Source organism: Pseudomonas sp. UW4 (genome assembly GCF_000316175.1).
GTDB classification, from domain to species: Bacteria; Pseudomonadota; Gammaproteobacteria; order Pseudomonadales; family Pseudomonadaceae; genus Aquipseudomonas; species Aquipseudomonas laurylsulfatiphila.
In genome coordinates this window covers 5,118,352-5,175,861 of record NC_019670.1, presented here as the reverse complement: position 1 = coordinate 5,175,861, position 57,510 = coordinate 5,118,352, and the positions used below count along the sequence as shown (strand labels likewise).

Here is a 57,510-nt window from a genome sequence, read left to right as displayed (position 1 = left end):
GCCTGACCAAACCGCACGTGGCCATTCTCAACAATGCCGGGACCGCCCACGTCGGCGAGTTTGGTGGCCCGGAAAAAATCGTTGAAGCCAAGGGCGAGATCATCGAAGGGCTGGAGGCCGATGGCGTCGCAGTGCTCAATCTCGACGACAAGGCATTCGGTATCTGGAAGACGCGTGCCGGTGATCGCAAGGTGCTGACGTTTGCATTGAGCAACACCAGTGCCGATTTCTACGCCAGTGACCTGGCCACCGATGCCCGTGGCTGCCCGGCATTCAATCTGCACAGCCCTGAAGGTGTAGAGCGCGTTCAACTGAACCTGCTCGGCACCCATAACGTCGCCAATGCCATGGCCGCCGCCGCTGCCGCCCATGCCCTGGGTGTGTCGCTGTTCGGTATCGCCACCGGTCTTGGTGCGGTGCAACCGGTCAAGGGCCGCACCGTCGCGCAATTGGCCAGCAATGGCATGCGCGTGATCGATGACACTTACAACGCCAACCCCACCTCCATGTGCGCTGCCGTTGATATACTGGCCGGCTTTTCCGGTCGCACCGTCCTGGTGCTCGGGGATATCGGCGAGTTGGGCGAATGGGCGGAGCAGGGGCACCGCGACGTGGGCGAGTACGCCCGTGGCAAGGTTTGCGCGCTGTACGCCGTCGGGCCAATGATGGCCCACGCCGTGAAGGCATTCGGTCCAGAGGCTTTTCACTTCAGCACGCAGGCTGAACTGATCAATGCCCTGGGCGCCGAGCAAGACACAAACACCACCATTTTGATCAAGGGGTCGCGCAGCGCTGCGATGGAAAACGTCGTCGCCGCCTTGTGCGGGTCCAGCCTGGAGAAACATTAATGCTGCTGCTGCTAGCGGAGTATCTGCAACAGTTCTACAAAGGCTTCGCGGTCTTCCAGTACCTGACCCTGCGCGGGATTCTCGGTGTACTGACCGCGCTGGTCTTGTCGCTGTGCTACGGCCCGTGGATGATCCGCACCTTGCAGAACCGTCAGATCGGCCAGTCCGTTCGCAATGACGGCCCGCAGTCGCACCTGTCCAAGTCGGGCACACCGACCATGGGCGGTGCGCTGATCCTGTCGTCCATCGGCGTCAGTACCCTGCTTTGGGCTGACCTTAGCAACCGTTACGTCTGGGTCGTACTGCTGGTGACCTTGCTGTTCGGCGCCATCGGCTGGGTCGACGACTACCGCAAGGTGATCGAGAAAAACTCCCGTGGCTTGCCAAGCCGCTGGAAGTATTTCTGGCAATCGGTGTTCGGCCTGGGTGCGGCGATCTTCCTTTACATGACTGCCGCCACGCCGGTGGAAACCACGCTGATCCTGCCGATGCTCAAGGACTACAGCATTCCACTGGGCGCAGGCTTCATCGTCCTCACCTATTTCGTGATTGTCGGTTCGAGCAACGCGGTCAACCTGACTGACGGCCTCGACGGCCTGGCGATCATGCCGACGGTGATGGTGGGCGGCGGCCTGGGCATTTTCTGCTACCTGTCGGGTAACGTGAAGTTCGCCGAATACCTGCTGATTCCCTATGTACCGGGCGCGGGCGAACTGATCGTGTTCTGCGGCGCACTGATTGGCGCCGGTCTGGGCTTCCTGTGGTTCAACACCTATCCGGCACAAGTCTTCATGGGCGACGTCGGCGCACTGGCGCTGGGCGCGGCTCTGGGCACCATCGCGGTGATCGTCCGTCAGGAAATCGTCCTGTTCATCATGGGCGGCGTGTTCGTAATGGAAACCCTGTCAGTCGTCATTCAGGTCGCCTCTTTTAAACTGACCGGTCGCCGCGTATTCCGCATGGCGCCCATTCACCACCACTTTGAACTCAAGGGTTGGCCCGAGCCACGAGTGATCGTCCGTTTCTGGATCATCACCGTGATTCTCGTGCTGATTGGCCTTGCCACCCTGAAGCTGAGGTAGAAACTCGTGTCTCTGATCGCTTCTGACCACTTCCGCATCGTTGTCGGCCTCGGCAAGAGCGGCATGTCCCTGGTTCGCTTCCTGGCGAACCGGGGCGTGGCGTTTGCAGTGGCCGATACGCGGGAAAATCCACCGGAACTGGCCACGCTCAAGCGTGACTATCCGCACGTGGAAGTGCGTTGTGGCGAGCTGGACGTCGAATTCCTGTGCCGCGCCGACGAGCTCTACGTGAGCCCCGGCCTGGCGCTGGCGACCCCGGCCCTGCAGGCCGCCGCCGCCCGTGGCGTGAAATTGTCCGGCGACATCGAGCTGTTCGCGCGTAACGCGAAGGCGCCGATCGTGGCCATCAGCGGTTCCAACGCGAAAAGCACCGTCACCACCCTGGTCGGCGAAATGGCAGCGGCGGCGGGCAAGCGCGTTGCCGTCGGTGGCAACCTCGGTACACCGGCCCTGGATCTGCTGCGCGACGACGTCGAGCTGTACGTGATGGAGTTGTCGAGTTTCCAGCTGGAGACCACCGATCAACTCAACGCCGAAGTGGCGACCGTGCTCAATGTCAGCGAAGACCACATGGACCGTTACAGCGGTCTGCCGGCCTATCACCTGGCCAAGCACCGGATCTTCCGTGGTGCCCGGCAGTTCGTGGTCAATCGCCAGGATGCCCTGAGCCGTCCGTTGATGGGTGAGGGCCAACCGTGCTGGACCTTCGGCCTGAGCAAACCGGACTTCAAAGCCTTCGGCATCCGTGAAGAAGACGGTGAGAAGTACCTGGCCTTCGAATTCCAGAACCTGATGCCGGTGCGTGAATTGAAGATTCGCGGTGCCCACAACCAGTCCAACGCCCTGGCGGCCCTGGCCCTTGGCCATGCTGTCGGTCTGCCGTTCGATGCCATGCTGTCGAGCCTGCGCACCTTCGCCGGTCTCGAGCATCGCTGCCAATGGGTCCGCGACCTTGATGGCGTGGGTTACTACAACGACTCCAAGGCCACCAACGTCGGCGCCGCGCTGGCCGCCATCGAAGGCCTGGGCGCGGACATCGACGGCAAGGTCGTGCTGATCGCCGGCGGTGACGGCAAGGGTGCCGAGTTCAAGGACCTGCGCGATCCGGTGGCGGCCAACTGCCGCGCCGTAGTGTTGATGGGCCGCGACTCCGACAAGATCGGCGAAGCCATTGGTGACGCCGTTCCGCTGATCCGCGCCGCTTCCCTGGTCGAAGCCGTCGAACGATGCCGCGCCGCCGCCCAGCCGGGCGACGTGGTGCTGCTGTCGCCAGCCTGCGCCAGCTTCGACATGTTCAAGAACTACGAAGACCGTGGCCACCAGTTCGTCCAAGCCGTGGAGGATCTGGCATGAGCCTCAAAGGCATCATCAAGCCCTATCCATCGCCGCTCATCACCGGGCGCGGTATCGACCTCGACTTCCCGATGCTCGCCGGTTGCCTGACGCTGCTCGGCCTGGGACTGATCATGATTGCCTCGGCATCGACCGAAGTGGCGGCCGTGCAGTCGGGCAGCGCGCTGTATTACATGATCCGCCACCTTATTTACGCGGTGCTGGGCCTGGGTGCCTGCATCGTTACCATGATGATCCCGATCGCCACCTGGCAACGCCTGGGCTGGCTGATGCTGCTGGGTGCGTTCGGCTTGCTGATCATGGTGATCATTCCGGGGATCGGCCGTGAGGTTAATGGCTCGATGCGCTGGATCGGCTTCAGTTTCTTCAACGTCCAGCCTTCCGAGATCGCCAAGGTGTTCGTGGTGATCTACCTCGCCGGTTATCTGGTGCGTCGCCAGAAGGAAGTGCGTGAAAGCTGGATGGGCTTCTTCAAGCCGTTCATCGTGCTGCTGCCGATGGCGGGCCTGCTGCTGATGGAGCCGGACTTCGGTGCCACCGTCGTGATGATGGGGGCCGCGGCGGCGATGCTGTTCCTTGGCGGCGTCGGGCTGTTCCGTTTTTCCCTGATGGTAGTCCTGGCCGTCGGCGCGGTGGTGCTTTTGATTCAAATGCAGCCGTATCGGATGGCGCGCCTGACCAACTTCGCCGATCCGTGGGCCGACCAGTTCGGTGCCGGTTATCAGTTGTCCCAGGCATTGATCGCTTTCGGTCGCGGCGAATGGTTCGGTGTCGGCCTGGGCAACAGCGTGCAGAAACAGTTCTACCTGCCTGAGGCCCACACTGACTTCGTGTTCTCGGTCCTGGCCGAAGAGCTGGGCGCGGTGGGTTCGTTGTGCACCGTGGCACTGTTCGTCTTCGTGTGTATTCGTGGCATGTACATCGGACTGTGGGCCGAGAAGGCCAAGCAGTTCTTCGCCGCCTATGTTGCCTACGGTCTGTCGTTCCTGTGGATCGGCCAGTTCCTGATCAACATCGGCGTGAACGTCGGCCTGTTACCGACCAAGGGTCTGACCCTGCCGTTCCTCAGTTACGGCGGCAGTTCGTTGGTGATCTGCTGTGCCTGTCTCGGCTTGTTGCTGCGCATCGAGTGGGAAAGTCGAACCCACCTGGGCAGTGAGGAGATGGAGTTCCATGAGAGCGACTTCGCCGAGGAGCCGCACCATGGGCGCTAACGTGATGATCATGGCCGGCGGCACCGGGGGCCACGTGTTCCCGGCGCTGGCCTGTGCCCGCGAATTCCAGGCGCGCGGCTATACCGTGCACTGGCTCGGTACCCCGCGTGGCATCGAGAACGATCTGGTGCCGGCAGCCGGCATCGAACTGCACCGGATCAACGCCAGCGGTCTGCGGGGCAAGGGCAAATTGTCCCTGCTCAAGGCACCGTTCATGTTGTTCAAGTCGGTCTGGCAGGCACGGGCGATCATTCGCCGTCTGCAACCGGTCTGCGTCGTGGGCTTTGGTGGCTTTGTGACCGGCCCTGGCGGTGTCGCAGCCAAACTGGCCGGTGTGCCGGTGATCGTTCATGAACAGAACGCCGTGGCCGGTACCGCCAATCGGTTGCTGGTGCCGTTGGCCGCCCGAGTCTGTGAAGCGTTCCCCGACACCTTTACCCTGTCGGACAGCCGCCGGACCACCGGTAACCCGGTGCGCACCGAGCTGTTCCTCGAGACATCGCGACCTGCCCTGGTCGGTCGCAAGGCGCGTTTGCTGATCCTTGGCGGAAGCCTTGGCGCAGAACCGTTGAACAAGTTGCTGCCTGAAGCCCTGTCGCAAGTCGCTGCCGATTTGCGTCCGGAAGTGTTCCATCAGGCCGGCAAAAACCACGATGAAGTGACTGCAGAGCGCTATCGCGCGGCTGGCGTCGAGGCGCAGGTGCAGCCCTTCATCAAAGACATGGCCCAAGCCTACAGCTGGGCCGACCTGGTGGTCTGTCGCGCAGGCGCGCTGACCATCAGTGAACTGGCCGCCGCCGGTCTGCCCTCGATGCTGGTGCCTTTGCCCCACGCCATCGACGATCACCAGACCCGCAACGCCGAATATTTGGCCCGTGAAGGCGCAGCCTTCCTGATGCCACAAAGAACGACTGGTGCAGCGGATCTTGCCGCTCGCCTGACAGAGGTCCTGATGCAACCACAACGACTCAACGAAATGGCTACCGCGGCACGCCGCCTCGCCAAACCTGATGCCACCCGTAACGTCGTCGATAGCTGCCTGGAGGTGGCCCATGGTTGAGAGTCAGAAAGCCATGCCACAACCGGAAATGCGCCGTATCCGTCGCATCCACTTCGTCGGTATCGGCGGTGTGGGCATGTGCGGGATCGCCGAAGTGCTGCTGAACCTGGGTTATGCAGTGTCCGGCTCCGACCTGAAGGCGTCCCCGGTCACCGAGCGCCTGGAATCCTTCGGGGCGCAGATCTTCATCGGCCACCGCGCCGAGAACGCCGCTGCCGCCGACGTGCTGGTGGTGTCGAGCGCGGTGAACACGTCCAACCCGGAAGTCGCAACCGCGCTGGAGCGCCGTATTCCGGTGGTGCCGCGTGCAGAAATGCTGGCTGAGCTGATGCGTTATCGTCACGGTATCGCCGTTGCCGGTACCCACGGCAAAACCACCACCACCAGCCTGATCGCCTCGGTGTTCGCCGCCGGTGGCCTGGACCCGACGTTCGTCATCGGTGGCCGCCTGAATGCCGCGGGCACCAATGCCCAGCTTGGCACCAGCCGCTACCTGATCGCCGAAGCCGACGAAAGCGACGCCAGCTTCCTGCACTTGCAGCCGCTGGTGGCCGTGGTCACCAACATCGACGCCGATCACATGGCGACCTACGACGGTGACTTCAACAAGCTGAAGAAAACCTTCGTCGAATTCCTGCACAACCTGCCGTTCTATGGTCTGGCGGTGGTGTGCCTGGACGATCCGGTGGTGCGTGAAATCCTCCCGCAGGTCAAGCGCCCGACCGTGACCTACGGCTTCGGCGAAGACTGCGACGTGCGCGCCATCAACGTGCGCCAGCAGGGCATGCAGACTTTCTTCACTGTGCTGCGCCCTGACCGCGAGCCGCTGGATGTGTCGGTGAACATGCCGGGCAACCACAACGTATTGAACGCACTGGCAACCATCTGCATCGCCACCGACGAAGGCGTCAGCGATGAAGCCATCGTCCAGGGCCTGTCCGGCTTCCAGGGTGTTGGCCGACGCTTCCAGGTCTATGGCGAACTGCCGGTGGACGGCGGCAATGTGATGCTGGTCGATGACTACGGTCACCACCCGACCGAAGTCGCGGCCGTGATCAAGGCCGTACGCGGTGGCTGGCCGGAGCGCCGCCTGGTGATGGTCTACCAGCCACACCGTTACAGCCGCACCCGCGACCTCTACGACGATTTCGTCAATGTGCTGGCCGACGCCAACGTACTGCTGCTGATGGAGGTCTATCCGGCCGGCGAAGAGCCGATTCCGGGTGCCGACAGCCGCAAACTGTGCAACAGCATCCGTCAGCGTGGCCAGCTCGATCCGATCTACATCGAGCGTGGTGTCGACCTCGCGCCAGTGGTCAAGCCGCTGCTGCGTGCCGGCGACATCCTGCTGTGCCAGGGCGCCGGTGATATCGGCGGTCTCGCACCAAAACTGTTGAAAAGCGAGTTGTTCGCCGGTGCCGTTGCCGCACCGGAGAAGGGGAAGTTGAAATGACTGCTGCCTACGCCAACCTGTTCTCCACGATCGCGCCGAAAGACTTCGGCCGCGTCGCCGTGCTGTTCGGCGGCAAGAGTGCCGAGCGCGAGGTGTCCCTGAAGTCGGGCAACGCGGTTCTCGACGCGCTGCTAAGCGCCGGTGTCGACGCGTTCGGCCTCGACGTGGGCGATGACCTGCTGCAGCGTCTGCAGAGCGAAAAGATCGACCGCGCCTTCATCATCCTCCACGGTCGTGGCGGTGAAGACGGCAGCATGCAGGGCCTGCTCGAATGCCTGGGCATTCCGTACACCGGCAGCGGCATCCTGGCGTCGGCCCTGGCGATGGACAAACTGCGCACCAAGCAGGTCTGGCACAGCCTGGGCATTCCGACGCCACGTCACGCAGTCCTTTGCAGCGAGGCCGATTGTATTTCGGCAGCGACGGAACTGGGCTTCCCTTTGATCGTCAAACCGGCCCATGAAGGTTCAAGTATCGGTATGGCCAAAGTGAGTTCCGCGTCCGAATTGATCGACGCATGGAAAGCGGCCAGTACCTACGATTCGCAAGTGTTGGTCGAGCAATGGATTCACGGTCCGGAGTTCACCATCGCCACTCTGCGTGACCAGGTGTTGCCTCCGATTGCCCTGGGCACGACGCACAGCTTCTACGACTACGACGCCAAGTACATCGCCAACGATACCCAGTACCGCATTCCATGTGGTCTGGACCGCGTCAAGGAACAGGAACTCATGGAACTCACGGCGAAAGCCTGTGAAGCGCTGGGTATCGCCGGTTGGGGCAGGGCAGACGTGATGCAGGACGCCGAAGGGCAGTTCTGGTTCCTGGAAGTCAACACCGCACCGGGCATGACCGATCACAGCCTGGTGCCGATGGCGGCCCGTGCCGCCGGTCTGGATTTCCAGCAACTGGTCCTGGCCATTCTGGCCGAGAGCGTTGCCGGCAATGCTGCCGGTTACCAAGAGTCGACGAGAGGTTAAGGCCATGCAAGGCGCTCAGCTCAGACATCAGCCTCCCGCACCCGGCCGCAAGCCGGTGCCACGGGGTGCCAGCCGAATGGTGGCCAAAGAGCCGATGTCCGCGCGCCTGCCGAAAGCCAACTTCGGTTTTCTCAAAGCGTTGTTCTGGCCGGTGCTGCTGGTGGCCTTGGGGTTCGGTACTTACGAAGGCGCGACACGCTTGTTGCCGTATGCCGACCGGCCGATCTCCAGAATCAACGTGCAGGGCGACCTGAGTTACATCAGCCAGCAAGCGGTGCAGCAGCGGATCGCCCCGTACGTGGCGTCGAGCTTCTTCACCATCGACCTGGCGAGCATGCGCACCGAGCTTGAAACGATGCCATGGATTGCCCACGCCGAAGTGCGTCGGGTGTGGCCGGATCAAGTGGTGATCCGCCTGGAAGAACAACTGCCGGTGGCCCGTTGGGGTGACGAATCGCTGTTGAACAACCAGGGCCAGGCCTTCACCCCGCGCGAGCTGGCGAACTACGAACACTTGCCTCAGCTGTTCGGCCCGCAGCGGGCCCAGCAGCAGGTGATGCAGCAATACCAGGTGTTGAGTCAGATGCTCCGGCCTCTGGGCTTCTCGATTGCACGCCTGGAGTTGCGTGAACGCGGCAGCTGGTTCCTGACCACCGGACCCGGAAGTGCCGGCCCGGGGATCGAACTGCTGCTCGGACGCGGCAACCAGGTGGAAAAGATGCGCCGCTTCATCGCCATCTATGACAAGACGCTCAAAGAACAGATTACGAACATTGCGCGCATCGATCTGCGCTACGCCAACGGCCTCGCCGTTGGCTGGCGGGAACCTGTAGCGCCCACGGCAGCCCAACCCGCTGTCGCGAAGAATTAAGAAGAGGCAGGACCCATGGCAAACGTGCAAAGCGGCAAAATGATCGTCGGTCTCGATATCGGCACCTCCAAGGTGGTGGCGCTGGTAGGCGAGGTCGCGGACGACGGCACGCTGGAAATCGTCGGGATCGGTACCCATCCGTCCCGTGGCCTGAAAAAAGGCGTGGTGGTGAATATCGAATCCACCGTGCAATCGATCCAGCGCGCCATCGAAGAAGCGCAGTTGATGGCCGGTTGCCGCATTCACTCGGCATTCGTCGGCGTGGCCGGCAATCACATCCGCAGCCTGAACTCCCACGGCATCGTGGCGATTCGTGATCGCGAAGTCAGTTCTGCCGACCTCGAACGCGTGCTCGACGCTGCCCAGGCCGTGGCGATCCCGGCTGACCAGCGCGTGCTGCACACCTTGCCGCAAGACTACGTGATCGATAACCAGGAAGGCGTCCGCGAGCCGCTGGGCATGTCCGGCGTGCGTCTGGAAGCCAAGGTCCACGTGGTCACCTGCGCCGTCAATGCCGCGCAGAACATCGAAAAATGCGTGCGTCGCTGCGGCCTGGAAATCGACGACATCATTCTCGAGCAGCTGGCTTCCGCTTATTCGGTACTGACTGATGACGAGAAAGAGCTGGGCGTGTGCCTGGTGGACATCGGTGGCGGTACCACCGACATCGCGATCTTCACCGAAGGTGCGATCCGTCACACCGCGGTCATCCCGATTGCCGGCGACCAGGTGACCAACGACATCGCCATGGCGTTGCGCACTCCGACCCAGTACGCCGAAGAAATCAAGATTCGCTACGCCTGCGCCCTGGCCAAACTGGCCGGTGCCGGTGAAACCATCAAGGTGCCAAGTGTTGGCGACCGTCCGCCACGCGAACTGTCCCGCCAGGCCCTGGCCGAAGTGGTCGAGCCGCGCTACGACGAGCTGTTCACGCTGATCCAGGCCGAACTGCGCCGCAGCGGCTACGAAGATCTGATCCCGGCCGGCATCGTGCTGACCGGCGGTACCGCGAAGATGGAAGGTGCCACTGAACTGGCCGAGGAAATCTTCCACATGCCGGTGCGCCTGGGCGTACCGCATGGCGTGAAAGGTCTGGATGACGTAGTACGCAACCCGATCTATTCCACCGGCGTCGGCCTGTTGATGTACGGCCTGCAGAAGCAGTCCGACGGCATCTCGTTCTCGGGCATCGGCAGCCGCGACAGCTACAGCAACGAAGAGCCACAGGCTCCGCTGCTGGACCGCCTGAAGAAGTGGGTCCAGGGCAATTTCTGAAGATTTACCGCAACACCGTTACACCGAAGCACGCAGTAGGCGAAAAAACTAGAGAATGTAAAGGAGAGGGAAAATGTTCGAACTCGTAGACAACATCCCCGCAAGCCCGGTAATCAAAGTTATCGGTGTAGGCGGTGGCGGCGGCAACGCTGTCAACCACATGGTCAAGAGCAACATTGAAGGCGTCGAGTTCATCTGCGCCAACACTGATGCTCAAGCGCTGAAAAACATCGGCGCGCGTACCATCCTGCAACTGGGCACCGGTGTGACCAAGGGCCTGGGCGCTGGCGCCAACCCTGAAGTCGGTCGTCAAGCCGCTCTGGAAGACCGTGAGCGCATTGCCGAAGTCCTGCAGGGCACCAACATGGTGTTCATCACCACTGGCATGGGCGGCGGTACCGGTACCGGTGCTGCGCCGATCATCGCCGAAGTGGCCAAGGAAATGGGCATCCTCACCGTTGCGGTGGTGACCCGTCCGTTCCCGTTCGAAGGCCGCAAGCGTATGCAGATCGCCGACGAAGGCATCCGCATGCTCTCCGAAAGCGTCGACTCGTTGATCACCATTCCCAACGAGAAGCTGCTGACCATCCTCGGTAAAGACGCCAGCCTGCTGTCGGCTTTCGCCAAGGCTGACGATGTATTGGCCGGAGCCGTTCGCGGTATCTCCGACATCATCAAGCGTCCGGGCATGATCAACGTCGACTTCGCCGACGTGCGTACCGTGATGAGCGAAATGGGCATGGCGATGATGGGCACTGGCTGCGCCAGCGGTCCGAACCGTGCACGCGAGGCCACCGAAGCGGCCATTCGCAACCCGCTGCTGGAAGACGTGAACCTGCAAGGCGCTCGCGGCATCCTGGTAAACATTACCGCCGGTCCGGATCTGTCCCTGGGCGAATACTCCGACGTGGGTAGCATCATCGAGGCATTCGCTTCGGAACACGCGATGGTCAAGGTCGGTACCGTTATCGATCCGGACATGCGCGACGAGCTGCACGTGACTGTCGTTGCAACCGGTCTGGGCGCTAAAATCGAGAAGCCTGTGAAGGTCATCGACAATACCGTTCACACTTCGATGGCTGCACAGCCACAACAGCAGGCCCCTGTTCGTCAGGAAGCTCCAGCGGTGAACTACCGTGACCTGGACCGTCCGACCGTCATGCGCAACCAGGCCCAGGCCGGTGCTGCGACTGCCGCGAAGATGAATCCGCAAGATGACCTGGACTACCTGGACATCCCGGCTTTCCTGCGTCGTCAGGCCGATTGATGAAATGTATCAGGGCTATGAAGGTGATTGGTGTTCAGCAAAGGCGTGGTCTGCTATCATCGCCAGCCTTTGTTGATACCAGTTCGCAATTTGCGCTGAAGCGGCCCATGCCATGATTAAACAACGCACCCTGAAGAATATTATCCGTGCCACAGGTGTCGGCCTGCACTCCGGGGAGAAGGTCTATCTGACCCTCAAGCCAGCGCCTGTCGACACTGGCATTGTGTTTTGTCGCGCCGACCTCGATCCCGTGGTGCAGATTCCTGCCCGCGCGGAAAACGTTGGTGAAACCACTATGTCGACCACGCTCGTTAACGGTGACGTCAAAGTGGACACGGTAGAGCACTTGCTCTCGGCCATGGCAGGCCTGGGCATCGATAACGCCTACGTCGAGCTCTCCGCGTCCGAAGTCCCGATCATGGATGGTAGCGCCGGACCTTTCGTATTCCTGATTCAATCGGCTGGCCTGGAAGAACAGGACGCCGCCAAGAAGTTCATCCGCATCCTGCGTGAAGTGACAGTGGAAGATGGCGACAAGCGCGCTACTTTCGTCCCTTTCGAAGGGTTCAAAGTGAGCTTCGAGATCGATTTCGATCACCCGGTTTTCCGTGACCGCACCCAAAGTGCAAGCGTGGATTTTTCCAGCACTTCGTTCGTAAAAGAAGTCAGCCGCGCCCGTACCTTTGGTTTCATGAGTGACATCGAGTACCTGCGCAAGCACAACCTCGCACTCGGCGGCAGTGTTGAAAACGCTATTGTGGTCGACGCCGATGGCGTACTGAACGAAGACGGCCTTCGCTATGAAGACGAATTCGTGAAGCACAAGATTCTCGATGCAATTGGTGACCTCTACCTGCTGGGCAATAGCCTGATTGGTGAGTTCAAGGGCTTCAAGTCCGGCCACGCACTGAACAACCAGCTGCTGCGCAAGTTGATTGAGCAGACAGATGCCTGGGAAGTCGTGACGTTCGAAGACGCCAGCACTGCACCGATCTCTTACATGCGCCCGGTTGCGGCCGTGTAAGCAAAAAACCTCTCTAGTTTTTTAAAGGCTACCTTCGGGTGGCCTTTTTTTATGCCCGAAGTTCGTAGTGCCTGGGCTGGCCTCATCGCGAGCAAGCTCGCTCCCACAGATGATTGCATTCCCCTGTGGGAGCGAGCTTGCTCGCGATGGCGTCCTCCCATCCAATGAAAATCCTATTTGGCACAAACCACCCGGTTACGCCCCCTCTCCTTGGCCTGATACAGCGCCTTGTCCGCGCTGAACAGCAACTGTTCGAGGGTGATTTCGCTGGCCGCCGTCCAGGTGGCAATACCGATACTCACACTCATCGGTCGCTCACCGGCGTCGACCAGTGGCAGTTTTTGTACAGCCTCACGAATATGTTCGGCAATCTGCCGTGCACCGTCACCGCCTGTTTCGGCCAGGACCACCGAAAACTCTTCGCCCCCGTAGCGCGCCACCAGGTCTGTGGGGCGGTGGACATTGGCACTGATGACCTCGGCCAATGCCCGTAACGCTTCGTCGCCGGCCTGATGCCCGTGCCGGTCATTGAAGGCCTTGAAGTGATCGGCATCGATCATCAGCAACGACAACGGCTTGCCACTGCGCTGCGCGCGAAACCATTCATGGCGCAGAGTCTGATCAAGGGATCGGCGGTTGGCCACGCCGGTCAAGGCATCGGTGGCCGCCAGTTGCGACAATTCCTGCTCGGCACTCTGGCGCAGGCGCAACTCGCGGCAGAGCAGCCAGGTCAGCCACAGCAAACCGATGCACAAAACCCCGGTAGCACCGCTGATCACATAGGCCGTACGGTTCCAGGTGGCGAACACCTCATCCACAGAAAGGGCCACGATGACAGTCAGTGGCAGGTTGCCGACCCGGGTAAAGGTGTACAAGCGCCGTTGATGGTCGACACTCGACACACTTTCAAAGGTGCCATTGCGCTCCTGCAGCATGCGTACGACGTTGGGGCGGCTGGAGAAGCTTTTGCCGATGGAGTGCGGTTCCCGGTACGGCTTCTGCGCCAGGAGGATCCCGTCATTGTTGATGATGCCCAGCGTGCTGCCGGTGCCGATGTCGAGGCTGTTGAACAACTGATCGAAGTAGCTCATGCGCATCGAGGCTACCGCGACCCCCAAAAACTCACCCGTGGGCGAGGAAATGCGCCGGCTGAAACTGATGCGCCATTGGTCGCTGTCATCGCAGTCGCAGCGCGGCTTGAACGGTCGGCTGATAAACATGCCGGTATCACGATTGAAGACATGGGCCAGGAAATAATCGCGGTCAGCGAAGTTACCCGGTTTCGGTTCGATCAACGATGAGTCGGCCAGTACGTCGCCGTGCTTGTCCAGCAGCAGGATGTCGCCCTTGTAGCGCGCGGTGGTGGAGCGGTCGAACAGCGCCAGATGACGAATCTGCGGCGAAACCTGTTTCAGGTCGTCCCGTTGGGCAGCGGCGATCAGGCCCTGCAAGGTCAGATCATAGAGCTCGACCGTACGCAGGACATCGGCATCGATCAGTTGCGCAATGGTGGTCGCGCTGCGTGTGGCGATCTGCTGGGCGTAGGCGTGTTCGCGGATCAGCAGAAAAGTGACGATGCACAGGATCGAGATGACCGTCAGGGTGCTGCCGAAGATCACCATGATCTCGGGTCGCCCGGACGGGCCTTGAAAATGTGGGGTGCGGCTTGCGGTCATAGGGCTGATGTCTGCTAAAGGGACGTTGTAAGCGTAGTTGCATTAACGTAGCAGCCGGGTGAATCGTGCCTGTTGCCCTAACGACTGATCAATGGCGTGGGAATCAGCGCTTGTCGTTGCGAAAATTGCAATGAAAGTTGAATCGCCATTATAAAAAAAGCCGCTGAAAGCAGCGGCTTTGTAGACAACTTTTCAAAGGGAAGAGCCGATGAACAGTGTCGTGGGAAGCGGGAGTGAACGGTGCAGTTCAGCTGTCCTTCTCGACCTGTGGCCGGGCCTGATTGGTCGAGGCTTGCGGGGCTTGGGCGTCTTGCGCAGCCTTGGCCGTCATCTCGATCTGATGCTCTTCGAACGCTGCAGCGCGTGCGGCGCTATGTGCGACGAAAGTCTGCGATTCTTCCGCCATCGCCAGTGGCGACAGGAACAAAGAGGACAAAACGAAAGCGCTGGCAATACCCATACTGTTGGACATCTTTAAAACCTTCTTGCTTGGCAAGTGCTGTTTGGTGCGGGCAAAGATAAGGATCTTGAGCGAGGGGAAAAAGAGCGGATTCATGAAAGGACTGTTGCTGTTATGGCAACAGTTGGTTGGTCGCACACTTGTGTTCAACCCGGAACCAATGTGGGAGCGAGCTTGCTCGCGATAGCATCACCTCGGTTCAGAAGTTGCACCGAGTCGCTTGCATCGCGAGCAAGCTCGCTCCCACAAAGGAAGAGGGGGTCAGACAGGAAGATGAATCCCGAAGGTATTCATCCCATGGTCACTGCGCACGAACACATCGCCGCCATGCATCAACGCAATCGCCTTGACGATGGCCAGCCCAAGGCCGTGGTTATGGCCGCTGTTGCTGCGCGATGCATCGACCCGATAGAAGCGTTCGAACAGCCGTGGCAGGTGTTCGTGGGCAATCGGTGAGCCGGGGTTGGCGACGCCGATGCTGACCTGATGTTCTGCGGCTTCAATGTGCACTTCAATCACCTGGCCGGGCGCAGTGTGCTGCACCGCGTTGTTCAGCAGATTGATCAACGCCCGGCGCAGATGGGCGATCTCGATGCTCACTTGCGCGTCACCACTGACCTCTACCTGGACCTGAGCGTCCTCGAGAATGAAGTCCAGATATTCCAGGGTCGTGGCCACTTCATCGGCCAGCGACGTGGACGTCAGCTTGGTTGCCTTGCTGCCCTGATCGGCACTGGCCAGGAACAGCATGTCGTTGATGATCGAACGCAGCCGCTCAAGCTCTTCGAGATTCGATTGCAGCACTTCGAAGTAATGCTCGGCGGAGCGTCCGCGGGTCAATGCAACCTGGGTCTGGCCGATCAGGTTGGTCAGTGGCGAGCGCAGTTCGTGGGCGACGTCGGCATTGAACGATTCAAGGCGTGAGTAAGCCTGCTCGACCCGTTCCAGGGTCGAGTTGAAGGAGCTGACGAACTGATCGAGTTCCGGCGGCAACGGTGACAATCGCAAGCGTCCCGAGCGCAACGGCGGAGCCAGGCGCCGGGCTTCCTGGGACAGTTTGATCAGCGGCTTGAGGCCGATCCGCGCCACCCAATAACCCAGTGCCGAGGCCAGCAGCACGCCGACAATCGCCAAGCTGATCAGCGCGACCAGCAGATGATGCTGGGTATGGAAAAACGTCTCGGTGTCGATGGCGATCATGAAGCGCAGCGGTGGGCGCTGGTCCTTGGCCGGGAACTCGCTGACCAGCACTTTCAGCGGATAGGGGTGATCCGGCAGATGCATGTCGCGCATGCCCAGTGGACCTTGGGCAAAGGCGCGGACCAGCGGGGTCAGGTTGCCGTATTCGTAATGTGGATCGCCGCTGATGATCCAGAAGCTGATGCGTTTGTCTTCTTCGCTCAGCAGGTTGAGCTTGTTATTGATCTTCACCCAATGCTCAGGCGTGCCGTAACGGCCGACCGTGGATTCGAGCACACTGTAGCGCGCATCCAGCTCGGCTTCGGGCAACAGGCCCAGGCCTTTGTCGACCTGCTGGTACAAGGCCCAGCCGATCAACAGGAACACCAGCAGCGCCACCAGCGTGAACATCCCGCTCAGGCGCAAGGCGATGCTGTTACTGGACACCACGGCTCTCCAGCACATAACCCATGCCGCGAATGGTGTGCAGCAATTTCTCTTCGAACGGCCCGTCGAGCTTGGCCCGCAGGCGTTTGATCGCGACTTCGACGACGTTGGCGTCGCTGTCGAAATTGATGTCCCAGACCATCTCGGCAATGGCGGTTTTCGAGAGAATTTCACCCTGGCGGCGCGCCAATACGCTGAGCAGCGAGAACTCCTTGGCGGTCAGGTCCAGCCGTGCGCCGCCGCGAGTAGCCTTGCGGCTGATCAAATCTATCCACAGGTCGGCAATGCTCACTTGCACCGGTTCATGACCGCCGCTGCGCCGGGTCAGCGCTTGCAGGCGTGCCACCAGCTCAAGGAAGGAAAACGGTTTGCCCAGGTAATCATCGGCGCCGTCACGCAGGCCCCTGATGCGATCTTCCACACGTTCGCGGGCGGTGAGCATGATCACCGGGGTCTGCTTGCGCGCACGCAAGGCGCGCAATACGCCGAAACCGTCGAGGCCCGGCAACATCACGTCCAGGACGATCACCGCGTAGTCGCTCTCCAGCGCCAGATGCAGGCCTTCGACCCCATCCTGCGCCAGGTCCACGGTGTAACCCTGTTCCGTCAGGCCGCGGTGCAGATAGTCCGCGGTTTTTTCCTCGTCTTCGATAATCAGGACGCGCATGACCCCGCCTCAGTCTGTGGTCGCCAGCGCCGGTACTGGCGAAGGTTTAGGCCGATGAAATAACCGCTCCAGCCACAAGTATATGACCGGCGTAGTGAACAGCGTCAGCGCCTGGCTCACCAGCAAGCCGCCGACTACCGCGATCCCCAGGGGTTGGCGCAACTCGGCGCCGGTGCCGTAGCCGAGCATCAGCGGCAGGGCGCCAAGCAGCGCGGCGAGGGTGGTCATGATGATCGGTCGGAACCGCGTGATGCAGGCCTTGAAGATCGCTTCTTCAGGCGACAGTCCGCCATTGCGCTGCGCGTCGAGGGCGAAGTCGATCATCAGGATGCCGTTTTTCTTGACGATACCGATCAACAGCACCAGCCCGATCAAGGCCATGATCGAAAAGTCCTGGCCGCAGATCCACAGCATGATCAGTGCGCCGAGGCCCGCCGAAGGCAAGGTCGAAATGATCGTCAGCGGATGCACGAAGCTCTCGTAGAGCACGCCGAGAATGATGTACACCGCCAACAGCGCCGCCAGGATCAGCCACGGCTGGCTGGCCAGTGAACTCTGGAACGCTTGGGCCGCGCCCTGGAAATTACCGCTGATGGCGGTTGGCATGCCGATGTCGGCCTTGGCCTGGTCGAGCATGATCACCGCATCGCCCAACGCCACGCCGGGCGCCAGGTTGAACGACAGGTTGGCGGCCGGGAACATGCCGTCATGGGCGATGGACAGTGGGCCGATGGTGGGCGCATCGAACCTGGCCAGGGCCGACAGCGGTACCATTTCCCCGCTCAGGGGGGAGCGCAGGTAGAAATAGTTGAGGCTTTCGGCTTTGCCGCGTTGCTGTGTGTCCAGCTCCAGGATCACATTGTACTGGTTGACCTGGGTCTGGAATTCATTGATCTGTCGCTGGCCGAAGGCATCGTACAGGGCTTCGTCGACGTCGCTGGCGGTCAGGCCGAAACGCGCCGCGGCGCTGCGGTCGATGCTGATGTGGGTGATGCTGCCGCCCAGTTGCAAATCGTTGGAAACATCGCGGAAGGCCGGGTTGGCGCGCAGTTTTTCCGTCAGGCGCTGGGTCCAAGTGCTCAGGGTCGGGCCATCGTTGCTCTTGAGCACATACTGATACTGAGCACGGCTCGGGCCTGAACTGAGGTTGATGTCCTGGCCGGCGCGCAGGTACAGGACGATGCCCGGTACTTTCATCAGTTGCGGACGAATCCGGTCGATGAACTGACTGGCCGAGACATCGCGGTCGCTGCGTTTTTTCAGGGTGATCCAGAAACGGCCGTTGGCGATGGTCTGGTTGCTGCCGGAGACACCGACCGAGTGCGAGAACGTTTCCACAGCAGGGTCGGCGGCGACGATTTCCGCCATGGCGAGGTGTTTTTTCACCATGTCGCCGTAGGAAATGTCAGCAGCGGCTTCGGTGGTGCCGAGGACGAAGCCGGTGTCCTGGATCGGGAAGAAGCCTTTAGGAATGAAGATGTAACCGGCGACGGCCAGACCCAGCGACAAAGCGAACACGCCGATCATCGTTTTCTGATGGGCGAGGGCGCGGCGCAGGCCTTTTTCGTACCAGGCCAACAGACGCTCACCAAAGCCCGGTTTGTCGTGGGCATGTTGCACCGGCGCGCGCATGAACAGCGCGGCCAGGGTTGGCGCCAGGGTCAGCGACACCACCACCGAAATCAAGATGGTCGAGGTGGCGGTCAGGGCGAATTCCTTGAACAGTCGCCCGACCACGCCCCCCATGAACAGCAACGGAATGAACGCCGCCACCAGCGAAAAGCTGATCGACACCACGGTGAAACCAATCTCGCCCGCGCCCTTGATCGCCGCTTCGCGCATGCCGTCGCCGGCCTCCAGGTGCCGGTGAATGTTTTCCACCACCACGATCGCATCATCGACCACAAAGCCCACGGCCACCACGATCGCCACCAGCGTCAGGTTGTTCAGGCTGAAGCCCATGACGTACATCAGCGCAAAACTGGCGACCAGCGAAACCCCCAGCACCGCCGACACAATCAGGGTCGCCGACAACTGGCGCAGGAACAGCGCCATCACCGCCACCACCAGCATGATCGCGATCAGCAGGGTGATTTCGACTTCATGCAAGGACGCGCGAATGGTCTGGGTCCGGTCGATTAGCACCTTGACCTGCACCGAGGCGGGGAGCATCGCTTCCAGCGCCGGCAAGGCGGCCTGGATGCGGTCCACGGTTTCGACGATGTTGGCGCCTGGTTGGCGGAAGATCACCAGGTTCACCCCCGGTTGTGAGCCCGCCCAAGCCTGGACGTAGGCATCTTCCGATCCGTTGACGACTTTGGCGACATCGCGCAGATGAACCGGCGCGCCGTCCTTGTAGGAAACAATCAGCTGGCTGTAGTCCTCCGGGTGGAACAACTGGTCGTTGGTGGACAGGGTCGAGATGCTCGACTCCCCGTACAGCGCACCCTTGGCCAGGTTGAGGCTGGTCTGCTGGATCGCCAGGCGGATGTCGGCAAGGGTCAGGCCGATGGCGGCGAGTTTGTCCGCCGAAACCTGGACGCGGATCGCCGGACGCTGCTGACCGGTGATGGCGACCTGGCCTACACCGTCGACCTGACTGAGCTGACGGGACAACAGGGTTTCCGTCAGGTCGCTGAGTTCCGGACCGGGCATCAGCGAGGAGTTGACGCTGAGGATCAGCACCGGGCTGTCGGCCGGGTTGACCTTGCGCCAGGTCGGCAGGTTCGGCATGTCCTTGGGCAGCTTGCCCGCGGCCGTATTGATCGCCGCCTGCACTTCCTGGGCGGCGGTGTCGATGCTCTTGTCGAGGGTGAATTGCAGGGTCAGGATGGTCGAGCCCAGTGCACTGCTCGAGGTCATCTGGGTCACGCCGGGAATGGCACTGAATTGCACTTCAAGGGGGGTGGCCACCGAGGAGGCCATGGTTTCCGGGCTGGCGCCGGGCAACTGCGCGGCCACCTGGATGGTCGGGAATTCTGCCTCTGGCAACGGCGCTACCGGCAGGCGTGGAAAGGCGATGACGCCCAGCAGCACCAGGGCGAACGTCAGCAGGACCGTGGCCACCGGGTGGTCGATGCACCAGGCGGATACCGAACCGTGGCCCTTCATTGTGCCGCCTCCGATTGCACCACTTGCGGCGGCTCGGTCATCACCTGCACCGTCGACCCCGGTTTGAGCCGCGACTGACCATCGCTGACCAGTACATCACCCGGTTTCACACCCTTGATGATGTCCTGGCCACTGCCTTGATAGACCATTTGCACCTGGACGGCTTCGACCTTGTCGCCATTGACCCGGTACACGAAGTGCTGGTCGAGGCCGCGTTGTACGACCGTCGGCGGCACCACCAGCGCATCTTTATCCAGGGCTGTCTGAATCTTTACCGTCACCAGCAGACCCGGCCACAGCTTCTGCCCCGGATTGTCGAACTCGGCCTTGGCGCGGATGGTGCCAGTGTTGGCATTGATCTGGTTGTCGATCAGGGTCAGGTGACCTTCGCCGAGCAGGTTGCCGGTTTCGCCGTCGGTGTCAGCTCCGATGTAGGCCTTGACCCGGGCGTGCTGCGGGTCGTTGATCAGGCCCTGCAAGGTCGGCAGCATTTGCTGCGGCAGGGAGAACTCCACGGCGATCGGGTCGATCTGGGTCACGGTGAACAGGCCTTGGGTGTCGGTCATGCGCAGGAAGTTGCCTTCATCCACGGTGCGAATGCCGACGCGACCGGTCACTGGGGAGCGAATCTGTGTGTAGGAAAGTTGTACCTGAGCTGCGTCGATTGAAGCCTGATTGCCTTGGGCGGTGGCTTTGAGTTGGTTCACCAGCGCCTGTTGCTGGTCGTAGGTCTGCTTGGAAACACCGTCGTCAACGCTCAGCAGTTTGTAGCGTTTAAGGTTGACCAGCGCCACTTGCAGCTGCGCCTGGCTTTCGCCCAGCTGTGCCCGGGCCTGGTCGAGGCTGGCGCGGATCGAGCGGTCGTCGATGGTGGCCAGCAGGTCGTCTTTTTTCACCAGTTGGCCTTCCTTGACCATGATTTTGGTGAGGATGCCGTCGATTTGCGGACGGACCACGACGCTGTGCAGGGACAGCACCGACCCGATGCCGCTGACATAGCGTGGCACGTCTTTTTCGGCGACGGCGACCACGCGCACCGGGATGGCGGTGGGGGTGGCGAGTTTGGTCTTGACCGGTTTGGTGGCATACCACAGGCCCAGCGCTGCCAAGACGATCAGAAGGGCGACGAGCAGGGCGGGTTTTTTCTGGATTCGCATGCGAGTGGGGCGCCGGGGCTGGGTGGTCGGTAGGTGAGTAAGGTAGTTTCCTTTATAAACCTGTTTGCTGGTCAGGAGGGTGACTGCTAACTGACGGCGCTGTCAGTTTGGGGGGACTTGGCGGCCTTTCAGCCGACCATGTTCTTGGTTGACCGAGTACATATCCGTTTCTTTGGTAATGGCGGCTTATGGTTCCGCCCTTTCGGCGGGTTACTTGGAAGAACGGAACGCCGCCCGGCCTGTAGGAGCGAGCTTGCTCGCGATGGAGGTCAACGATGATGCGGGGAGCCTGACACCCCGCGGTGCTCTCAGGTTTTTCGTCGGAACGCCGCCCGGAGCAAGCTCGCTCCTACAGAGCCCGCCGCCATCGGCCCTCCATGGCCGGGGGCGGCTAACCCGGCATCCATGCCGGGTTGCCCACTGCGCAGAACCTGCGCTCGGCCTCACGAGGGGGTGTACATCGCAACAGCGCCCGAGGCAACCTACCGGCCGGCCTGATTGTCTGGTTCGGTGTACACAGTACCTGTGGGAGCGGGCTTGCCCGCGAAGGCGGCCTGACAGCCGACCAATCTCTTGCAGACGTACTCGATTCCTGTGGGAGTGAGCCTGCTCGCGAAAGCGGTGTATCTGCTCACAGTGATGTTGAAGGTGAGAACGCTATCGCGAGCAAGCTCGCTCCCACAAAGATCAATCTGTGAACTGAGAGATTTTCAATTCGCCACCCGGATCCCGCCCAGACTCCCACTCAATTCATAAGCCGCCAGTTCCGCCTGATGCGCTGCCAGCAACTCCGGCAACGATCCGCGCAAATACTCGACCCAGGTCTTGATCTTCGCATCCAGGTACTGACGCGAAGGGTAGATCGCATACAGGTTCAGCTCCTGCGAGCGGTATTTGGGCATCACCCTCACCAGCGTGCCGTTGCGCAGGCCTTCTATCGCGGCGTACAGCGGCAGGACGCCAACGCCCATGCCGCTGATGATCGCGGATTTCATTGCGTCGGCGGAGTTCACCAGAAACGGTGAGCTGTTGATGGTGACCATTTCCTGGCCGTCAGGACCGTCGAAGGCCCATTTTTCCAGTGGGATCACCGGGCTGACCAGGCGCAGGCAGGCGTGGTTGAGCAGGTCGCCGGGTTTTTGTGCGCAGCCGTTGGCTTTGACGTAGGCCGGCGAGGCGCAAACGATGCTGTAGGTGATGCCCAGGCGTTGGGAGACGAAACCCGAATCCGGCAGTTCGCGGGCGAGGACGATGGACACGTCGTAACCCTCATCGAGCAGGTCCGGCACGCGGTTGGCCATGGTCAGGTCGAAGGTTACGTCCGGGTGGGTCTTGCGGTAGCGGGCGATGGCGTCGATCACGAAGTGCTGGCCGATGCCGGTCATGGTGTGCACTTTCAGTTGCCCGGCCGGGCGTGCGTGGGCGTCGCTGGCCTCGGCTTCGGCTTCTTCGACGTAGGCCAGGATCTGCTCGCAGCGCAACAGGTAACGCTTGCCGGCTTCGGTCAGGGCGATGCGGCGGGTCGTTCGGTTGAGCAGGCGGGTTTGCAGGTGGGCTTCCAGGTTGGAGACCGCGCGCGAGACGTTGGCCGTGGTGGTGTCCAGTTGCACGGCGGCGGCGGTGAAGCTGCCGGCTTCGGCCACGTAACTGAAGGCGCGCATGTTTTGCAAAGTGTCCATGGGGTGCTCTCTCGTCGAATGACAAATTGTGACACGAAGTTTCTGTTTATTTACAGGCGACTAAAGATCGACTTACGGATTATCTCGTTAACGGTAACAAAGATTCACAGGAATCCCAGCTTATCGCCATTCAGGCCTCCCCATAGAATTGCGCAACTGGGCAACCGGGGCTCGACCCACCGCACAACCTGTGGGAGCGGGCTTGCTCGCGAAGAGGGCATCACATTCAACAGAGATGTTGACTGACAGACCGCTTTCGCGAGCAAGCCCGCTCCCACAAAAGCGGATCTCCGGTTTTCAGAAAATTTCGTGCCTCCCCCTATTTTCAGGAAATCGCAGCAGTGCCGCGTCGCATCAGCAGAGCGCTTCAGCCGCTCAGTGTTTTGGCTTTAACCCTGGCAATCAGCGGCTGCATCGGAACCGGAGGTATTGCCCCGCAGGGCAAGGCGCTGGAGGCCAATTCGCTGGTCACCGACGAAGCAATCCAGAGCGCCGCGCAAGATGCGAATTGGCCCACCGCGCAATGGTGGCAAGTCTATGGCGACCCGCAACTGAATCGCTGGATCGACCTCGCCCTGCAAGGCAGTCCGACCCTGGCCATCGCCGCCGCCCGGGTGCGTCAGGCCAAATCCATGGCCGGCGTGGCCGAAGCGGCCGAGTCGCTGCAGATCAATGGCGATGCCACCCTCAAGCGCCACAACTGGCCCACCGACCAGTTCTACGGGCCGGGTGAGCTGGCCAACTCCACGACCTGGGACAACAACGCCGCACTGGGTTTCAGTTATGCCCTCGACCTCTGGGGCCGCGAAAGCAATGCCACCGAGCGCGCTGTGGACATGGCGCACATGAGCGTCGCCGAAGCGCGACAGGCCCAGCTGGAATTGCAGGACAACATCGTGCGCGTCTACATCGAACTCTCGCTGCATTACGCGCAACGGGACATCGTTGATGCAACCTTGAAGCAGCAACAGCAGATCCTTGAGCTGGCGCAGAAGCGTTTGAAGGGCGGCATCGGCACCCATTTCGAAGTCAGCCAGGCCGAGACGCCGCTGCCGGAAACCCATCGCCAGCTCGATGCCCTCGACGAAGAAATCGCCCTGAGCCGCAACCAGCTCGCCGCCCTCGCCGGCAAGGGGCCGGGTGAGGGCGCGCAGCTGCAGCGGCCAACGCTTTCGCTGGGAGCGCCACTGAAATTGCCGTCGTCGCTGCCGGCGCAATTGCTCGGCCAGCGCCCGGACGTGGTCGCCAGTCGCTGGCAAGTGGCGGCGCAGGCGCGGGGCATCGATGTCGCCCATGCCGGGTTTTATCCCAACGTCGATCTGGTCGGCAGCCTCGGTTATATGGCTACTGGCGGCGGGGCCCTGGAGTTCCTGACCGGCAAGAAGCTCAACTACAGCGTAGGTCCGGCGATTTCGTTGCCGATATTTGATGGCGGGCGTTTGCGTGCCGAGTTGGGCGAAGCCTCGGCCGGGTATGACATCGCCGTGGCCAAGTACAACCAGACCCTGGTCAATGCCCTGAAAAACATCTCCGATCAGTTGATCCGCCGCGAGTCCATGGACAAGCAGCAGGCGTTCGCCGCCGAGTCGGTGGCCACCGCGCAGAAGACTTACGACATCGCGATGATCGCTTATCAGCGTGGCCTGACCGATTACCTCAATGTGCTCAACGCCCAGACCTTGCTGTTCAAGCAGCAGCAAGTGCAGCAGCAGGTCCAGGCGGCGCGTTTGAGCGCCCATGCGCAATTGGTGACGGCGTTGGGCGGTGGTTTGGGTGCCGGCAACGACGTGCCGAACGACAGCCAGACCCAGGCGCCGAAAACCCCGAGCCTTTTGCGTTGAACACAAAACTTGTGGGAGCGAGCCTGCTCGCGAAGGCGGAGTTTCAGACGACATTTATGCTGCCTGACACTCCCTCTTCGCGAGCAGGCTCGCTCCCACAGGTTCCGGTTTTCACTGGAATTTATTGAGCAGGATTAGATGACTCCCTTGCCCGCACCCTTGCGCTGGCTGTACTCCCTTGAATGGCGCCGGGGTTTCTTCGACTGGGCACGCAGCGACGGCGTGACCTGGGTCTACATCTTCAAGGTGCTGTTCGCGGCATTCCTGACGCTTTGGCTGGCCATGCGCCTGGAACTGCCGCAACCGCGCACGGCGATGATCACCGTGTTCATCGTCATGCAGCCGCAAAGCGGCCAAGTGTTCGCCAAGAGTTTCTATCGTTTTCTCGGCACCCTGGCCGGGTCGGCGGTGATGGTTGCGCTGATCGCCCTGTTTGCGCAGAACACTGAACTGTTCCTCGGTTCGCTGGCGATCTGGGTCGGTATCTGTACCGCCGGTGCCGCGCGCTGCCGCAACTTTCGCGCCTATGGATTTGTCCTCGCCGGATACACCGCCGCGATGGTCGGTCTACCCGCGCTGGCCCATCCGGATGGCGCGTTCATGGCGGCGGTCTGGCGGGTGCTGGAGATCTCGTTGGGCATTCTCTGTTCGACCCTGGTCAGTGCGGCGATCCTGCCGCAATCGGCCAGCGCGGCGATGCGCAATGCGTTGTATCAGCGCTTCGGCGTGTTCGCCCTGTTCGTCACCGACGGCTTGCGTGGTCGCAGTCAGCGCGAGGCGTTCGAGGCCGGCAACGTGCGTTTCATCGCCGAAGCCGTAGGCCTGGAAGGCTTGCGCAGCGTCACTGTTTTCGAAGACCCGCACATGCGTCGGCGCAATGGCCGGCTCAGTCGCCTGAACAGCGAATTCATGGGCATCACCACGCGCTTCAACGCCTTGCACCAGTTACTCGAACGCCTGCGCAGCAGCGCGGCAGACCAGGTGGTGGAGGCGATCAAACCCGGCTTGCAGGACCTCGCCGAGCTGCTCGACGGCTTCAGCGGTCGTGCCCTGACCAGCGCCGATGCAGCACGCCTGGTTACAGTGCTGAGCGCCTACAAGGAAGGTTTGCCAGCGCGGGTGCGCTGTCTGCGGGCGACGTTCCAGCAGAGCAATCCGAGCGAGGCCGGGCAACTGGATTTCCACACCGCCTACGAACTGCTCTATCGCTTTGTCGACGACTTGCACAGTTATGCACAGACCCACGCGTCGCTGGCCGATCACAGTCACGAACGGGAGCGCTGGGACGAGCCGTTCACCCCGCAAACCAACTGGCTGGCAGCGGCAGCATCGGGGATACGCGCGGCATTTATTCTGGTGGTATTGGGTAGCTACTGGGTGGCAACCGCCTGGCCGAGCGGCGCGACCATGACCCTGATTGCCGCCGCGACCGTGGGCCTGTCCGCCGCTACCCCGAACCCCAAGCGCATGGCCTTTCAGATGGCGTGCGGGACATTGCTCGGGGCGCTGATCGGCTTCGTCGAGATGTTTTTCATTTTCCCGTGGATCGACGGATTTCCGTTGCTGTGCGTGATGCTCGCACCGGTGATCGTACTTGGCTCGTTCCTGACTTCGCGGCCGCAATACGTGGGCGTCGGCCTGGGCTTGCTGATCTTCTTCAGCACCGGTTCAGTGCCGGACAACTTCACGGTCTACAACCCCTACACCTTCATCAACGACTACATCGCCATGGTGCTGGGCATGCTGGTGTGCGCAGCGGCCGGGGCGATCATTCTGCCGCCCAACAGCCGCTGGTTGTGGCGTCGTCTGGAGCAGGACCTGCGTGGTCAGGTGGTGTACGCCATCAGCGGCAAGCTCAAGGGCCTGGCGTCGAGTTTCGAGAGCCGCACCCGTGACCTGGTGCATCAGGCCTACGGCTTCGCGGCGGGCCAACCGCAGGTGCAGCGGGAATTGCTGCGCTGGATGTTCGTGGTGCTGGAAGTCGGCCACGCGATCATCGAATTGCGCAAGGAGCAGGCGATTCTGCCGGTGCATCCGGCCTATACCGAATCCCAGCCATGGCGCCAGGCGATCCGGGTGATGGGACGTGCACTGGTGCGGCTGTTCCTGCAACCGAACAGCAGCAACCTCGAACGCGCGCTGATCGCCGTCGATCACGCGATCAGCCGTGTGCAGTCCACCGACGAGCCCTTCGCCCCGCACTTCGATACCTCGGCGTTGCGCCGGGTGAAGAGCTACCTGCACTTCATCCGCACCTCTCTGCTCGATCCGCAATCACCGCTCGCCGGCTACATGAATGCCAGTGCCAGCGCCAAGCCACAAGGACTTGAACATGCCTCGTGAAATCGCTTTCCACGGCGTGTACATGCCGACCATGACCCTGATGTTTTTCATCGCAGCGGCCCTGGCCTGGGCGCTGGACCGGTTCCTGTCCGGGTTCGATCTGTACCGTTTTTTCTGGCACCCGGCGTTGCTGCGCCTGAGTCTGTTTACCTGTCTGTTCGGCGCCATGGCGCTGACTGTCTACCGTTGACTCTCTATCACTGAGAATGCCCTGATGAAAAAGTTTTTCAGCCTGCTCGCGACCCTGCTGGTGCTGGCCCTCGCGCTGTGGGTCGGCCGCACCCTGTGGGAGCACTACATGAACACGCCGTGGACCCGCGACGGCCGCGTGCGCGCCGACATCATCAACGTCGCCGCCGACGTCACCGGCGAAGTGGTGGAGGTGCCGGTGCGTGACAACCAGCTGGTGAAAAAAGGCGATTTGCTGATGCAGATCGACCCCGAGCACTACCGCCTGGCGGTCAAGCAAGCGCAGAGTCTGGTGGCATCGCGCAAGGCGACCTGGGAGATGCGCAAGGTCAACGCCCATCGTCGCGCCGATATGGACAACCTGGTGATCTCCCGGGAAAACCGCGACGACGCCAGTAACCTCGCCGACTCGGCCCTGGCCGATTACCAGCAGGCCCAGGCGCAACTGGAGGCCGCCGAACTCAACCTCAAACGCACTGAAGTGCGCGCCGCGGTAGACGGCTACGTGACCAACCTCAACGTGCATCGCGGCGACTACGCGCGCATCGGCGAGGCGAAAATGGCCGTGGTCGACATGAACTCGTTCTGGGTCTACGGCTTCTTCGAAGAAACCAAGCTGCCCCACGTACGCGTCGGTGATAAGGCCGACATGCAGCTGATGAGCGGCGAAGTGCTCAAGGGCCATGTGGAAAGCATCTCGCGCGGCATCTACGACCGCGACAACCCGGAGAGTCGCGAACTGATCGCCGACGTCAACCCGACCTTCAACTGGGTACGCCTGGCGCAGCGAGTGCCGGTGCGCATTCACATCGATGAAGTGCCGGAGGGAGTGGTGTTGGCGGCGGGGATTACTTGTACGGTGGTAGTGAAGCAAGAGGGTGGGGCATAGCCGGTAGACCGAGTCGCCTGCTTCGCGAGCACCGCCGCTCCCACATTTTTGAATGCAACCCCCTGTAGGAGCGAGCCTGCTCGCGATGAACCAGAGCGCGCCGCGTGTATTCAGAATGCACGCGTTATCGTTGACGTCCATCGCGAGCAGGCTCGCTCCTACAGTCGATCGTCGTCGTGTTCAGCAGAAGGTCTCTTGCAAATGCCGCCAAAGAATCCTGTCATCTACCTTCTCGAACACAACCGTGGAACGACGACTGGAGTGCAGCCCTGTCGCATCGGTCTGTTGTTCGCGGTAGCTCACGGTGGCGCCACCCTCGTACAACGCGATGCCACGCAGCTCGCTGAGCTCGATCCTGAACCCGAGTTTCTTGCCGCCCGCCAGCGTGAACAGTTCGTTCAGCGCGTCAAAGTCCAGTACCCGGCCGAGCGGAGAGACCATGGAGAACTGCGGCGAAAAACGCGTCAGCAGTTTTTCCAGCTCGGACGCGTCACGCTCCTCGGCCAGCCATTGTTCGATGGCCACGTGGGCCAGGATCACTTCGTCGAAGTATTCGGTGTAGTCGGTCATGTTGTTTCCTGAAATTCTGCGGTGTCTGTTCTGACGCCTTCGCGGGCAAGCCCGCTCCCACAGGATTAGCGCTATTTCAAAATCTGCGCATGACCTGTGGGAGCGGGCTTGCTCGCGAAGGGCGCGACGCAGTGTCAGAGCTGCCCACGCAACCCGAACCGCTTCATCAGCCCGGATTCGAGCAAACCCTTGGGCAGCAAACTGGCCATCAGCGGCAACGCGCGGCTGCCATTGCCCAAGCGGATCAGCCGTGGCGGTTTGGCTTGCTGCACGGCCTTGAGCAATCCGGCGGCAAACTCACTGGCCGGGGTCGGCCTGTCCTGGGAAGCTCTGGCCCGTGCGCGTATGCCTTCACGCAGCGGGAACCATGGCGATTGTTCACTGATCAGTTGCTCGGCTTCATGCCCGGCATTCTTGGCGAAGCTGGAAGCGATGGCCCCCGGCTGGACCTCCATGACCCGCACGCCGAATGGCGCCAGTTCCATGCGCAAAGCGTCGCTCAAGGCATGTACGGCAGCTTTCGAAGCGCAGTAGGCGCCGGCGAATGGCGTGACCAGTACACCGGACACGCTACCGATATTCACCACCAGCCCCTTGGCCCGACGCAGCACCGGGAACAAGGCGCGGGTGACGCCGACGATGGCGAACACATTGGTTTCGAACTGGCGCTGCATGGCCGGTACGCCGCCATCGAGCAACGGCCCCATGGCGCCATAACCCGCGTTGTTGATCAGCACATCGAGGCCGCCGGTTTGCTGGTTGATCCGCTCACTCAAGGCTTCGAGCGCCGCTGCATCGTTGACATCCAGTTGCACGGCTGTGAAGCCCGCGGCGTTGAGTGCCGCGACATCTTCGGCCTTGCGGGCACTGGCCCAGACTTCATAGCCGGCGACCTTGAACGCATCGGCAAGGGCACGGCCAATGCCGCTGGAGCAACCGGTAATCAACGCAACGGGCATGGCGCATTCCTTGTGCAAAAAATGGGGGAGGGATCAGTCGGAAAAACTACCCTGCAATCGCTCGGCGCGAAACTCCAGGGTTTCCGGTCGGTAGCCAGGGCGCAACGGCGGCAGTGGCAAGCAATCTTCCCAGTTGCCTCCGGCCTGCAATTCGCCGGGGCCGCGATAACGCGGGGCGGAGTATTGGTTGTCGGCCAGGTTCACCGTATCGCCCGGCGCATAGGCCGCAACCCGCCAGCGCAGCTCGGTCAGCGGCACGTCATTGCCATTGTTCATCGTCAGTTTCAGCGGTCGGTCGGCCGGGCAGTGCTCGGGCGCATAGCTGATGCGCAACTCCAGGCGTTGCAGTTGCTTGAGTTCGCGGTGATCCATCCAGATGACCCAGGTCGCGACGATGCCCAGCCCAGCGGCGGCGGCCAGGGAAACGGGCAAGGCCTTGGCTGGATAGCGCAGCAGCAGGATCAGCCAGGTGATGACCAGCAGGACGCCGATGAACATGACGCGCAAACCTCGGGAGCAGAGAAGTGCATCCTACCTAAGCGTAGGTGCGATTGGCGATGGGAGAGATTTTCGCGGTGACTGTGGGGGCCCCTTCGCGGGCAAGCCCGCTCCCACAGGTTTTTTGATTGTTCACGAATGTTGTGTTCCACCCGGTCCAATGTGGGAGCGGGCTTGCCCGCGAAGAGGCCAGTTGAGGCACTACAAAAAACCAGTACAAAAAAAGCCCCCGAACCACCCGCTGCGGATAGGGAACGCAGCACGTGGATCGGGGGCTCAAGGTTTACAGAGGCTTACTGCGCGATCGTCTTCACCGCAACCCCACGCTCAACCGGCGTAGACCGCCCGTAGATATCTTCGAACCGCTCGATATCGTCCTCACCCAGATAACTCCCCGATTGCACCTCGATGATCTCCAACGGAATCTTCCCCGGGTTACGCAGGCGATGCACCGAAGCAATCGGAATATAGGTCGACTGGTTCTCGGTCAGCAGGAACACGTTCTCGTCACAGGTCACCTCAGCCGTACCGCTGACCACGATCCAGTGTTCAGCACGGTGGTGGTGCATCTGCAGCGACAGGCAGGCGCCCGGTTTGACCGAGATGTGCTTGACCTGGAAGCGGCCGCCCATGTCCACCGAGTCGTAGGAGCCCCACGGACGGTAGACTTCGCAGTGGTTCTGGGTTTCGCTGCGGCCCTGTTCGTTGAGGGTGTTGACCATCTGTTTCACGCCTTGGACCTTGTCCTTGTGGACGATCATCATGGCGTCCTTGGTTTCGACCACGACGATGTTTTCCAGGCCGATCACCGACACCAGTTTGCCGTTGCCGTGGATCATGCAGTTTTTGCTGTCCTGGATCACCACGTCGCCCTTGGTGACGTTGCCGTTGGCGTCTTTTGCATTGACTTCCCACAGCGACGACCAGCAGCCGACATCGCTCCAGCCGGCGGTCAGCGGCACGACGCAGGCGCGTTGGGTTTTTTCCATCACCGAGTAGTCGATGGAATTGTCCGGGCAGCAGGCGAAGGTGGCTTCGTCGAGGGTGATGGTGTCGGCGTCCTGGTGGCTGCGTTCCAGAGTCAGCAGGCAGGTGTCGTAGATGTCCGGATCGTGCTTTTTCAACTCTTCGAGGAAGCGGCTGGCGCGGAACAGGAACATGCCGCTGTTCCAGAAGTAACCGCCGGACTGGACGAACTCGGTGGCGCGCTTCACGTCGGGTTTTTCGACGAAGTGCGAGACGCGACTGACGCCTTCGGGCAGCAGCGAATCGTTGGTCGACTTGATGTAGCCATAACCGGTTTCCGGCTTGGTCGCCGGCACGCCGAACAGCACCATTTCACCGTTTTCGGCAGCGACTGTGGCCAAGGCCAGGGCGCGTTGCAGGGCTTTCTGGTCTTCCAGGACGTGGTCGGCCGGCAGTACCAGCATCAGTTCGTCGCGACCTTCATTGACCAGCATCATCGCGGTCAGGGCCACGGCCGGCGCTGTGTTGCGCCCGAACGGCTCCATCAGGATGCGCTGGGATTCCAGTTTGCGCGCCGCTAATTGCTCGTTGACGATGAAGCGGTGGTCTTTGTTGCAGACCACGATGGGCGTGTCCATGCCTTCGAACACCAGGCGCTCCAGGGTTTGCTGGAACAGGGTGTGTTCGCCGGTCAGGGCCAGGAACTGTTTAGGGAATTGTTTGCGGGAAAGCGGCCAAAGACGTGAGCCACTACCACCTGACAAGATCACTGGAATCATGTTGTTACTCCTGGAATATCGATTGGTTAGAGCTACTGCGTTCTGTCGTTTCACTCTTGTTTTTGTTCCGTGTCCCGATTGACGCCTAGATACTTTGTGGGAGCGGGCTTGCTCGCGAAGGCGATGGATCAGTCGACATTGATGTTGAATGTCAGACCGCTTTCGCGAGCAAGCCCGCTCCCACAGGGGGATGCGTCAGTCAGGCAAATTGTTTAGCGCGTCGATACCGGGCGTTTTACCCAGACCGGCGACAGGCTGCTGCCGCTGCCGGTGACGTACAGCACCGCGGCTTCACCGCGTTCCAGGGCCACCGGTTTCACGTCGCCGACTTTGGTGGTGCCGTCATAGAGCGCCAGGCTGACCTTGACCGGGTTGATTTCACGCTCGCCGCGACCCTTGGGCGCAACGTTCGGGACCACGTCGGTCTTGCCATCGGCGGTTTTCAGGGTCAGCGCCTTGTCGCTGAGGTTTTGTACGCGGACCAGGGACTTCTGCTTGTTCTTGAACGGCGGCTCTTCGATCAGTTGCGGTGCGCCGCTGGCGTTGTTGACCAGGGTGTAATAGTGGTCGCCGGCCAGTTTCACCGGCAGGCTCTGGCTACCGACCTTGGCGCTGTAGTCGCCGCCCGGCATGAAGCTGAAGTCAGTGCTCGACAGTGGCGCGACCTCGCTCAGGTTGGTGCTGCCGACGGTGGCGCTGACTTCGGCGTTGCTGGCGTTGTAGATACGCACGAAGGTCGAGCCTTTCGGTGCGGTCGGGCCATACAGGGCGGCGTCGCCAGCGGCGAAAGCCTGTACCGACAGCACGCTGAGGCCGGCAACCAGGGCAAGGCGTTTGGCGAGACGACGAGGAGTAGTAGTGAAAGTCATGGTGTACCTCTCTTTCAGTTTTGCGCCCGGTCGGGCGTCTCGGATTTGTTGTTGATGGCTACGTTTTGTTGGCGGGCGCCGGCTTGTTTAAGCTCTGCGACCCACTGCGGGTCGGCGTCGCCGATTTCGTTGTTTACAGGCAGATATCGTTCAGGGAACTCCCAGATCAGCACTTGTGGCGGGCTGTTCTTGAAGGCATCGCTTTTCAGGTAGCTGAGCATCGGCAGAATCGGGCCGTGACCGTCTTCGGCGTAATTGACCACGTCGCTGTTCAGCGCTTGCTTGAGCGCACCGACGAAGTTCCAGTTCGGGTTGGCGCTGTAGCTGGTGCCGATCAGGGCCACGGGCACTTCGGTGTTGGCGAACAAGGCGTCGTCACCGGCGGGCTGGTCTTCAGCGGCGACCGTATTGCGCTTTTGCAATTGCTCTTGTTTAGGCATCAGGTTTTCGAACAGCGGGTCCAGCGGCAGGAACAGACGCAGGTCGCCCTTGTGGGTGATGGTCTCGGCAGGTTCGGTGACGAAGCGCTGCGGCTCGCCGCTCAGCGGGTACTTGTCGGCGATGGTCCTGGCCAGACGGTTGGCGGCGATCTCGGCGCCTTGCGGCGTCCAGTGGGTGTCGGTGCGCAGGAATACTTGCTGGCCTTTCTGCTTGGCCTGTTGCAGCGGGCCGAGCAGGTCGGGGGCCGGAATCCGGTCGGCGGCCAGGCGCTGGTGGAAGTCCTTGTAGAGGTTGGCGTGGATGCTTGCCGGTTTCACTTCACCGAGGTGTTCCGGGTACAGGCGCGCCTTGGCCGGCACCACTGCCATCACCAGTTGCACGCCTTTTTCCTTCAAGGTCTGGCGCACGCCTTCGACCAGCGCGTAGTTGCCTTGCAGGTTCAGCTCTTCGTTGACCACCGGGTGGAATTCTTCATCGCTGTACAACCACTGGTCGCGACCGAGCACCACGCCCGGACGACCTTCGTTGAACAGTTTGAAATCCAGCGCGGCCCAGAGGTTGGTGCCCAGGCGCTTGATCGGGAACTCGTCGTCGTAGTGCGTTTCCACGGCTTTGCTCCAGCGGCCGTTGAGCACCGTCGCATCCGCGTTGGTGCTGAAGCCGAAGAAGCTGCGCACCGACCACAGACCGAGCACCAGCAAGGTCACCAGGAACAGCGCAATGTAGAAGATGCGTAATGAGCGGGTCATGGTCAGATCCCTCAGAACTGGAAGTAAAGGAACGGCGAGAAGCTTTGCGCCGAGAGTTTGAGAATCGAGGCGATGAACAGCAGCAGCACCAGCGCACGCATCACGTAGCGCGACCAGTCAGCGGTCCAATAGGCCGGTTGCACCTGGGCCTCGACGCCGACGGTGTAGCCAGGCTGGTGGATGCTCGCCGGGTTATCCCCAGGCACGGCCTTGATCGTTCCCGGTGTCGCAGCGGCAGGGCCGTCGGCGTCGACGTTCACTGCAGGCCTGGTCTTGACCGGAGGCTGATTGCTGTAGAAATCGCGCAGGCCGAAGAACGCCAGGGTCACGTAGGCCACGATCAGCGTTGCCACTTGCAGGCCGGTGAGGCTGGCCTGGTTGAGTTCCGACAGCGACCAGTCGCTGAAGCTGAACATTGCGCCGTACATGCGCCCGGCCACGTGCAGGTTTTCCGCGCGGAAGATCACCCAGCCCATCACCACCAGCAGGAAGGTCAGTGCCCAGCGGATCGGGTTGATGCTGCGTGGCGAGGTGTTCAGGCCGATGGCTTTTTCAATCGCCAGCCACATGCCGTGCCAAGCACCCCAGACGATGTAGGTGATGTTCGCGCCGTGCCACAGACCACCGAGCAGCATGGTCAGGAACAGGTTGCGATAGGTCATCAGCGTGCCTTTGCGGTTGCCGCCCAGGGTGATGTACAGATAGTCACGCAGCCAGGTCGACAGGCTGATGTGCCAGCGCCGCCAGAACTCGGTGATCGACTGGCTGATATACGGCTGCTTGAAGTTTTCCATGAAACGGAAACCCATCATCAAGCCCAGGCCGATGGCCATGTCGCTGTAACCGGAGAAGTCGAAATACAGCTGCGCGGTGTACGCCAGGGCGCCGAGCCAAGCATCGCCCGTGGTCGGGTTTTGCAAGGCGAAGCAGTGGTCGGCCACCACCGCCAGGGTGTCGGCGATGAAGACTTTCTTGATGAAACCCTGCATGAACCGCGTGCAGCCCTCGGAGAACTTGTCGAGGGTATGGGTGCGGTTGTTGAACTGGTCGGCCAGGTCGCGAAAGCGCAACACGGGACCGGCGATCAAGTGCGGGAAGATCGCCACAAACGCTGCGAAGTCGATCAGGTTGCGGGTCGCCGGGGTGTCGCCACGGTAGACGTCGATGATGTAGCTGATGGACTCGAAGACGTAGAACGAGATCCCGATCGGCAGCAGCACGTGAGTCAGGATGAAAGGCGAAAGACCCACCGATGTCATCATCGCGTTGATGCTGTCGACGCCGAAGTTGGCGTACTTGAAGTAGCCGAGGATGCACAGGTCGACGGCCACGCCGAGCAGCAGCCAGCGCTGCGCCGGTTTGGTCCTGACCCCGGCGGCACCGACTTTCAGGCCGATCCAGTAGTTCCACAGCGTGACGCCGGCGAACAGTGCGAGGAAGTCCACACGCCACCAGGCGTAGAACACGTAACTGGCAATCAGCAGCAGCAAATTGCGATAGCGTTGCCCGCTCAGGTAGTACAAGCCGAGGAAGATCGGCAAGAACAGAAACAGGAACACGTTGGATGAAAATACCATCCCGATCTCTCCATGTTTAACCAACAGTCAAGGGCCAACGGCCCCCAAACCCCCCACGGAAATCCGGGGGGCATAACCCACATCTCACAGCTGACAACTAACCCTGTGGGAGCGAGCTTGCTCGCGATTGCGGTCTGACATTCAGCATCGATGTCGGCTGACACTCAGTCATCGCGAGCAAGCTCGCTCCCACAGGGTTTTGTATTTGGTCTAGGAGCCCTTGCCCTTTTCATTGGCCGGGTCGTAGACCTTGGTCAGGTCACCGCCGAGGCGGAAGGTCTTGAACGGTTGCATCTTGTGTTTCTTGGCCAGCACCTCGGGCGAGCAGGTGTAGAGCGTGCAGAACGGTTCGAGCCAGGCGAATTTCGAGTCGACCTTAAGGTCGGTCATGTCCTGTTCCTTGCCGTTCTTTTCCTCGAACTCATCCGGGTCTTTCACCCCGGACAGCACCCGGTCTCCCAGGCGTTTCAATGCACCGTTGTTTTCCTGACGCAAGTCCACGCCGTTGACCTGGGCGAAACTGGCGATCATCGCCAGCGGCGGCAGGGCGTAGTTGTGGTAGGCCAGGGCCCGCTGCTGACGCTTGAGTTCGTTGGGCAGATAACCGTTGGCGTCGACCTGGTTGGCGCCGACCTTGAATTCCTTCACGGCCCAGTCGAACAGGTCGCGGCGGTTGGTGGCGACGGAAGTGGCCATCACCGACCACGCGGCCCAGTACGAGTGGTTGTTGGTCTGCTCGAGCGGCAGGTTGTCCCAGTCGCTGACCACCTGGTCGGCCATCTTGCTGAACCAGGCTTCGATCAACTGCGACTCTTGCTGATGGTTGGCCAGCGGACGGGAGTCGGAAAACTTCAGGCGAATGTATGAAGACGCCATGCTGCCCAACGCCCATTTACGCATCGACTTGCCGGTGTGGTTGAAGTCCTTGGACATCAAGGCATCGGCCTTGGCCCACGCGGTCAACCAATTGAGCGTGCATTCCAGTTGTTCCGGGCGACCGTCACGCATGAACTGCATCACTTGCTTGCTGGTGCCGCGCTCGATCTTGGTGATGTCGGCAGTACTTTCACGGAAGGCTTTTTCCGACTGCACGTTCAGGGTCGAGCGGGCCTTGTCCGAACCTTCGTACTTGCTGCGAAATTGCAACGAGCCGGTGTAGGGCGTCGGCATCGCATCGCAGCCTTCGCTCTTGTCGCCCGTCTTGAATTTATCCACAGGCGCAAAATAGCCCTGGGGTGGACGCAGTGGCGCCGCCGCTTGTGTGGCGCCAGCAAACATCGCCAGGCTCAACAGCGTCGGTGCCAACAGATGCTTCAGTTTCGGATTTCGCATAGCAGACCTCATTGCCCGACCGAAGCAGTACGCTGCTCGGCGCTCGGGAATACGTTGCGTTTGCAGATTTTCGCTTCGACTTTCTGAGGCGCGGCACCGGCTTCGGGGCCCTGGACTTCAACGGCCAGCAGGTTCTGCGAGGCCCAGTCTTCGTCCGTGCGCAACTCGAAAGCGAAACGCCCGTCAGTCTCGGAAGTTTCCGGTTTGTCGATCTTGATGTCCTCGTGGCGACCGTTCATGTACCAGAGGGTGGCTTGCAGGGTTTTCACCGACGTATCGGCGAAGCGGATGTCGACCTGGTGGCTGCTGTTGCGCAGGTCCATGTTCTTGCTGTTGACCATCAATTCGTTTTTGCCCGGCTTGAGCGTGGCGCTGCCGGACATCTGTGCATCCTTGCCTTCGCAACCGTTGTCCAGCAGCGCCATCATCTGGCGGTAGATGGTTTCCTGGTCGAGGCGGTACAGCGGCGAGAATTCCCAGATGAGAATCTTCGGCGGGTTCTTCTGGAACTCGTCGCTGCCCAGATACTGCAGCATCGAACCTTCCAGGCCGCCGCCGGGGAACGCCACGTTGAGAATGTCGGCGCCGATGGCCTCTTCGAGGAAACCGGCGAAGTTGTAGTTCTTGCCACTGTGGGAGGTACCCACGAGGGTGATTTGCGGATTGCCGGAATCGCCGAACAGATCGCCATCGCCCGCTTCGCCCTTCGGCTCGGTGATGAACTGATCCATGTACTGGATCGCGTAGCTGGTGCCACAGAGTTGACCGGCCATGTTGTGCAACGTTCCGGTCTTGCCCATGCGACCTGACTTTTTGGTCTCGAATTCGCGCTTGGGAATGTCGGCGAATTCAGGCAATTGCTTGACCTTCTCGGCGACGATTTTCGCCGTGCGCTGGGCACCGTACGGGGTCCAGTGCTGGTCGCCACGGAAGTAGAAGTCGTGGGCGGGCAGGGTCTCGGGCAGCGACTCGTCGGCCAGCGGCGACAGGTCCGGAACGACGTAGCCCATCTGCGCGAAACGGCCCAGCATGGTCTTGTAGTTCCTCAGCGCCTTGTCGAAGTCGAAGCTGGCTTTTTCCGCCGGGTTGAGCTTGTTGCGGTTCACCAGGCCACGGGTCGGCTGGTACACGACAACCAGTTCCACGCCTTTGCTCTTGAACGCATCGTGCAATTGCTTCATGCGTTTGTAGCCGGCGGGCGTGGTGTCGAATTCGGTGCGCAAGTCTTCTTGCGTACGGAACAGCCAGTCGCCCTGGGCCTGTACCAGCGTGGTGAAGTTCTGCTGATAGCGGGTGGTGTAGTTCTTCGCATCGTGAGCGGCCGGGCACAGGCTGCAGCACGGTTCGGCGCTGAACTTGGGCGCTTGAACTTCATCGGCACGCGCGCCAGTGCTGGCCGCGAGAATGCCGGCGGTCAGGGCCGACAGGCTGAGTAATTTGATCAAGTGTGGGTGCATAAGATTATCCTCAGTCCTGCATTTCGGTCTGGCGTTCGACGGGGTCGATCAGCACGGCTTTCTGCTGGCGCACCAGCAGGTCGAGAATTTCATCCTGGCGCTCGCCAAGGATGCCGGTGAAGCTGATACCGCTGGATTTGGTCGGGGCGAGCATGGACACGCGATACAGCTCGACACTCAGTGGCGAGTCGATGGACAGCGGGCCGCTGCCGTTGGCCGCCAGCTCACCGCCGACCACGATCAGCGACACCTGGGCGTCGAACGGGTCGAGCTTGATGTCACGGTCGGTGTTGCTCAGGTCCTTGATGTGGCCGTAGACGCCGGTCAGCCCGTTGGCCATGGCGACGTTTTCGTACAGGCGAATGTTCACGCTGTTACGAATGCGGATGCCGTGGCGACGGTTGCTGATGACCTTGTTTCCCCACAGCAGGTTGTCGGCACTCTCGTAGAGAGTGATGCCGTCGGTGTGGTTCTGGTAGATCTCGTTGTAGGCGATCAGGTTGTTCACGCTGTTACGGTCGATCACCAGGCCCGACAACTTGTTGTCGTAGCTGCGGTTGTTGAAAATGAAGCTGTCGTTGACCTCACGGGAAATAATGATCCCGTGCTTCTTCTTGGTCCCGTAGACCGTGTTGTCGGCAATGATCAGGCCGTGGGAACGGTCGTGCGGGTCGATGCCGTAGACGATGTTGTCTTTGTAGGTGTTGCCCTTGACCACGAAGTCGCGGGTCTCATAGCAGTAGAAGCCGTACCACATGTCCGAGAACTCGGAGCCGACGATCCAGCCGGTCGGCTCAGGACGCTTGAGCACCTTGGCCATGTTCGGCGTGTACTGGGAAATACTCACGCCGTAGGACTTACTGTTGGCATAGCCGAAACTGGCGATCTTGCTGTTGGCGATGTAGGTCTCGGTGCCGCCCCAGGACAGCAGGAACGGACGGAATTCCTTCGGCGAATTGAACGTTGCCGGGCCGTTGTCCTTTTCGCGCCAGCCAGTGATTTTGGTATCGCGTACGAACAACTGACCGTCGTTGACCAGGAACGCACCGCCCTCCTGGGACAGGCGCAGTTCCTGGGTCTGTTTGTCGATTTCGAGGATGCCGTGACGACCGACCACGATCGGCAGCCTGGCGAGGTAAACGCCCGGTGACGTTTCGATGACGTACTTCGGCAGTTTCTTCGCCACGTCCTTGAGGTTCATGTAGCCGTCGTCGACGAAGATCGCCTGCGGGATGCCGTGCTGACGCACCACCCACTCGGCCATCTTGTTGTCGCCACCGATGAAGTCCTTCAGGGCGTCTTCCTGCATCATCCGGCGCAGGCTGACTTTGCCGACCTTGCTGCGCACGATTTTTTTCGCGATGGCCTCGGCGGTGTAGCCCGAGACGTCCGGCAGCGTCGGCTTGGCCAGTTCCAGCGGCGCGGTCGGCGCGCTGCTGACGGTGTAGGTCTTGGCCTGTTGCAGTTCCTTGGCAACAGAGGCCGGCTTGGCGGGGGCAGCCGGCTCCACAGTCGCGAAGGCTGCCGCACTTGCCAGTAGCATCGCGCCGGCCAGCAAGGTCAAGGAACCTTTCTTGGCACTGTTCATGTCGAGGACTCCCTTCGCGCTCTGCATCAGAATTTCCAGACCACGTCGATGAACGCGCGATGCATGTACGAATCGACTTCTTTGCCATAGGCGTCGCCGGGCTTGAACACACCGCCACGGAACCGCACCAGGGCCGAAGGTTCATCGATCTTCTGGCTCAACGCCGCTGGCAACAGGCCTTGCTTGAAGTACTTGGTGACGACCAGATCCATTTCCTGGCCGAGGTCTTTTTCGCCATCGTTCAGCGGCAGGGAGGTGCTGGACAACACGGCGCCGGTCACGTCGTCGGTGTTGTTCTGCACGGCGTCGATGCCGTCGCTGGTGATCGGTTTGTTGCCGTCGACGCGCCAGAATTTGTGGTAGATCAGGCTGGCGTCGTACTCGTCGTTGAGCATCCACGAACCGAACAGCGTGGCCGATTGCATGTTGTTCATTTCGCCACGGAAGGCTTCGCCGAAACGGTGCACGCGTGAACGTGTACCGGTGTAGTTCGAGCGGTTGCTTTCCAGGCCGTTCTGTTCGTAATCGGCGCTGGCCCGGGCGTAGGCCGCACCGACTTGCCATTGCGGATCGAGGCGCAGGCGCACGCCCAGGTCGGTGGCCCAGCCATCGACATCGCCGCTGCTCTTGGGTTGTGCGGGAGCGGTGCCATCAGCGTTCAGCGGGTTGACCGTGTCGCGGTCGCCACTCATGCCGGTGATGCTGCCCCAGTAGTTGAAGGTATTGGTGTTGCGCCAGTTGTAGGCATCGCTGTTGGCCTGCAAGCCCAGCCAGCTGATGTCGCCATTCTGTTTTTTGTCCAGCGAATCGGAAGGTACACCCGGTTCCGGATAGTCGAGCTTGCCGTCATCGTGAGTGTGGTGACCGCGAATGCCGGCCCAGTGACCCGGTGTCCATTGGTATTCGGCATCGGCGTAGGCGTGCAGGCGATCCTTGTCCTTGGGGGACAGTTCTTTCAGGTCAGTGCGGTACTCGCTGAAGCGCTCGGCGACACCCGCGTTGGCGCGCAACAAGGTGGTGTCGAAGGTCCAGTTCAGGGCTTCGATGTTGGTATCGCGCCATTGACCGTCGTCGTTGTGCAGACGCTGACGACCGAATTTCAGGATCTCGCCGGGGTAGGGCGTGAAACCGCGGTAGCCGACCCAGAATTCGCGCATCGCCAGGTAGTTCTTCTTGGTTTTGCGGTCATTGTTGCTGGTGTTCTCGGTGCCTTCGGACTCTTGCAGTGTGTCGGTCTCGATGATGTCGGTGGACGTCACCGCCTGACCCATGGCGTAAGCGCTCCACGCGCCGCTTTCGCCATACACCCACGGGCGCAGGTCAAGGCCGAGGCCGTTGACGTCGCCGCCGCGCTGGGTGCCGAGGTCACGGTCGTCTTCGGACTGGCCGGTGATTTTCACGTCCAGGCCGAAGTTCTTGGTTTCTTCAGTCATCGCTGCCAGTGTCGGGCAAGACCAGATCAGCGCGAACGTCAGGCCGATGCCGGCCTTCATGAATGGATTCAACTTCATAGGGATTCCTCGCCATCTTCTTCTTGCAGGGCATGCATTTGCAGCGTGTTCTGGCTCAAGTTGCCGCGAACCGCCTGTTCCTGTTTCAACAGGCGCTGGGCCTCGGCCAGCTGCGCAGGTGGCAGTTGCGCTTCGAGTGTTTGTGCAAGTTCAGTGGCTTGCGGGGTGTTCTGCGCCTTGGCCAATTGGCTGAAGACGTACGCGTTGAGCGGGTCGGGCTTGGTGCCTTTGCCTTGGGAAAACAGCTGGGCGATGGCGAAGTCGGCGCTGTTCTGGCCGTTGCGCGCAGCGGTCAACAGGTGATCCAGCGCCTTCTGCGGATAGACCTTGCCCAGGTAGCCACGGCGGTAGATCTGGCCGAGGTAGTAATCGGCGGCGACTTCGCGGCCGACGGCTTTCTGGAAGTGTTCTTCGGCGACCTTGGCGTCGGCCGGGACCATCTTGCCTTCGTAGTAGAGCTTGCCCAGCAACAGCTCGGCGCGTGGCTGGTCGGCGGCGCGGCCGTTGTCCAGGTACTTCATCATCTGGTCGACGTCGCCCAGTTCGGGGAAGTCGTAGATCAACTGCGCGAGGGTGACCCACGACGCCGGGTAGCCCGGTGCGATCGGTTCGAGCAGCGATTGCGCGGTCTTCTCGTCGGTCTTGCCCAGGGTCGCATCGGCGAGTACACGGGCGACGCTGTCGACCCGTTGCGCCGAAACGCTGCCGCGAGCGTGAGCCGCTTGCATCTGCTTGATCAGCTCGGCCTGTTGTTCTGGCTTGGCCTGTTTCTGGTAGACCGTGGCCAGTTCGACGTAGCAGATGTCACTGGTGTTGAGCGCGGCCTTGCAGATCTTTTCCACGTCATCCAGATGCTGGTCGTAGGTGCCCTGGGTGCGATAGAGCAGCACTTGCGCCAAGCCGGCTTCCGGCTTGTTCTCGGCACGCCATTGGCTGATCTGCTGCTGGGCATTCACGTTGGGAAAACTGTGCGGGTATTGCAGGTACAGCATCGCCAGCGGAATCAGCGTGTTGCCTTCGCCCGCGGCGGCGGCTTTTTTCAACAGGGTTTCGGCTTCGTGCTGCTCGGCTTCGGTGGAGCCGGGCTTGGCCACCAGCAGGCGACCGAGGCGTGCCTGGGCGCGCGGCGAAACGCTGGCCGCGGCGCGGTAAGTCGCCTCGGCCTGTTTCATCTGCGCCGGGTCATGGCTGTCGACCTGGATATCGGCCAGGCCGACCTGTGCTTCGCTGTAGCCCAGGTCTGCCAGTTGCCGGTAGTTCGCCGCAGCGGTGGCGGTATCGCCGCGCTTGAGCGCTTCGTTGGCCAGTCGCTGGTCGGGGAGGCCGGCGCAACCGCTGAGGCTGACTGCCAGGGCTAGCGAACAGAACGCAAATCCCATGTGGGAGCGAGCTTGCTCGCGATGCGGCTGGCTCGGTGCATCAGACGAACCGCGTCGATCCCATCGCGAGCAAGCTCGCTCCCACAGGGTCGGCGGCGTGTTGAGGGTTGGAGTAGTCACAGGCATATCCTCGACTTAAAGACCGACAGCCATGGCTTTGTCGATCAGCCAGTTCAGGTTCGGGCCACGGTCGCTGCTGACTTCCACCGGGCGGCCGGCGAGGGCGCTGTCCAGGGTTTCGTCCGGCTGGATCAGCACGCGGATGTCCGAGGACAGGTCGGCGCTTTTCAGGCTGGTGCTGCTGACGATCTTGCCGGTGCGGCTCTTGTCTTCGCCGGCGATCTGGAAGCGCACCGAAGCACCCGGGCGTACGTCGCCGAACTGGCGATAGGAGAAGCGCGCTTCAACATTGGCTTCGCCGCCCCGCGGGACCAGTTGGAAGATCACGTCGCCCTTGCTGGCGTACTGACCGTCGGCGACCATTTGCTGGGCCACGGTGCAATCGCAAGGCGAGGTCAGGGTGCCGGTCATCTGCTTGCCGAACAGTTCTGCAACCTTGGCCGGTTGCAGTTGGTCTTCGTCCAGATGGCCCTTGAGCACGTCGAGCATGCTGGTGCTGAAGGTCGCCAGCGGTGCGCCCTTGGCGGCTACGCCGTCGGCTTTCACCAGGCTCTGTACGGTACCGTCGCGAGGCATGGTGATGTTCACGCCCGGCACGCTGACCAGTCCGGCCTGGGCATGGCTGACGAAGTACATGCCGTACACCGATTTGAAAACAAAACCGAAGGCGGCCAGGCCGACAGCGAAGATCCCCAGGCTGAACGTCACGGCTTTCAGGCGTCCGAACGCGGACATGCCATGGCCGCCGTCCTTGACCTTGCGCGCCTTGGTGAAGTTGTCGCGCTGCAGAGTCGCCAGCATTTCACCCACGCTGACGATGTCGCCAGCCAGGTGCGAAGTGATCAGGTGGCGCAGGGTCGAGATGTCCCGTGGTTCCAGGTTCTGGAACTGGCAGCCGGCACGTCCGGTTTCGCGGTCGAAGGAGCGGACCTGCAACTCGACGTCCATGGCCAGGCCGAGGTTGTCGATGACGAATTGCAGGCGGGCCTTGTACACATCGCCAATATTCAGCGGCAACTGACCGGCGTTGAACGCCAGGCCACCGGCGGACAGGTCGATCACCCGGGCTTCGACCGGTGTCCGGTCAGGGCCGAAGAAGCGCAACTTGGCCGGGATTTTCACGCGGGCGTGTTGGCGCTGGGCTTCGGATTCGTGCACTACGTTGGCGTTGACGGCGGTATTCATAAGGGCGATTTCCTGGTTAATTCAATAAGGGGGCGGTCAGACCATCAACAGCAGCACGGCGACAAAAATGCTGCCGGCAGAGAAGGTCATGGTCCGAGACGACCAGGTGTTGAACCAACGTTGAAAGCTGGCGAGATCACGGGTCAGAGAAGTGGGTTGGCGAGTCCAGGACTGTTGGTCGAGGCGGAAGAACACGTAGATCTTCACCAGCGCGCCGACGATCTGGTTGTAATAGAGAATCGCCGGGTAGGCCGGGCCGATCCGGTGTCCGGAGCACGACAGCAACAAGGTCAGGATGAACCGGGTGATGCCGATCCACAGCAGGTACACCAGGATGAACGCGGTGCCGTACTTGAAGGTGGCGATCAGCGCCACGGTCAGGCCCAGCAGCGAGGTCCACATCGACACGCGCTGGTCGAACAGCACCACCGAAGTGAACATGCCGAGGCGTTTGATCCCCAGGCCCAGGGCACGGGAGTTCTGCCGCAGGTTGTTGCCGTACCAGCGGAACATCAGTTTGCGACTGGCCTTGATGAAGCTCTTTTCCGGCGGGTGTTCAACGGTGTTGATCGCCGCGTCGGGCACGTAGAACGTGTCGTAGCCCAGGCGCATCAGGCTGAACCAGCTCGACTTGTCATCGCCGGTAAGGAATTTGAAGCGACCCAGGCGCCAGTGTTGCAGCGAGTCGCTTTCCACGTCGGCGATGAATTCCGGGTTGGTGACCACGGTGGCGCGGAACACCGACATGCGCCCGGTCATGGTCAGCACGCGCTTGGACAGGGCCATCGAGCACATGTTGATGTGGCGCTGGGCGAAACGCAGCTTGTGCCATTCGCTCATGATGTAGCCGCCGCGCACTTCGCAGAATTCGTTGGTGGTCAGGCCGCCGACATTGCCGAACAGCTGGAACCACGGCACGGTCTTGCGCACCACGCCTTCGCCGAGCACGGTGTCACCATCGATCACTGCGACCACGGCGCGATCGTCCGGCAGGTGCCGGGAGATGGCGCGGAAGCCGTAGGCCAGGCCATCGCGCTTGCCGGTGCCGGGAATGCGCACGAAGTCGAGCTTGACCCGGGCCGGTGGGTTCATCCGGTTCCACAGGCTTTTGACCAGCAGCTCATCGGACATTTCCACGATGGAGCAGACCACGGTGGTCGGCAGGTCGCAGTCGATGGCTTCGCGGATCACCGAGCTGTAGACCTGCGCAGTGGTCAGCGCATCGATACGAAAGCTGGTGACCATCAGAAACACATGGGACGGGTCAGCCGCTTTGCCCAGCTTGCGCACTTTGCGCCGCAGGTGCGGGTAGACGATGTACAGAAAAATCATGCCGCGCACAAAGTGCGTGGCACCCATCGAGTAGCGCCAGATACCCACGGCGCCAATCAGGAAAATGAAGTCCTTCGACTCGGAGTCGAACGTGGACAGGGGCAACGCCATGGCGAGGCCCATCAGTAAACTCAGGTAGAACAGCCAACCGGCGGCCTGGAGTAGGCCGTGCTTTAGCCTGTGCATAATCTGCATCCGTCTAGATCTCGGGTTAACGCAGGCGTACAAACCTGTAGGAGCGAGCTTGCTCGCGATGGTCGCCAACGATGACGCTGGGTATCTGATACCCAGCGGTGTTCTCAGGTGCATCGCGAGCAAGCTCGCTCCTACAAGGGGCTTACCAGCAGATGCCTTCGGTGCGACCGTTGACGCTGGTGGCCTTGGACATGAAGCCCACCAGGTCGATCACCTGCTTGCCGTGTGGAACGTCCTGCACCAGGGCACGGAATTTCTCGTCGCGGTTGCCGAGGATGATCACGTCGGAGTTGTTGATCACCGCGTCGAAGTCGGCGTTGAGCAAGGACGAGACGTGCGGGATCTTCGACTCGATGTAGTCCTTGTTGGCACCGTGAACGCGGGCGTACTCGACGTTGCTGTCGTAGATGCTCAGGTCGTAGCCCTTGCCGATCAGCATTTCCGCCAGGTCAACCAGCGGGCTTTCGCGCAGGTCGTCGGTACCGGCCTTGAAGCTCAGGCCAAGCAGGGCGACTTTGCGTTTGTCGTGGCTGGAAACGATGTCGAAAGCGTTCTGCACCTGGGATTCGTTGCTGCGCATCAGCGAGTTGAGCAATGGCGCTTCCACGTCCAGGGAGCTTGCGCGGTAGGTCAGTGCACGCACGTCCTTTGGCAGGCACGAGCCGCCGAAGGCGAAGCCCGGGCGCATGTAGTACTGGGACAGGTTGAGGGTCTTGTCCTGGCAGACCACGTCCATCACTTCGCGACCGTCGACGCCGACCGCCTTGGCGATGTTGCCGATTTCGTTGGCGAAGGTGACCTTGGTGGCGTGCCACACGTTGCAGGTGTACTTGATCATCTCGGCGACCGCGATGTCCTTGCGGATGATCGGCGCGTCGAGTTCTTCGTACAGCGATTGCAGAACGTCACCGGACGCTTTGTCGAACTCGCCGATGACGGTCATTGGCGGCTGGTCGTAGTCGGCGATGGCGGTGCTTTCGCGCAGGAACTCAGGGTTCACGGCCACGCCGAAATCAACGCCGGCCTTCTTGCCGGAGCAGTCTTCGAGAATCGGGATGACCACGTTGGCCACGGTGCCCGGCAACACGGTGCTGCGCACGACGATGGTGTGGCGGGTGGTCTTGTCACGCAGGACAAAACCGATTTCGCGGCACACTGCCTCGATGTAGTTCAGTTCCAGGTCGCCGTTCTTTTTGCTCGGCGTGCCCACGCAGATCATCGACAGGTCGGTGTCGCGAATCGCCTCGGCGAAGTTGGTGGTGCCACGCAGGCGACCGGTCTGGATGCCCTGGGCCAGAAGTTCGCCCAGGCCTGGTTCAACAATCGGCGATTTGCCGGCATTGATCATATCGATCTTGTCTTTGGCCACATCGACGCCAACGACGTCATGACCCCGTGCAGACAGGCAGCCGGCACATACTGCGCCAACGTAACCCAAACCAAATATGCTGATGCGCATCGCAATTACCTCTGTATTGATCAAGCCATTTAGATGGCCGGAGTTAATGGTGTTCAGCGTGTTTTAGTGCACTCGCAAGTGCGCCTTACAGGCGCAGCAATGCCGTGTGCTGGCATATAAGTTACGAGTGTCTAAATAAATGCACTCAAGGGGTGCGCAACTAGGCCTTGTTGTTATGATTTGCCCTGTTATGCAGCCGATCCTCCTTTCGAAGGATGCAGGTGCAACGGCCTTGCACGCTTGATCTCAGGCCGGAAGCCCGTAGATCAAGCGGTTGGGTGCTCGGGTGAGCACGTTTATAGGGGCACAGCCGTGGCCTTGTAGGGGATAGTCATGCTGCGTTATCTCCTGTCCGCTTGCCGTTGCTCAAATCAGTGATTAGTCAGCGCAAGTTAGTATTGCAACTTCGCTACAAGAATCGCTTATCTGCGTAAGTTATCTCGTACAGGCTCGGCGAGAATCGTTACCAGTGGTATGAACGGCGCGTTTTGACATAGTTCCAGTCCGCTCATCGTGAAATCTGAAATTTCTTGAAATATTGAGAAAGATGGCACTGCTCTCATATTGATAGCACTTGCCGTTTGGCCCTTGATATATAGGCTGATAATTGGGTCGGATAGTTTTTTGCCACTACTGTTAAAAAAAATCAGTGCCACTACGCAAAAAAATGATTGAAGTCGAGTGAAACTAAAGTTAGGAAACGGTCAGTGGTTTTTTGACGCCAATAGGTTGGCGATCGGAGGGGAAATTGTCGGACGATCAATGGGCAGCGCATGAGGGGTTGTTCGCTCATGCGCCGACCGGCTGCATCACTCTGGTGCGTGATCGCGCAGAAACACCAGGTTGTCCGGTTTGGACTGTTCAGCGCTGTAGCGATAGCCTTGAACGTCGAATTGCTTGAGGGTGGCCGGATCGTTGATGCGTTCTTCGATGACGAAGCGGCTCATCAAGCCGCGAGCCTTTTTCGCGTAGAAGCTGATGATCTTGTACTGGCCGTTCTTCAGGTCCTTGAACTCGGTATTGATGATGCGTGCGTTCAAGGCGTTGCGTTTGACCGCCGAGAAGTACTCGTTGGACGCCAGGTTGAGCAGCACGTCATCGCCTTGATCGAGCAGCGCTTCGTTCAGCCATTCGCTGATGCGTGTACCCCAGAAGGCATACAGGTCCTTGCCCCGGGCGTTGGGCAATTTGGTGCCCATTTCCAGGCGATAGGGTTGCATCAGGTCCAGTGGACGCAGCAGGCCGTACAGGCCGGACAACATGCGCAGATGCTGCTGGGCATAGTCAAAATCGGCTTCGCTGAAGGTTTGTGCATTCAGGCCTGTGTACACATCGCCCTTGAAGGCCAGCAGCGCCTGCTTGGCGTTTTCCGGGTTGAACGCGGGCGTCCAGCTGCCGAAACGCGCGGCGTTGAGCCCGCCGATCTTGTCGGAAACGTGCATCAATTCGCTGATCTGTGCCGGGGACAACTCGCGCAACTGCAGGATCAGCTCCTGGGAGTGGTCGAGGTACTGCGGCTGGGTGAAACGCTGGGTCGCCGGCGGTGTTTCATAATCGAGGGTCTTGGCGGGTGAAATCACCATCAGCATGAGTCGTCTCCTTTAATCGTGGCGGCGATTCTAGGGGGTTGTCGGCGTTGACTCCAGCTATGGCGTCCATAGGTGGATGGCCGGTGGCTTTGCACCACAACCTGTGGGAGCGAGCTTGCTCGCGATAGCGGTCTGACATTCGGAAAAGATGTTGGCTGATGCACCGTCATCGCGAGCAAGCTCGCTCCCACAGGAGATTGGGGTTGCTGCGGGAATGAGGGCCGCGATCAGCTATAGTGCCGCGCGGGTTTTGTTATGGAGACATCCCATTGCGTATCGCTTTTCTCATCTCGATCTGGCTACTGAGCGTCGCTGCCATCGCGGCACCGGGCGATGTGGCGACGCTTGATCGCAGCACCTGGCCAGAAAAACTCGTCAGTCCAACGCTGTTCGACGTGGCGTCGAGGGCCGAGATCCTCATGTTTTCCAGTGTGCTTTTGGCCAGCGAAGCGCTGGACGAACCCGCCCTGGCCCAGCGCCTGGGCTTGCGCACCTTCAACCTGGAGTCGGTCAACCGGGTTCGCCAGCGTCTGTGGCAACGGTTGCTGGCCAACTACAACTACGCCCAACAGAGTTGCGACCAGGATGCGTCGTTCTGTTTTCTGGTCGAAGACATGCTCACCCTGCGCGAACAAGCCGCCAAGTTCCAGGTCAGTGCAGACAGCTACTACATCAAGTGGGCCGAACCGAGTCGTGTGTTCCACACCCAGTACCTGGACGAACAATTGCGCAAGGCCGCCCTGTTCCCGCAAACCAGCAGCGAAGTCGATCATTTTGGCGACTATGAGCGCTCCGGCGACGGGATGCACGACCGGCTGTTTCTGCTGACCTTCGACAGTGCAGCCAACGCCGCGCCGGACAATACCACCTGGGTCACCGAGTACCTGCGCAAGTCGAACATGAGCGGGACGTTCTTCGTCCTCGGCAAGGACATCCAGTCCCGTTTGGCCGAGCAATCGGTGAGTCACCTGCAAGCGACCTACTCGACCCAGTGCATCGGCGTGCAAGGCTGGGAATTTCGCTCCCACAGTCACTGGCAGGACTGGCAGGACTCGGTGCGCCGCAGCGCCGAACTGGTCAAAAGCAAGCTGCCGGAGAACTTCGTGCCACTGTTCCGCCCGCCCGATGGCCAGCGCCGTTCCGATGCCGAAGGCTTCTTCAAGGCTCAGGGTTTGCAGGTAGCGCTGTGGGACATCGACGCCCAGGACGGCGCCGGCAAACTCAAGGGCAACCCGAGTGCGCAACGGGTGCTGACCCTGATGCTGCTGTGGCGGCATGGGGTCATCAATTTCAATGTGAAGCAGGATGGGGTGAAAACGGCGTTGCCGTGGCTGGTCACGCAAACGGCGCCGGTCGGGATCGGTTGGGAGGATTGCCAGGATGCGTTTCGCTGAAACGGCCAAACCCAGTAAACATTGGGTTTTTGGTGATTTTGGACGGAGATTCGTTGCAGGTGGACTTCCGACTGTAAACGGGTGATGGCAGTCCGCCAAGTGTTATTGGTCACTCTGAAAAATAAACTTCAAAAAAGCGTCAAAGTGCTTTTTTCTGTCACACGTTTTGGAGTATTACGAAGACAGACCGCCGAAACCTGCAACACAGGTGGCGTCTCCCAAGACCCAGCTATGCAGGCAAAACACTTGAGTCCCCGCAGGTGTATTCGGCAGTCACTTCGAGGCGCAGCACCGTCAGGGTATTGCGTCGAATGGCTCCCACAAAGGTGACCGAGTATGGATGATCACGGACGTAGCTCTTCTTCCAACCAGCCAATCCTTTATGTACTCGATACCAACGTATTGATTCACGATCCAAACGCGCTGCTCAACTTCGAAGAACACCACGTCGCAATCCCGATGACCGTGCTTGAAGAGCTCGACAAGCTCAAGAGCGGGCATCATAGCGTTGCCGCCGAATGCCGCCAGGCCATCCGCCTGATCGACAAGACCCTGGGCGATGCCTCACCCGAGGACGTCGAGCAGGGTGTGCCGATCCAGCGTGGCAAAAGCGGACCCAAGGGTTTGCTGTCAATTCTGATGAGCAAGCATGCCGAGCCGAACCTGATTCTGCCCGAGCACCTGAATGACAACAAAATCATCAATCAACTGATCGATCTGCACACACGCGATCCGAAAAAGCCCGTGGTGCTGGTCACCAAAGACATCAACATGCGCCTCAAGGCGCGCGCCTGCGGGATCGCGGCCGAGGACTACAGCACCGACCAACTGGTCGATGACGTGTCCTTGCTGCCCAATGGCTACCACAACATGACCGGCTCTTTCTGGGACCGCGTGAGCAAGGTCGAAACCCGTCAGGACCACGGCCGCACCTGGCATCAGGTGCAGTTGATCGACAATCTGCCGGCGGTGCACATCAATGAATTCATCATTGATGAACAGGGCTTTGTCGGCTGGATCAAGGAGATCGAAGAGGACCGCTTGCTGATCCTCGACCTGCACCAGGAACCGCTGCTGCACCAGGAGGCCTGGGGCCTGAAACCGCGTGATATCTATCAGAGCCTGGCGTTGTACGCCTTGCTCGATCCGGACATCCACCTGGTCAACCTGTCGGGTGCTGCGGGCTCGGGTAAAACCATCCTGGCGCTGGCCGCTGCGATCGAGCAGACCATGGTCAGCAAACGTTATCGCCGCATCATCGCCACCCGCAGCGTGCAGGGCCTGGACCAGGAAATCGGCTTCCTGCCCGGCACCGAGGCGGAAAAAATGGAGCCGTGGCTGGGCGCCATCACCGACAACCTCGAAGCCTTGCACATGGATGACGAAAGCACCCATGGCAGCGTCGACTACATCCTCAGCAAAGTGCCGTTGCAGTTCAAATCCCTCAACTACATCCGGGGCCGCAGCTTCCAGCAGAGCCTGATCCTGATCGACGAATGCCAGAACCTCACGCCGCACCAGATGAAAACCATCATCACCCGTGCCGGCGCCGGTTCCAAAGTGGTGTGCCTGGGCAACCTGGCACAGATCGACACCCCTTACCTGTCCGCGACCAGCTCCGGGCTGACCTACCTCACTGAACGCTTCAAGGACTTCCCGAACGGGGTGCACATCACCTTGCAAGGGGTGCCACGTTCGATCCTGGCCGAATACGCCGAATCGCATCTGTAATCGCTTCATCGAAACCGGGCGGCCTCAAAAGCCGCCCGGTTTTTTATGCCCGACCCATAACCCCTGTAGGAGCGAGCCTGCTCGCGATGGACGTGAACGATAATGCGTGCTGCCTGAATGACCGCGTTGTCCTTGCGTTTTTCGCGAGCAGGCTCGCTCCTACAGGGTGATGTGTGGGCCGACAATCGTGCGTGCGAAAAATTGACCCACAGGTTTACAATCGACGCTCCTGATCAGGAGTAATCCCGTGCTGACTCATCTCGATTCCCAAGGCCGCGCCAACATGGTCGACGTCACTGAAAAAGCCGTGACGTTCCGTGAGGCGACGGCCCAAGCGCTGGTGCGCATGCTGCCCGAGACCCTGCAGATGATCGTCAGCGGCGGCCACCCCAAGGGTGATGTGTTTGCCGTGGCGCGCATTGCCGGCATCCAGGCGGCGAAGAAAACCAGTGATCTGATTCCCCTGTGCCATCCGCTGATGCTGACTGGCGTCAAGGTCGAGCTCAGTGCCGAAGGCGACGATTCGGTGCGCATCGTGGCGCGCTGCAAGCTGTCCGGGCAGACCGGCGTCGAGATGGAAGCCCTGACCGCCGCCAGTGTCGCCGCGCTGACCATCTACGACATGTGCAAGGCCGTGGACCGCGGCATGACCATCGAAAGCGTGCGTCTGCTGGAGAAGGTCGGCGGCAAGAGCGGACATTTCCAGGCGGAGCAGCCATGAACGTGACCGTGAAGTTTTTCGCCCGTTATCGTGAAGCGCTGGGGCTGGACTCGGTGAAGGTTGAAGGCAACTTCGCCACTGTCGACGACGTCCGAGCCCTGTTGGCCCAGCGTGACGGTGCCGAGGTATTGCGCGAGCAGAACCTGATGTGCGCGCGCAACGAAGACCTCTGCCAGCTCGACGAGCCGGTCAGCGAGGGCGATGAAGTGGCGTTCTTCCCGACCGTGACCGGAGGCTGAACCATGGCCATTCGCGTGCAGTCCACGCCGTTCGATCCGGGCGCCGAGGTCAACGCCATGCACGACGCCAATGTCGGTGTGGGTGCGGTGGTGAGCTTTGTCGGCTACGTGCGCGACTTCAATGACGGTCTGGACGTCGCCGGGATGTTCCTCGAACACTATCCCGGCATGACCGAAAAAGCCTTGGGCAAGATTGCCATTGAGGCTGAACAGCGCTGGCCCTTGCTCAAGCTGGAAGTGCTGCACCGCATCGGCGCCCTGGAGCCGGGCGAGCCGATTGTCTTCGTCGGCGCGGCCAGCGCCCATCGTCAGGCGGCATTCGACGCCTGCGCCTTTGTCATGGATTACCTGAAAACCCGCGCGCCGTTCTGGAAGAAGGAAAATACCAGCGACGGGCCACGGTGGGTCGAGGGGCGTGACAGTGACCATGCGGCGGCGGATCGCTGGAAGCAGTAGTTCCTGCGGCGTTCTTTAGTCAGTCATCGCGAGCAAGCTCGCTCCCACAGTGGATCTGGTCGAACATGAGTTTTGTGTACGACGAAGAACCTGTGGGAGCGAGCTTGCTCGCGATGAGGCCTTTAGATTCAACCAATCACCCCTGGATTCACCACCCGACCATCGGCCGGCACGGGCTGCATTTGCCCGATTGACGGACAATACATAAAAGTCCAAGATGGAATTATAAGTACAAAAAGTTTCCACCCCCGTTTCAGCTTTTTCTTCTGTCTTGCCAAACCAACAACAACCGCGAGAAAACGAACATGAAGAAGTTTCCCCTCATCACCGGTCTGGCCCTGAGCCTGTTGGCGTGCAGTTCTGTGTTCGCCGCCGAGAAAACCCTGCGCATCGGCATCGAAGCCGCGTATCCACCGTTCGCTTCGAAAACCGACAAAGGAGAGATCGTCGGTTTCGACTATGACATCGGCAATGCCCTGTGCGCGCAGATGAAGGTCAAGTGTGTGTGGGTCGAAGGCGAGTTCGACGGTCTGATTCCTTCTCTGAAGGTGAAGAAAATCGACATGGCGCTGTCGTCCATGACCATCAACGAAGACCGCAAGAAGTCGGTGGACTTCACCCACAAGTACTATTTCACCTCCTCGCGCCTGGTGATGAAGGACGGCGCGGTGGTGGATGACCAGTACGCCAGCCTCAAGGGCAAGACCGTCGGCGTGCAGCGCGCCACCACCACGGACCGTTACGCTACCGAGGTGTTCGAGCCCAAGGGCATCAACGTCAAGCGCTACAGCAACAACGAAGAAATCTACATGGATCTGGCGGCCGGTCGCCTCGACGCGATTTTTGCCGACACCATTCCACTCAATGACTTCCTGTCGATGCCGCGTGGCAAGGGTTATGCCTTTGTCGGGCCGGAGTTGAAAGATCCGAAGTATGTGGGCGAGGGGGCCGGGATTGCCGTGCGCAAGGGCAACACTGAACTGGTCAGCGAGCTGAACACGGCCATTGATGGCATTCGTGCCAGTGGTGAGTACCAGAAGATTTCGGACAAGTACTTCAAGTCGGACATCTACGGCGACTGATAGTCCGCTATCGCGAGCAAGCTCGCTCCCACAGGTTCAGTGGTGTACATATCTCTTGCGCACGACTCGGACACTGTGGGAGCGAGCTTGCTCGCGATGAGGCCCTGCCAGCCAATACATCTCTTGGGGCCTAGCCCTTCAATTCCTTCAAATGCTTGTACACCGTCGCCCGGCCCATGTTCAGCACATTGGCCACGTAGTTCGATGCGCTTTTGCCCTTGAACGCGCCTTCGGCGTGCAACGCCAGCACCAGCTCACGTTTGTGGTCGCGGGTCAGCAGGTTCAGGCTCAACTGACGTTCGCGCAGCCAGGCGTGGAGGAAGGTGTTGATCCGCTCCTGCCAGTCATCGCGGAACAGTGCATCCGGTTGCGGGATCAATTTGGTCGGCGACAGGAACAGGTCCAAAGCGGCCTTGGCATTCTCGAACAGCGAAATATTCAGGTTGATGCACAGCACCGCCAGCGGATGACCTTCGCTGTCGCGCAGTACCGTGCTTAGGCTGCGAATCTTCTGGCCATCCCAATTGAGCTTTTCGTACGGCCCGATGTTTCGTTCGCTGACATCGTCGCTGAGCATGTCTTCCAGCGCCGAGTCGTCGCCGATTTCCCGCTTGGACAGGTTGTTGGCGATGTAGTCGACCTTTTGCGTGCGCAGGTCGTGCAGCACCACTTCGGCGTGGGGGAAAAACAACGTGGCGATGGCGTCGGCGATCGCGTGGAAGTTATCCAGGGACGTGTCGTCCAGGGCCGAGTCTTTTTCGGGGGCGTTCATACAGTGGAACTCCAGGCAGCGTCAGCGCCCCATCAAAGGGGCGCTGAAAGTGTGCCGTAATCGTGGGGGCACGTCACCTGAGGATCAGGCTCAGCCGAGTCTGGCAGGGGAGAGCATGTCGGCATTCAGGCCAAACCGGCCGAGCGACTCGGGCAACGCTGCACCGCGCACCAGTGCCGCGCTGGCCTGGCCCATGGCCGGCGAAGTCTGGATGCCATACCCGCCTTGCGCCGCGACCCAGAACAGCCCTGGCACCTGTGGATCGAAACCGGAGAGCAAATCGCCGTCGCTGACGAAGCTGCGCAGGCCGGCCCAGGTGCGGGTCGGGCGGCGAATGGTCAGGGTCGTGGCTTCTTCGATCTGGTAGATGCCCATGGCGATGTCCAGTTCTTCAGGCTGTACGTCATGGGGTTCCACCGGATCGGCGTTGGCCGGCGAACCGAGGAACATCCCGGCGTCGGGTTTCATATAGAAGGATTCGTCGAGGCTGACCAGCATTGGCCAATGATGGATGTCCACGCCCTCCGGGCCGGCGAAGATGAACGCGGCACGGCGTTTCGGTTGCAGGCCCAGGGGCCTGGCGCCGGCCAGTTCGCCGATCCTGTCGGCCCAGGCGCCGGCGGCGTTGATGATGACCGGGGCGCTGAACGTCTGAGTGCCGGTCTGGACGTGCCATGTACCCTGGTCATCGCGGCTCAGGCTGACGACTTCGGCGTCGGTGTGGACTTCGCCCTGATTGCGGCGGATGCCTCGCAGGTATCCCTGATGCAGGGCGTCGGTGTCGATGTCGGTGGCGGTCGGATCGTAGATCGCGCCGTGGACTTTTTCCCGGCGCAGGATAGGTACCAGCGCGCAGGCCTCGTCGGTGCTGAGCAATTGCATCTCCGGCACCGTGGCTTTCGCGCTCTGGTATTGCCTGTTCAGTTCGTCCGGGTCGCCGGTGAAATCCACGGTCATTTCGCCGCGTGGCGTCAGCAGCGGGTGTTCGCAGAAACCGCTGGGCGGATTGTCGAAAAAGTCCCGGCTGGCCAGGGTCAGTGCGCGAACCTGCGGGGTGCCGTAGGCGGCGGTGTACAGGGCAGCCGAACGTCCGGTGGAGTGGTAGGCCGGATGGGATTCGCGTTCGAGTACGATCACACGGCCATGCTGCGACAGCCAGAAACCGGTGGAAGCGCCGGCGATACCGCCGCCGATGATGATGAAATCTGCCTGGCTCATGAATGTCTCCTTTAGAGCGCCAATGCCAATAAAGTCGGTGCCTTTGTGGGAGCGAGCTTGCTCGCGATGGCGGTGTATCAGTCAACATCATTTCTGAATGACAGATAGCTATCGCGAGCAAGCTCGCTCCCACAGGTGACTGTTGGTGTTAGTGCGTGAGGCGATAGATCGCATTGGCCAGCGCAATGTCTTCCAGGCCCAGGCCGATGGAGCGGAAAAACACATGCCGATCGTAACCGGGGCGCTGGACTTTATCGCTGAGCAGGTCCGGCAGGTCGCCGACAATCGCGCTCTTGTCCCAGCCATGTTGTTCGCCGGCGATCAGCATTTCACCGGCTGCACCCGGAGTTGTCAGGCGATAGTCGCAGAACACCTGCATGGCATTGAGGCTTTGCGGCGGCACTTCGTGGGCACGCGGCGCGTTGGTACTGATGGAGGTGATCAGCGCCGGTTTGCGCAAACTCGACGGGTCGATCACCGGACCTGCGGATGAGGTGCAGAGCATGATCACATCGGCGTCCTGCACGGCAGCTTCGCGACTCTCGACGATGTTCAGGCGTGGCTCGATGTTTTTCAGCAGGCTCACGGTTTGAGCATCATCGCTCAGGTGCGGCGCGTACAGGTTGATGCTCTGCCAGTCGCGCAGGCCTTTCACGTAATGCAGGTGCGCCTGGGCCACTTTGCCGCTGCCGATGATGGCCAGGCGATTGGCAGTCAGCGGCGCGAGGGCATCGACGGCCACGGCGGTGGTCGCGGCGGTGCGTGCGGTGGTCAGTTCACCCGCGTCGCACAGCAACAGCGGCTGGCCGGTGTGCATCGACATGAGCACAGTCCATGCAGTCACCAAGGGTCCCTGCTCACGGACGATGTACGGCGAAGTCTTGATGCCGTACACGCCGTCTTCGGCCAACACACCCAGGTAGTTGATGAAGTCACCGGCGCCCTGGGGAAATTCCACCAGTTGTTGTGCCGGTTGCACGGCTTGCCCGGCCGCCAGGTCACGGAACATTTTGCGCAGGATCTGCGGCACGTCGACCTGCGCCAGCAGCTCGCGAGCCTGGTTCTGGTTGATCACTTGGGGCGTATTGGACATGGTCGGCTCCGGGACTGAAAGTAAACTAATTTGTCCATTATGGACTTTTAGTTGTATCTCACAATATCCGGGCGAAAAAAAAGCGCAGTCCGTTTCCGGCTGCGCTTGTCTTTTCAGCGTCCTTTAGTGTGGGCGCTTGCGCTCAACCGCCCGCAACAGATGCGTCGGTGGTGTTTCACAGCTG

The 57,510-nt window shown here is 60.8% G+C and carries 48 protein-coding genes and 1 pseudogene (2 of these 49 cut by a window edge); 22 read left to right on the top strand and 27 right to left on the bottom strand.

All coding sequences use genetic code 11. The annotated features are described in order from the left end of the window. The 11 genes from murF to lpxC all read left to right on the top strand — a co-directional run. Window positions 1-848: the 3' portion of a UDP-N-acetylmuramoyl-tripeptide--D-alanyl-D-alanine ligase gene (murF, locus tag PPUTUW4_RS22850; RefSeq protein WP_015096767.1), read on the top strand. The gene continues 520 nt to the left of window position 1, outside the view; the window shows 848 of its 1,368 coding nt (coding positions 521-1,368); its start codon lies beyond the left edge, outside the window; its stop codon occupies window positions 846-848. After that, on the top strand, window positions 848-1,930 hold the full coding sequence (gene mraY / locus PPUTUW4_RS22845; protein ID WP_015096766.1) for a phospho-N-acetylmuramoyl-pentapeptide-transferase: 1,083 nt from the start codon (window positions 848-850) through the stop codon (window positions 1,928-1,930). Before murF ends, mraY begins: the two co-directional genes overlap by 1 nt. A gap of 6 nt (window positions 1,931-1,936) precedes the next feature. Continuing rightward, complete coding sequence (gene murD, locus PPUTUW4_RS22840; protein ID WP_015096765.1) at window positions 1,937-3,283, top strand: UDP-N-acetylmuramoyl-L-alanine--D-glutamate ligase; 1,347 nt, start codon at window positions 1,937-1,939, stop codon at window positions 3,281-3,283. Further along, on the top strand, window positions 3,280-4,497 hold the full coding sequence (gene ftsW, locus PPUTUW4_RS22835) for a putative lipid II flippase FtsW (RefSeq protein WP_015096764.1): 1,218 nt from the start codon (window positions 3,280-3,282) through the stop codon (window positions 4,495-4,497). Before murD ends, ftsW begins: the two co-directional genes overlap by 4 nt. After that, on the top strand, window positions 4,487-5,557 hold the full coding sequence (murG, locus tag PPUTUW4_RS22830; protein ID WP_015096763.1) for an undecaprenyldiphospho-muramoylpentapeptide beta-N-acetylglucosaminyltransferase: 1,071 nt from the start codon (window positions 4,487-4,489) through the stop codon (window positions 5,555-5,557). The genes ftsW and murG overlap by 11 nt, the downstream gene beginning before the upstream one ends. Continuing rightward, window positions 5,550-7,010 carry a UDP-N-acetylmuramate--L-alanine ligase gene (gene murC / locus PPUTUW4_RS22825; RefSeq protein WP_007989894.1) on the top strand — a complete coding sequence of 487 codons (1,461 nt, stop codon included), beginning with the start codon at window positions 5,550-5,552 and terminating at the stop codon, window positions 7,008-7,010. The genes murG and murC overlap by 8 nt, the downstream gene beginning before the upstream one ends. Then, a complete protein-coding gene (locus PPUTUW4_RS22820; RefSeq protein WP_015096762.1) occupies window positions 7,007-7,990 on the top strand; it encodes a D-alanine--D-alanine ligase in 984 nt (327 codons plus the stop codon). The genes murC and PPUTUW4_RS22820 overlap by 4 nt, the downstream gene beginning before the upstream one ends. Window positions 7,991-7,994: 4 nt before the next feature. Further along, the gene (locus tag PPUTUW4_RS22815; protein WP_015096761.1) at window positions 7,995-8,861 is read left to right on the top strand and encodes a cell division protein FtsQ/DivIB; all 867 of its coding nucleotides are present in this window, start codon (window positions 7,995-7,997) and stop codon (window positions 8,859-8,861) included. Between the two features lie 15 nt (window positions 8,862-8,876). Beyond that, the gene (ftsA, locus tag PPUTUW4_RS22810) at window positions 8,877-10,136 is read left to right on the top strand and encodes a cell division protein FtsA (protein ID WP_007972611.1); all 1,260 of its coding nucleotides are present in this window, start codon (window positions 8,877-8,879) and stop codon (window positions 10,134-10,136) included. Between the two features lie 73 nt (window positions 10,137-10,209). Then, window positions 10,210-11,403, top strand: coding sequence for a cell division protein FtsZ (gene ftsZ, locus PPUTUW4_RS22805; RefSeq protein WP_007972612.1), 1,194 nt, complete (start codon window positions 10,210-10,212; stop codon window positions 11,401-11,403). Between the two features lie 112 nt (window positions 11,404-11,515). Continuing rightward, window positions 11,516-12,427: a UDP-3-O-acyl-N-acetylglucosamine deacetylase gene (gene lpxC / locus PPUTUW4_RS22800; RefSeq protein ID WP_007939852.1), complete on the top strand. Its 912-nt coding sequence runs from the start codon at window positions 11,516-11,518 to the stop codon at window positions 12,425-12,427. Window positions 12,428-12,600: 173 nt separating this feature from the next. Here lpxC and PPUTUW4_RS22795 read toward each other — a convergent pair whose 3' ends face one another. From PPUTUW4_RS22795 to PPUTUW4_RS22765, 7 genes are all read right to left on the bottom strand, one after another. Beyond that, the gene (locus tag PPUTUW4_RS22795; protein WP_015096760.1) at window positions 12,601-14,103 is read right to left on the bottom strand and encodes a sensor domain-containing diguanylate cyclase; all 1,503 of its coding nucleotides are present in this window, start codon (window positions 14,101-14,103) and stop codon (window positions 12,601-12,603) included. A gap of 247 nt (window positions 14,104-14,350) precedes the next feature. Further along, window positions 14,351-14,575 (bottom strand): hypothetical protein, encoded by a 225-nt coding sequence (locus PPUTUW4_RS22790; protein WP_015096759.1) that lies wholly within the window; start codon window positions 14,573-14,575, stop codon window positions 14,351-14,353. A gap of 249 nt (window positions 14,576-14,824) precedes the next feature. After that, window positions 14,825-16,189 carry a heavy metal sensor histidine kinase gene (locus tag PPUTUW4_RS22785; protein WP_015096758.1) on the bottom strand — a complete coding sequence of 455 codons (1,365 nt, stop codon included), beginning with the start codon at window positions 16,187-16,189 and terminating at the stop codon, window positions 14,825-14,827. Then, window positions 16,179-16,856, bottom strand: coding sequence for a heavy metal response regulator transcription factor (locus PPUTUW4_RS22780; protein ID WP_015096757.1), 678 nt, complete (start codon window positions 16,854-16,856; stop codon window positions 16,179-16,181). Before PPUTUW4_RS22780 ends, PPUTUW4_RS22785 begins: the two co-directional genes overlap by 11 nt. 9 nt (window positions 16,857-16,865) lie before the next feature. After that, the gene (locus PPUTUW4_RS22775; RefSeq protein WP_015096756.1) at window positions 16,866-19,967 is read right to left on the bottom strand and encodes a multidrug efflux RND transporter permease subunit; all 3,102 of its coding nucleotides are present in this window, start codon (window positions 19,965-19,967) and stop codon (window positions 16,866-16,868) included. Next, window positions 19,964-21,124: an efflux RND transporter periplasmic adaptor subunit gene (locus tag PPUTUW4_RS22770; protein ID WP_015096755.1), complete on the bottom strand. Its 1,161-nt coding sequence runs from the start codon at window positions 21,122-21,124 to the stop codon at window positions 19,964-19,966. Before PPUTUW4_RS22770 ends, PPUTUW4_RS22775 begins: the two co-directional genes overlap by 4 nt. Window positions 21,125-21,834: 710 nt before the next feature. Continuing rightward, complete coding sequence (locus PPUTUW4_RS22765) at window positions 21,835-22,803, bottom strand: LysR family transcriptional regulator (protein WP_015096754.1); 969 nt, start codon at window positions 22,801-22,803, stop codon at window positions 21,835-21,837. A 341-nt stretch (window positions 22,804-23,144) separates the two neighbouring features. On the opposite strand from PPUTUW4_RS22765, the gene PPUTUW4_RS22760 reads away from it, so the two are divergent. The 4 genes from PPUTUW4_RS22760 to PPUTUW4_RS22745 all read left to right on the top strand — a co-directional run bounded on the left by PPUTUW4_RS22760 (window position 23,145) and on the right by PPUTUW4_RS22745 (window position 28,065). Continuing rightward, window positions 23,145-24,644 carry an efflux transporter outer membrane subunit gene (locus PPUTUW4_RS22760; protein WP_015096753.1) on the top strand — a complete coding sequence of 500 codons (1,500 nt, stop codon included), beginning with the start codon at window positions 23,145-23,147 and terminating at the stop codon, window positions 24,642-24,644. 138 nt (window positions 24,645-24,782) lie between these two features. Next, entirely contained in the window at window positions 24,783-26,987 is a 2,205-nt protein-coding gene (locus PPUTUW4_RS22755) for an FUSC family protein (RefSeq protein WP_015096752.1), read from the top strand. Continuing rightward, entirely contained in the window at window positions 26,977-27,177 is a 201-nt protein-coding gene (locus PPUTUW4_RS22750; RefSeq protein ID WP_015096751.1) for a DUF1656 domain-containing protein, read from the top strand. The genes PPUTUW4_RS22755 and PPUTUW4_RS22750 overlap by 11 nt, the downstream gene beginning before the upstream one ends. Window positions 27,178-27,201: 24 nt before the next feature. Then, on the top strand, window positions 27,202-28,065 hold the full coding sequence (locus PPUTUW4_RS22745) for an HlyD family secretion protein (protein ID WP_015096750.1): 864 nt from the start codon (window positions 27,202-27,204) through the stop codon (window positions 28,063-28,065). Between the two features lie 180 nt (window positions 28,066-28,245). Here PPUTUW4_RS22745 and PPUTUW4_RS22740 read toward each other — a convergent pair whose 3' ends face one another. The 14 genes from PPUTUW4_RS22740 to alg8 all read right to left on the bottom strand — a co-directional run bounded on the left by PPUTUW4_RS22740 (window position 28,246) and on the right by alg8 (window position 45,566). After that, window positions 28,246-28,635, bottom strand: coding sequence for a DUF4440 domain-containing protein (locus PPUTUW4_RS22740; protein ID WP_015096749.1), 390 nt, complete (start codon window positions 28,633-28,635; stop codon window positions 28,246-28,248). Window positions 28,636-28,769: 134 nt separating this feature from the next. Continuing rightward, window positions 28,770-29,594, bottom strand: coding sequence for an SDR family oxidoreductase (locus tag PPUTUW4_RS22735; protein ID WP_015096748.1), 825 nt, complete (start codon window positions 29,592-29,594; stop codon window positions 28,770-28,772). 33 nt (window positions 29,595-29,627) lie between these two features. Next, on the bottom strand, window positions 29,628-30,092 hold the full coding sequence (locus PPUTUW4_RS22730; RefSeq protein ID WP_015096747.1) for a hypothetical protein: 465 nt from the start codon (window positions 30,090-30,092) through the stop codon (window positions 29,628-29,630). A 293-nt stretch (window positions 30,093-30,385) separates the two neighbouring features. After that, on the bottom strand, window positions 30,386-31,837 hold the full coding sequence (locus tag PPUTUW4_RS22725; RefSeq protein WP_015096746.1) for a mannose-1-phosphate guanylyltransferase/mannose-6-phosphate isomerase: 1,452 nt from the start codon (window positions 31,835-31,837) through the stop codon (window positions 30,386-30,388). Window positions 31,838-32,049: 212 nt separating this feature from the next. Beyond that, the gene (locus tag PPUTUW4_RS22720) at window positions 32,050-32,706 is read right to left on the bottom strand and encodes an alginate O-acetyltransferase AlgF (protein WP_015096745.1); all 657 of its coding nucleotides are present in this window, start codon (window positions 32,704-32,706) and stop codon (window positions 32,050-32,052) included. Between the two features lie 14 nt (window positions 32,707-32,720). Then, window positions 32,721-33,896, bottom strand: coding sequence for an alginate O-acetyltransferase (locus PPUTUW4_RS22715; RefSeq protein WP_015096744.1), 1,176 nt, complete (start codon window positions 33,894-33,896; stop codon window positions 32,721-32,723). A gap of 11 nt (window positions 33,897-33,907) precedes the next feature. After that, entirely contained in the window at window positions 33,908-35,473 is a 1,566-nt protein-coding gene (locus PPUTUW4_RS22710) for an MBOAT family protein (protein ID WP_015096743.1), read from the bottom strand. 210 nt (window positions 35,474-35,683) lie between these two features. Further along, entirely contained in the window at window positions 35,684-36,805 is a 1,122-nt protein-coding gene (locus PPUTUW4_RS22705; protein ID WP_015096742.1) for a mannuronate-specific alginate lyase, read from the bottom strand. A gap of 8 nt (window positions 36,806-36,813) precedes the next feature. Further along, complete coding sequence (locus tag PPUTUW4_RS22700; protein WP_015096741.1) at window positions 36,814-38,262, bottom strand: alginate O-acetyltransferase; 1,449 nt, start codon at window positions 38,260-38,262, stop codon at window positions 36,814-36,816. A 10-nt stretch (window positions 38,263-38,272) separates the two neighbouring features. Next, window positions 38,273-39,850: a mannuronan 5-epimerase AlgG gene (gene algG / locus PPUTUW4_RS22695; RefSeq protein WP_015096740.1), complete on the bottom strand. Its 1,578-nt coding sequence runs from the start codon at window positions 39,848-39,850 to the stop codon at window positions 38,273-38,275. Window positions 39,851-39,876: 26 nt separating this feature from the next. Beyond that, window positions 39,877-41,361, bottom strand: a complete 1,485-nt coding sequence (locus tag PPUTUW4_RS22690; protein WP_015096739.1) for an alginate export family protein — start codon at window positions 41,359-41,361, stop codon at window positions 39,877-39,879. Beyond that, on the bottom strand, window positions 41,358-42,866 hold the full coding sequence (gene algK / locus PPUTUW4_RS22685; RefSeq protein WP_275450451.1) for an alginate biosynthesis TPR repeat lipoprotein AlgK: 1,509 nt from the start codon (window positions 42,864-42,866) through the stop codon (window positions 41,358-41,360). Before algK ends, PPUTUW4_RS22690 begins: the two co-directional genes overlap by 4 nt. Before the next feature lie 9 nt (window positions 42,867-42,875). Then, window positions 42,876-44,045 (bottom strand): alginate biosynthesis protein Alg44, encoded by a 1,170-nt coding sequence (locus PPUTUW4_RS22680; protein WP_015096737.1) that lies wholly within the window; start codon window positions 44,043-44,045, stop codon window positions 42,876-42,878. Between the two features lie 36 nt (window positions 44,046-44,081). Then, on the bottom strand, window positions 44,082-45,566 hold the full coding sequence (gene alg8, locus PPUTUW4_RS22675; protein WP_177325124.1) for a mannuronan synthase: 1,485 nt from the start codon (window positions 45,564-45,566) through the stop codon (window positions 44,082-44,084). Between the two features lie 64 nt (window positions 45,567-45,630). Between alg8 and PPUTUW4_RS30430 the strand changes: the two are divergent. Next, window positions 45,631-45,708: pseudogene (locus PPUTUW4_RS30430) on the top strand (outer membrane lipoprotein carrier protein LolA); the annotation flags it as partial. Window positions 45,709-45,714: 6 nt separating this feature from the next. Here the strand turns inward: PPUTUW4_RS30430 and PPUTUW4_RS22670 are convergent. Further along, complete coding sequence (locus tag PPUTUW4_RS22670; RefSeq protein ID WP_015096735.1) at window positions 45,715-47,031, bottom strand: nucleotide sugar dehydrogenase; 1,317 nt, start codon at window positions 47,029-47,031, stop codon at window positions 45,715-45,717. An 809-nt stretch (window positions 47,032-47,840) separates the two neighbouring features. Further along, window positions 47,841-48,620 carry a peroxide stress protein YaaA gene (yaaA, locus tag PPUTUW4_RS22665; RefSeq protein WP_015096734.1) on the bottom strand — a complete coding sequence of 260 codons (780 nt, stop codon included), beginning with the start codon at window positions 48,618-48,620 and terminating at the stop codon, window positions 47,841-47,843. Window positions 48,621-48,889: 269 nt separating this feature from the next. Between yaaA and PPUTUW4_RS22660 the strand changes: the two genes are divergently transcribed. The 6 genes from PPUTUW4_RS22660 to PPUTUW4_RS22635 all read left to right on the top strand — a co-directional run bounded on the left by PPUTUW4_RS22660 (window position 48,890) and on the right by PPUTUW4_RS22635 (window position 54,243). Next, window positions 48,890-50,014, top strand: a complete 1,125-nt coding sequence (locus PPUTUW4_RS22660; protein ID WP_015096733.1) for a polysaccharide deacetylase family protein — start codon at window positions 48,890-48,892, stop codon at window positions 50,012-50,014. A 336-nt stretch (window positions 50,015-50,350) separates the two neighbouring features. After that, window positions 50,351-51,745 carry a PhoH family protein gene (locus PPUTUW4_RS22655; RefSeq protein WP_007972659.1) on the top strand — a complete coding sequence of 465 codons (1,395 nt, stop codon included), beginning with the start codon at window positions 50,351-50,353 and terminating at the stop codon, window positions 51,743-51,745. Window positions 51,746-51,992: 247 nt separating this feature from the next. Next, window positions 51,993-52,466 carry a cyclic pyranopterin monophosphate synthase MoaC gene (gene moaC / locus PPUTUW4_RS22650; protein WP_007972660.1) on the top strand — a complete coding sequence of 158 codons (474 nt, stop codon included), beginning with the start codon at window positions 51,993-51,995 and terminating at the stop codon, window positions 52,464-52,466. Continuing rightward, window positions 52,463-52,705: a molybdopterin converting factor subunit 1 gene (gene moaD, locus PPUTUW4_RS22645; protein WP_015096732.1), complete on the top strand. Its 243-nt coding sequence runs from the start codon at window positions 52,463-52,465 to the stop codon at window positions 52,703-52,705. The genes moaC and moaD overlap by 4 nt, the downstream gene beginning before the upstream one ends. 3 nt (window positions 52,706-52,708) lie before the next feature. Further along, the gene (gene moaE / locus PPUTUW4_RS22640) at window positions 52,709-53,161 is read left to right on the top strand and encodes a molybdopterin synthase catalytic subunit MoaE (RefSeq protein WP_015096731.1); all 453 of its coding nucleotides are present in this window, start codon (window positions 52,709-52,711) and stop codon (window positions 53,159-53,161) included. A 305-nt stretch (window positions 53,162-53,466) separates the two neighbouring features. Then, window positions 53,467-54,243 (top strand): ABC transporter substrate-binding protein, encoded by a 777-nt coding sequence (locus PPUTUW4_RS22635; protein ID WP_015096730.1) that lies wholly within the window; start codon window positions 53,467-53,469, stop codon window positions 54,241-54,243. A gap of 130 nt (window positions 54,244-54,373) precedes the next feature. Here PPUTUW4_RS22635 and PPUTUW4_RS22630 read toward each other — a convergent pair whose 3' ends face one another. From PPUTUW4_RS22630 to rhlB, 4 genes are all read right to left on the bottom strand, one after another. Then, complete coding sequence (locus PPUTUW4_RS22630) at window positions 54,374-55,015, bottom strand: PAS domain-containing protein (protein ID WP_007972668.1); 642 nt, start codon at window positions 55,013-55,015, stop codon at window positions 54,374-54,376. Between the two features lie 90 nt (window positions 55,016-55,105). Continuing rightward, window positions 55,106-56,233: an FAD-binding oxidoreductase gene (locus PPUTUW4_RS22625; RefSeq protein WP_015096729.1), complete on the bottom strand. Its 1,128-nt coding sequence runs from the start codon at window positions 56,231-56,233 to the stop codon at window positions 55,106-55,108. 148 nt (window positions 56,234-56,381) lie between these two features. Continuing rightward, window positions 56,382-57,326 carry an ornithine cyclodeaminase family protein gene (locus PPUTUW4_RS22620; protein WP_015096728.1) on the bottom strand — a complete coding sequence of 315 codons (945 nt, stop codon included), beginning with the start codon at window positions 57,324-57,326 and terminating at the stop codon, window positions 56,382-56,384. A 123-nt stretch (window positions 57,327-57,449) separates the two neighbouring features. Beyond that, window positions 57,450-57,510 carry the 3' portion of an ATP-dependent RNA helicase RhlB gene (gene rhlB / locus PPUTUW4_RS22615; protein ID WP_015096727.1) on the bottom strand. It continues 1,430 nt past the right edge of the window, so 61 of the gene's 1,491 nt are visible here — the last part of the coding sequence; its start codon lies off the right edge, out of view; its stop codon occupies window positions 57,450-57,452.

Excerpts from the sequence above, each read along its gene's own strand:
- algK (WP_275450451.1), bottom strand. The coding sequence starts at position 42,866 with ATGCCTGTGACTACTCCAACCCTCAACACGCCGCCGACCCTGTGGGAG.
- PPUTUW4_RS22620 (WP_015096728.1), bottom strand. The coding sequence starts at position 57,326 with ATGTCCAATACGCCCCAAGTGATCAACCAGAACCAGGCTCGCGAGCTG.
- PPUTUW4_RS22670 (WP_015096735.1), bottom strand. The coding sequence starts at position 47,031 with ATGCGCATCAGCATATTTGGTTTGGGTTACGTTGGCGCAGTATGTGCC.
- PPUTUW4_RS22730 (WP_015096747.1), bottom strand. The coding sequence starts at position 30,092 with ATGTTCATCGGCGTCCTGCTGGTCATCACCTGGCTGATCCTGCTGCTG.
- ftsA (WP_007972611.1), top strand. The coding sequence starts at position 8,877 with ATGGCAAACGTGCAAAGCGGCAAAATGATCGTCGGTCTCGATATCGGC.
- mraY (WP_015096766.1), top strand. The coding sequence starts at position 848 with ATGCTGCTGCTGCTAGCGGAGTATCTGCAACAGTTCTACAAAGGCTTC.
- lpxC (WP_007939852.1), top strand. The coding sequence starts at position 11,516 with ATGATTAAACAACGCACCCTGAAGAATATTATCCGTGCCACAGGTGTC.
- PPUTUW4_RS22690 (WP_015096739.1), bottom strand. The coding sequence starts at position 41,361 with ATGAAGTTGAATCCATTCATGAAGGCCGGCATCGGCCTGACGTTCGCG.
- murC (WP_007989894.1), top strand. The coding sequence starts at position 5,550 with ATGGTTGAGAGTCAGAAAGCCATGCCACAACCGGAAATGCGCCGTATC.
- PPUTUW4_RS22625 (WP_015096729.1), bottom strand. The coding sequence starts at position 56,233 with ATGAGCCAGGCAGATTTCATCATCATCGGCGGCGGTATCGCCGGCGCT.
- PPUTUW4_RS22750 (WP_015096751.1), top strand. The coding sequence starts at position 26,977 with ATGCCTCGTGAAATCGCTTTCCACGGCGTGTACATGCCGACCATGACC.
- PPUTUW4_RS22790 (WP_015096759.1), bottom strand. The coding sequence starts at position 14,575 with ATGTCCAACAGTATGGGTATTGCCAGCGCTTTCGTTTTGTCCTCTTTG.
- PPUTUW4_RS22765 (WP_015096754.1), bottom strand. The coding sequence starts at position 22,803 with ATGGACACTTTGCAAAACATGCGCGCCTTCAGTTACGTGGCCGAAGCC.
- PPUTUW4_RS22795 (WP_015096760.1), bottom strand. The coding sequence starts at position 14,103 with ATGACCGCAAGCCGCACCCCACATTTTCAAGGCCCGTCCGGGCGACCC.
- PPUTUW4_RS22725 (WP_015096746.1), bottom strand. The coding sequence starts at position 31,837 with ATGATTCCAGTGATCTTGTCAGGTGGTAGTGGCTCACGTCTTTGGCCG.
- PPUTUW4_RS22705 (WP_015096742.1), bottom strand. The coding sequence starts at position 36,805 with ATGCGAAATCCGAAACTGAAGCATCTGTTGGCACCGACGCTGTTGAGC.
- PPUTUW4_RS22655 (WP_007972659.1), top strand. The coding sequence starts at position 50,351 with ATGGATGATCACGGACGTAGCTCTTCTTCCAACCAGCCAATCCTTTAT.
- PPUTUW4_RS22740 (WP_015096749.1), bottom strand. The coding sequence starts at position 28,635 with ATGACCGACTACACCGAATACTTCGACGAAGTGATCCTGGCCCACGTG.
- PPUTUW4_RS22720 (WP_015096745.1), bottom strand. The coding sequence starts at position 32,706 with ATGACTTTCACTACTACTCCTCGTCGTCTCGCCAAACGCCTTGCCCTG.
- murG (WP_015096763.1), top strand. The coding sequence starts at position 4,487 with ATGGGCGCTAACGTGATGATCATGGCCGGCGGCACCGGGGGCCACGTG.
- ftsZ (WP_007972612.1), top strand. The coding sequence starts at position 10,210 with ATGTTCGAACTCGTAGACAACATCCCCGCAAGCCCGGTAATCAAAGTT.
- PPUTUW4_RS22735 (WP_015096748.1), bottom strand. The coding sequence starts at position 29,594 with ATGCCCGTTGCGTTGATTACCGGTTGCTCCAGCGGCATTGGCCGTGCC.
- yaaA (WP_015096734.1), bottom strand. The coding sequence starts at position 48,620 with ATGCTGATGGTGATTTCACCCGCCAAGACCCTCGATTATGAAACACCG.
- PPUTUW4_RS22635 (WP_015096730.1), top strand. The coding sequence starts at position 53,467 with ATGAAGAAGTTTCCCCTCATCACCGGTCTGGCCCTGAGCCTGTTGGCG.
- PPUTUW4_RS22775 (WP_015096756.1), bottom strand. The coding sequence starts at position 19,967 with ATGAAGGGCCACGGTTCGGTATCCGCCTGGTGCATCGACCACCCGGTG.
- PPUTUW4_RS22630 (WP_007972668.1), bottom strand. The coding sequence starts at position 55,015 with ATGAACGCCCCCGAAAAAGACTCGGCCCTGGACGACACGTCCCTGGAT.
- PPUTUW4_RS22700 (WP_015096741.1), bottom strand. The coding sequence starts at position 38,262 with ATGCACCCACACTTGATCAAATTACTCAGCCTGTCGGCCCTGACCGCC.
- PPUTUW4_RS22770 (WP_015096755.1), bottom strand. The coding sequence starts at position 21,124 with ATGCGAATCCAGAAAAAACCCGCCCTGCTCGTCGCCCTTCTGATCGTC.
- ftsW (WP_015096764.1), top strand. The coding sequence starts at position 3,280 with ATGAGCCTCAAAGGCATCATCAAGCCCTATCCATCGCCGCTCATCACC.
- PPUTUW4_RS22745 (WP_015096750.1), top strand. The coding sequence starts at position 27,202 with ATGAAAAAGTTTTTCAGCCTGCTCGCGACCCTGCTGGTGCTGGCCCTC.
- moaD (WP_015096732.1), top strand. The coding sequence starts at position 52,463 with ATGAACGTGACCGTGAAGTTTTTCGCCCGTTATCGTGAAGCGCTGGGG.
- PPUTUW4_RS22755 (WP_015096752.1), top strand. The coding sequence starts at position 24,783 with ATGACTCCCTTGCCCGCACCCTTGCGCTGGCTGTACTCCCTTGAATGG.
- PPUTUW4_RS22815 (WP_015096761.1), top strand. The coding sequence starts at position 7,995 with ATGCAAGGCGCTCAGCTCAGACATCAGCCTCCCGCACCCGGCCGCAAG.
- algG (WP_015096740.1), bottom strand. The coding sequence starts at position 39,850 with ATGAACAGTGCCAAGAAAGGTTCCTTGACCTTGCTGGCCGGCGCGATG.
- PPUTUW4_RS22780 (WP_015096757.1), bottom strand. The coding sequence starts at position 16,856 with ATGCGCGTCCTGATTATCGAAGACGAGGAAAAAACCGCGGACTATCTG.
- PPUTUW4_RS22715 (WP_015096744.1), bottom strand. The coding sequence starts at position 33,896 with ATGACCCGCTCATTACGCATCTTCTACATTGCGCTGTTCCTGGTGACC.
- moaE (WP_015096731.1), top strand. The coding sequence starts at position 52,709 with ATGGCCATTCGCGTGCAGTCCACGCCGTTCGATCCGGGCGCCGAGGTC.
- PPUTUW4_RS22820 (WP_015096762.1), top strand. The coding sequence starts at position 7,007 with ATGACTGCTGCCTACGCCAACCTGTTCTCCACGATCGCGCCGAAAGAC.
- PPUTUW4_RS22710 (WP_015096743.1), bottom strand. The coding sequence starts at position 35,473 with ATGGTATTTTCATCCAACGTGTTCCTGTTTCTGTTCTTGCCGATCTTC.
- PPUTUW4_RS22680 (WP_015096737.1), bottom strand. The coding sequence starts at position 44,045 with ATGAATACCGCCGTCAACGCCAACGTAGTGCACGAATCCGAAGCCCAG.